The sequence below is a fragment of the Streptomyces sp. NPDC051684 genome (assembly GCF_044453445.1).
In the GTDB taxonomy this organism is placed as follows: domain Bacteria; phylum Actinomycetota; class Actinomycetes; order Streptomycetales; family Streptomycetaceae; genus Streptomyces.
Genome location: NZ_JBITCS010000049.1, coordinates 1 through 51866, shown reverse-complemented (window position 1 = coordinate 51866; position 51866 = coordinate 1). Strand labels below are relative to the sequence as shown.

42 protein-coding genes are annotated in these 51866 nt (G+C 71.6%); 18 read left to right on the top strand and 24 right to left on the bottom strand.

Going from position 1 to position 51866, the window contains the following annotated elements:
* Positions 1-391 precede the first annotated feature (391 nt).
* Positions 392-2419 carry a DUF5107 domain-containing protein gene (locus tag ACIA8D_RS37320; RefSeq protein ID WP_399239131.1) on the bottom strand — a complete coding sequence of 676 codons (2028 nt, stop codon included), beginning with the start codon at positions 2417-2419 and terminating at the stop codon, positions 392-394.
* Between the two features lie 207 nt (positions 2420-2626).
* Here ACIA8D_RS37320 and ACIA8D_RS37315 point away from each other — a divergent pair, with 207 nt between their 5' ends.
* Positions 2627-2968, top strand: a complete 342-nt coding sequence (locus tag ACIA8D_RS37315) for a DUF6204 family protein (RefSeq protein WP_399239129.1) — start codon at positions 2627-2629, stop codon at positions 2966-2968.
* Here ACIA8D_RS37315 and ACIA8D_RS37310 read toward each other — a convergent pair.
* The 11 genes from ACIA8D_RS37310 to ACIA8D_RS37260 form a co-directional block, all read right to left on the bottom strand.
* A complete protein-coding gene (locus tag ACIA8D_RS37310; protein ID WP_399239127.1) occupies positions 2946-3530 on the bottom strand; it encodes a GNAT family N-acetyltransferase in 585 nt (194 codons plus the stop codon). The two genes, ACIA8D_RS37315 and ACIA8D_RS37310, sit on opposite strands and share 23 nt — an antisense overlap.
* 88 nt (positions 3531-3618) lie before the next feature.
* Entirely contained in the window at positions 3619-3861 is a 243-nt protein-coding gene (locus tag ACIA8D_RS37305) for a LapA family protein (protein WP_399239125.1), read from the bottom strand.
* 181 nt (positions 3862-4042) lie between these two features.
* Positions 4043-5812: a CocE/NonD family hydrolase gene (locus ACIA8D_RS37300; protein ID WP_399239121.1), complete on the bottom strand. Its 1770-nt coding sequence runs from the start codon at positions 5810-5812 to the stop codon at positions 4043-4045.
* 273 nt (positions 5813-6085) lie between these two features.
* The gene (locus tag ACIA8D_RS37295) at positions 6086-7018 is read right to left on the bottom strand and encodes an LD-carboxypeptidase (RefSeq protein WP_399239119.1); all 933 of its coding nucleotides are present in this window, start codon (positions 7016-7018) and stop codon (positions 6086-6088) included.
* Entirely contained in the window at positions 7015-9117 is a 2103-nt protein-coding gene (locus tag ACIA8D_RS37290) for a prolyl oligopeptidase family serine peptidase (RefSeq protein WP_399239117.1), read from the bottom strand. Before ACIA8D_RS37290 ends, ACIA8D_RS37295 begins: the two co-directional genes overlap by 4 nt.
* A 109-nt stretch (positions 9118-9226) precedes the next feature.
* The gene (locus ACIA8D_RS37285; protein WP_399239115.1) at positions 9227-10579 is read right to left on the bottom strand and encodes a M20/M25/M40 family metallo-hydrolase; all 1353 of its coding nucleotides are present in this window, start codon (positions 10577-10579) and stop codon (positions 9227-9229) included.
* Positions 10572-11405 (bottom strand): M55 family metallopeptidase, encoded by an 834-nt coding sequence (locus tag ACIA8D_RS37280; protein WP_399239113.1) that lies wholly within the window; start codon positions 11403-11405, stop codon positions 10572-10574. The genes ACIA8D_RS37285 and ACIA8D_RS37280 overlap by 8 nt, the downstream gene beginning before the upstream one ends.
* Positions 11406-11534: 129 nt before the next feature.
* A complete protein-coding gene (locus ACIA8D_RS37275) occupies positions 11535-12260 on the bottom strand; it encodes a class I SAM-dependent methyltransferase (protein WP_399239111.1) in 726 nt (241 codons plus the stop codon).
* A gap of 85 nt (positions 12261-12345) precedes the next feature.
* Positions 12346-14727: a SpoIIE family protein phosphatase gene (locus ACIA8D_RS37270; RefSeq protein WP_399239109.1), complete on the bottom strand. Its 2382-nt coding sequence runs from the start codon at positions 14725-14727 to the stop codon at positions 12346-12348.
* Positions 14728-14966: 239 nt separating this feature from the next.
* Positions 14967-17375, bottom strand: coding sequence for an MFS transporter (locus ACIA8D_RS37265; RefSeq protein ID WP_399239107.1), 2409 nt, complete (start codon positions 17373-17375; stop codon positions 14967-14969).
* A 209-nt stretch (positions 17376-17584) separates the two neighbouring features.
* The gene (locus tag ACIA8D_RS37260; protein ID WP_399239105.1) at positions 17585-18028 is read right to left on the bottom strand and encodes an SRPBCC family protein; all 444 of its coding nucleotides are present in this window, start codon (positions 18026-18028) and stop codon (positions 17585-17587) included.
* A 188-nt stretch (positions 18029-18216) separates the two neighbouring features.
* Here ACIA8D_RS37260 and ACIA8D_RS37255 point away from each other — a divergent pair, with 188 nt between their 5' ends.
* On the top strand, positions 18217-19257 hold the full coding sequence (locus ACIA8D_RS37255) for an Rv2578c family radical SAM protein (RefSeq protein ID WP_399239103.1): 1041 nt from the start codon (positions 18217-18219) through the stop codon (positions 19255-19257).
* Between the two features lie 11 nt (positions 19258-19268).
* The gene (locus ACIA8D_RS37250) at positions 19269-19667 is read left to right on the top strand and encodes a RidA family protein (protein ID WP_399239101.1); all 399 of its coding nucleotides are present in this window, start codon (positions 19269-19271) and stop codon (positions 19665-19667) included.
* A 12-nt stretch (positions 19668-19679) separates the two neighbouring features.
* Here ACIA8D_RS37250 and ACIA8D_RS37245 read toward each other — a convergent pair whose 3' ends face one another.
* Positions 19680-20252, bottom strand: coding sequence for an adenylosuccinate lyase (locus ACIA8D_RS37245; protein WP_399239099.1), 573 nt, complete (start codon positions 20250-20252; stop codon positions 19680-19682).
* 321 nt (positions 20253-20573) lie between these two features.
* Here ACIA8D_RS37245 and ACIA8D_RS37240 point away from each other — a divergent pair, with 321 nt between their 5' ends.
* The 9 genes from ACIA8D_RS37240 to pssA all read left to right on the top strand — a co-directional run bounded on the left by ACIA8D_RS37240 (position 20574) and on the right by pssA (position 31555).
* On the top strand, positions 20574-22364 hold the full coding sequence (locus ACIA8D_RS37240; RefSeq protein ID WP_399239097.1) for a 3-hydroxyacyl-CoA dehydrogenase family protein: 1791 nt from the start codon (positions 20574-20576) through the stop codon (positions 22362-22364).
* Between the two features lie 85 nt (positions 22365-22449).
* Positions 22450-23283, top strand: coding sequence for a TetR family transcriptional regulator (locus ACIA8D_RS37235; protein WP_399239137.1), 834 nt, complete (start codon positions 22450-22452; stop codon positions 23281-23283).
* 473 nt (positions 23284-23756) lie between these two features.
* Complete coding sequence (gene ccrA / locus ACIA8D_RS37230; RefSeq protein WP_399239095.1) at positions 23757-25094, top strand: crotonyl-CoA carboxylase/reductase; 1338 nt, start codon at positions 23757-23759, stop codon at positions 25092-25094.
* Positions 25095-25128: 34 nt separating this feature from the next.
* Positions 25129-27177: a protein meaA gene (locus ACIA8D_RS37225; protein WP_399239093.1), complete on the top strand. Its 2049-nt coding sequence runs from the start codon at positions 25129-25131 to the stop codon at positions 27175-27177.
* Positions 27174-28136 (top strand): HpcH/HpaI aldolase/citrate lyase family protein, encoded by a 963-nt coding sequence (locus ACIA8D_RS37220; protein WP_399239091.1) that lies wholly within the window; start codon positions 27174-27176, stop codon positions 28134-28136. Before ACIA8D_RS37225 ends, ACIA8D_RS37220 begins: the two co-directional genes overlap by 4 nt.
* Positions 28137-28143: 7 nt before the next feature.
* Positions 28144-28656: a MaoC family dehydratase gene (locus tag ACIA8D_RS37215; protein WP_399239089.1), complete on the top strand. Its 513-nt coding sequence runs from the start codon at positions 28144-28146 to the stop codon at positions 28654-28656.
* A gap of 2 nt (positions 28657-28658) precedes the next feature.
* Positions 28659-29864: an acyl-CoA dehydrogenase family protein gene (locus ACIA8D_RS37210; RefSeq protein WP_399239087.1), complete on the top strand. Its 1206-nt coding sequence runs from the start codon at positions 28659-28661 to the stop codon at positions 29862-29864.
* Positions 29865-30057: 193 nt separating this feature from the next.
* On the top strand, positions 30058-30714 hold the full coding sequence (locus ACIA8D_RS37205; protein WP_399239085.1) for a phosphatidylserine decarboxylase: 657 nt from the start codon (positions 30058-30060) through the stop codon (positions 30712-30714).
* A 37-nt stretch (positions 30715-30751) separates the two neighbouring features.
* Complete coding sequence (gene pssA, locus ACIA8D_RS37200) at positions 30752-31555, top strand: CDP-diacylglycerol--serine O-phosphatidyltransferase (protein ID WP_399239083.1); 804 nt, start codon at positions 30752-30754, stop codon at positions 31553-31555.
* A 224-nt stretch (positions 31556-31779) separates the two neighbouring features.
* Here the strand turns inward: pssA and ACIA8D_RS37195 are convergent, their stop codons facing one another.
* The 3 genes from ACIA8D_RS37195 to ACIA8D_RS37185 form a co-directional block, all read right to left on the bottom strand.
* Entirely contained in the window at positions 31780-33564 is a 1785-nt protein-coding gene (locus ACIA8D_RS37195) for an ABC transporter ATP-binding protein (RefSeq protein ID WP_399239135.1), read from the bottom strand.
* A 155-nt stretch (positions 33565-33719) separates the two neighbouring features.
* Entirely contained in the window at positions 33720-34766 is a 1047-nt protein-coding gene (locus ACIA8D_RS37190) for a zinc-binding dehydrogenase (RefSeq protein ID WP_399239081.1), read from the bottom strand.
* The gene (locus ACIA8D_RS37185; RefSeq protein ID WP_399239079.1) at positions 34766-35938 is read right to left on the bottom strand and encodes an LLM class flavin-dependent oxidoreductase; all 1173 of its coding nucleotides are present in this window, start codon (positions 35936-35938) and stop codon (positions 34766-34768) included. The genes ACIA8D_RS37190 and ACIA8D_RS37185 overlap by 1 nt, the downstream gene beginning before the upstream one ends.
* Positions 35939-36046: 108 nt before the next feature.
* Here ACIA8D_RS37185 and ACIA8D_RS37180 point away from each other — a divergent pair, with 108 nt between their 5' ends.
* Positions 36047-36907 (top strand): PaaX family transcriptional regulator C-terminal domain-containing protein, encoded by an 861-nt coding sequence (locus ACIA8D_RS37180; protein ID WP_399239077.1) that lies wholly within the window; start codon positions 36047-36049, stop codon positions 36905-36907.
* On the opposite strand, the gene ACIA8D_RS37175 is transcribed toward ACIA8D_RS37180, so the two are convergent.
* From ACIA8D_RS37175 to ACIA8D_RS37155, 5 genes are read right to left on the bottom strand one after another with little or no spacing between them, the layout of a single operon-like run.
* Entirely contained in the window at positions 36856-38130 is a 1275-nt protein-coding gene (locus ACIA8D_RS37175; protein ID WP_399239075.1) for an ABC transporter substrate-binding protein, read from the bottom strand. The two genes, ACIA8D_RS37180 and ACIA8D_RS37175, sit on opposite strands and share 52 nt — an antisense overlap.
* Complete coding sequence (locus ACIA8D_RS37170; RefSeq protein WP_399239133.1) at positions 38127-39203, bottom strand: branched-chain amino acid ABC transporter permease; 1077 nt, start codon at positions 39201-39203, stop codon at positions 38127-38129. The genes ACIA8D_RS37175 and ACIA8D_RS37170 overlap by 4 nt, the downstream gene beginning before the upstream one ends.
* A gap of 40 nt (positions 39204-39243) precedes the next feature.
* Entirely contained in the window at positions 39244-40134 is an 891-nt protein-coding gene (locus ACIA8D_RS37165) for a branched-chain amino acid ABC transporter permease (RefSeq protein WP_399239073.1), read from the bottom strand.
* Positions 40131-40937, bottom strand: coding sequence for an ABC transporter ATP-binding protein (locus ACIA8D_RS37160; protein ID WP_399239071.1), 807 nt, complete (start codon positions 40935-40937; stop codon positions 40131-40133). The genes ACIA8D_RS37165 and ACIA8D_RS37160 overlap by 4 nt, the downstream gene beginning before the upstream one ends.
* Entirely contained in the window at positions 40934-41764 is an 831-nt protein-coding gene (locus ACIA8D_RS37155) for an ABC transporter ATP-binding protein (RefSeq protein ID WP_399239069.1), read from the bottom strand. The genes ACIA8D_RS37160 and ACIA8D_RS37155 overlap by 4 nt, the downstream gene beginning before the upstream one ends.
* 236 nt (positions 41765-42000) lie before the next feature.
* On the opposite strand from ACIA8D_RS37155, the gene ACIA8D_RS37150 reads away from it, so the two are divergent.
* Positions 42001-43197: a helix-turn-helix domain-containing protein gene (locus ACIA8D_RS37150; protein WP_399239067.1), complete on the top strand. Its 1197-nt coding sequence runs from the start codon at positions 42001-42003 to the stop codon at positions 43195-43197.
* Between the two features lie 5 nt (positions 43198-43202).
* Here ACIA8D_RS37150 and ACIA8D_RS37145 read toward each other — a convergent pair whose 3' ends face one another.
* The 3 genes from ACIA8D_RS37145 to ACIA8D_RS37135 form a co-directional block, all read right to left on the bottom strand.
* Positions 43203-43976 (bottom strand): IclR family transcriptional regulator, encoded by a 774-nt coding sequence (locus ACIA8D_RS37145; RefSeq protein WP_399239065.1) that lies wholly within the window; start codon positions 43974-43976, stop codon positions 43203-43205.
* A gap of 78 nt (positions 43977-44054) precedes the next feature.
* On the bottom strand, positions 44055-45995 hold the full coding sequence (locus tag ACIA8D_RS37140; protein ID WP_399239063.1) for a carboxypeptidase regulatory-like domain-containing protein: 1941 nt from the start codon (positions 45993-45995) through the stop codon (positions 44055-44057).
* A 131-nt stretch (positions 45996-46126) separates the two neighbouring features.
* On the bottom strand, positions 46127-47278 hold the full coding sequence (locus ACIA8D_RS37135; RefSeq protein WP_399239061.1) for a glycerate kinase: 1152 nt from the start codon (positions 47276-47278) through the stop codon (positions 46127-46129).
* Between the two features lie 187 nt (positions 47279-47465).
* Between ACIA8D_RS37135 and ACIA8D_RS37130 the strand changes: the two genes are divergently transcribed.
* The 4 genes from ACIA8D_RS37130 (at position 47466) to ACIA8D_RS37115 (ending at position 51778) form a co-directional block, all read left to right on the top strand.
* Positions 47466-48551, top strand: coding sequence for an ADP-ribosylglycohydrolase family protein (locus ACIA8D_RS37130; RefSeq protein WP_399239059.1), 1086 nt, complete (start codon positions 47466-47468; stop codon positions 48549-48551).
* A gap of 127 nt (positions 48552-48678) precedes the next feature.
* Positions 48679-49644, top strand: coding sequence for a nucleoside hydrolase (locus ACIA8D_RS37125; RefSeq protein ID WP_399239057.1), 966 nt, complete (start codon positions 48679-48681; stop codon positions 49642-49644).
* The gene (locus tag ACIA8D_RS37120; protein ID WP_399239055.1) at positions 49641-51083 is read left to right on the top strand and encodes an MFS transporter; all 1443 of its coding nucleotides are present in this window, start codon (positions 49641-49643) and stop codon (positions 51081-51083) included. The genes ACIA8D_RS37125 and ACIA8D_RS37120 overlap by 4 nt, the downstream gene beginning before the upstream one ends.
* Positions 51084-51172: 89 nt before the next feature.
* On the top strand, positions 51173-51778 hold the full coding sequence (locus tag ACIA8D_RS37115) for a dihydrofolate reductase family protein (protein WP_399239053.1): 606 nt from the start codon (positions 51173-51175) through the stop codon (positions 51776-51778).
* Positions 51779-51866: the final 88 nt, after the last annotated feature.

Sequence of the window (51866 nt, the reverse complement as noted above, 5' to 3'; positions counted from 1 at the left end):
GAGGCGACGCGGAGCGTCGTCGACCGACGACAACGCCGCGAGCGTGCGTGCCAGGCCCCGCGAGCCCGGCCTGATCCAAACGACAAGCCCTAGCCACGGGCCACCCGTGGCGTGGGACCCGTCCGCCCCCACGCCACGGGGCTCTGCGAGCTCTTGTCCGAGAGCCTGGCCCGAATTGCCGACACCGGCACCGGCGATACGGCCTCGGGGCTCCGCCCCGGACCCCGCTGCTCAATCGCCGCAGGGGCTTGACTTGCCCACCCGTCCGCGGGGCTTGATGTGCCCACACCTCTGCCGGGCTTGGAATGGGCCGCCTCCCCGCAGGCAACGGCCCTTGCCCGTGCCCCGCCCATCTCCCACCCACCCGCACGGCGCAGCCGGACGTGGGGCGTCAATCCGTGGCGGACGGCCGCATGCGGAAGTCGTACCGTGGGGGCAGCGGGTCCCCCGGCGGAGCCGCCCGTTGCCACACCTCGCCGAGCGTCTCCGCGCCCTCGCGCAGGTCCGCCACCTCGAAGCCCGCGTCGAAGACGGCCCGGGCGGCGCCCAAGTCGCCCTCCGCGCACAGGAGTTGCGCCTCGATCAGACGGAAGCGCCCCCGCTCGCGCGTCGCCGGATGCAGACGGTCCCACACCCCCCGCGCATCCACGACCCGCCCCACCGCGAGCAACACCCCGATAGCCTCCCGACCGAGGGCCCCGCACGCGGAGCGCCACGGCTCCCCGTCGTCACGGCGCTCCGCACACAGGTCGTCGAAGGCCTCGGCATACCGGTCGGCGGCACGCTCCGTGTTGCCGTCCGCCGCGTCGGCCACGGCGAGGCAGCGCAGGAACGGCCAGAGCGAGGGCGCCAGTTCGAGCCCGCGCTCCCAACTGCGTACGGCCTGCGCCCGATCTCCCGCGTGCCACTGCGCGACACCCAGGTGGTACTCGGACTGCGGGCGCGCGGGCGCCGTCTCCAGCATGTCCCGCCAGGGCGGGGAGACCAGCGTCGGACCGGGCGGCCCCACCCGGCGCCGCTCGGGGAACGCCCCCGAGTCGAGCAGCTCGCGCCACGGCGCCTGCGCCTCCCCTAGCGTCGACTCCTCGAACGGCGTCCCCGGCAACTTCCAGCCCGTGCGCAGCACTTCGAGCGCACCCCAGCCGGACCCGACCGCGAGCCGCTCCCCCGGCTCCGTGTCGGCACAGACCCGCCACGCCTCGTACGCGGCGTCGACGTCGGCGCGCGGAAGGGCGTCCGCCAGACGCCGTTCCACCTCGTCGACCGCACGGCCCCAACTCCCGCCCCCGTGCACGGTATTCGCGTCCGCGGACAGCGGCCCGTACGCCTCCAGCCAGCTGAACTCGCCGTCCGGTTCCAGGCGTACGTGCTCCAACTGCGTGCGCGCGAGCCCGGCCTGGATCTCGCTGTAGCCACCCGTGCCGGGCTCGGTCAGCCACTCCTGCCAGCGCCGCCCGCCCGTCCCCGCGCCCCACACGAACAGCTTCCGGCCGCGCAGCAGATCGGTCGACGTCTGCACGAGGCCGTGCCCGGCGTCGTCGAGCGCGGCGATCCAGCGGCGCCGCCCGTCCTCGACCTCGTAGAAGTAGTCGGCGGGGAACTCGCTGTTGAGCGGGTACGTGCGGTCGACCCCCTCGTACTCCGGCACGGGTACGCGGCTCAGCGTGCGCTCGTACGCGAAGTACCAGGCCTCGTCGGCGGGCGCGAGCACCCGGTGTTCCTCGGGCACGGCGATGTTGGACCACCAGTAGGTGGGCGCGGGCTTCTCGTGCGGATTGCGGACGCGTACCCCGACGTACAGGAAGTCGGAGCCGTCCGGGAGCCACAGGTCGACCTGGAAGGGGAGGTCGCGCAGGCGTTCCCACTCCCACAGGCGCAGCATGTCACCGCCGTCGGGGGCGGGTACGCGCGCGGCGTGCAGCGGTGCGCAGGACAGGGCGGTGTGGCCGGTCGCGCCGATGTTCCACTCGATGCCGCCGGAGAACCAGGCGCCGTTGAGCGCGAAGTCGGCGGGCTGGAACACCGGGTTGCGGTACAGGAGTTCGCGTGCGGTCGGCTTGTGGAAGAGCGAGGCGACGCGACCGCCGAGGCCCGGCAGCACCGTCGCCCGCAGCCGGTCGTTCTCGATCACGATCGTGTCGAGGTCGACCGGCGCGCGGTCGCGCCCGTACCCGTCACGTATCCGCTCGGGCAGCACGCTGCGCAGCGGCCGGTAGCCGACCTGCCGGGCCATGTCGAGCGGCATGTTCTCCTTGGCGCGCTCGTCCACCTCGTGCATCTCGTCGAGTGGTCGCAGGGGCGGCAGCGGATTGTCCGGGCCCAGGGGCACGCCCGGCAGGGTCAGTACCGCACGGCGGATCTCGGTCACGTGTGCCTCCCGTCGCCAGGGGCGCGGCCCGCCCCGATGACCATGGAACATGGTCCGGCGGGAGCTGAACAGGGTGGCCTCCGGTCAGGATTGCGCAAAGCCGGGCGACGGCCGGACCCCGGACGCCCCGAAATTCCGTGGGCGTCCCGTCCGCCTCCCCGTACGCTGGCTCCTTCCGCCCTGCGCCGTGACCGGCCGGCAGGCAGGCAGGCAGGCAGGCAGGCAGGCAGTACGTACGCCCGAGGAGAACGCACCACCATGGCCGACAGCCACACCTACCGAGTCATCGTCCGCGCCGTCTTCGAGGACCTCACCGACGCGGCGCGGGAGCGGCTGCTCGCCGAGGTCGCCGAGCACGAGGGCATCGCCGGCATGAAGTTCGGCCCGGAGGGCTCGCTCGCCTACGACCGGACGCTCAAGCACTTCTCCATGCGGTACGTCGTCGAGTCCGACCCGGAGGATGGTGACGAGATGGCCGGGGCGCTCGCCGAGGAGAGGGCGGAGGCGTATCTGAAGGAGCGCGGGTACGGGCACGGGGAGCTGCGCTCGACGGTGACCGACATGGCCACCATGAAGATCAACCGGAAGTCGCGCCGTTAGCGCGTCCCGCCATTTCCGTGGTCAGGGCCCAGCGCTCGTGGTCGCGCCAGGCGCCGTCGATGAAGAGGAAGTCCGGCGAGAGGCCCTCCAGGCGAAATCCGGCCCTGCGGGCGAGCGCGATCGACGCCGCGTTGCCGGGCTGCACATTGATCTCCAGACGGTGCAGCCCGAGCGGGCCGAACGCGTGCCGGACGACGAGGCCGAGCCCTTCGGACATCAGCCCGCGCCCGGCCGCGTGCGCGAAGGCGCCGTAGCCGAGCGCGCCGCAGCGGAAGGCGCCGAGCACCACGTTGTTGATGTTGATGAACCCCGCGAGGGAACCCGTGAAGGTGCCGCTCGCCCCGCCGTCCCTCTCGTGCACCAGGAAGCCGTGCCGGGTCGGGTCCGCGATGAGCCGGCCCGCGTACTCGGTGTAGGCGGTGGCGCCGGTGGGCGGGAACAGCCAGGGCCGGTGCAGCGCGACGCTCTCGCGGGCGCGTGCCGTGAACTCGGCGACGTCGGCCGCGTCGAGGGAGCAGGGGCGGATGCCCACGCGGGCACCCGTGGCGAGGTAGTCGGTCATCGGGCCAGCCTAGAAAGCGGTTGTCCGCCGCATGCTTCCGGGGGGCGGGGGCACCGCACGTTTCCGGGGGCGGGTCACCGCACGCCGCTCACTTGCGTCTGCGCGACACGAAGTAGCCGCCGCAGATCGCGCCGATGACCGCCGTGATCAGCAGCGCCAGGTACAGCGGCACGGTGACCTCGGGGATCAGCAGCCGGATCTTCACGTGCCGGGTGTTCTCGAAGATGAAGACCAGGCCGAGGACGGCCAGGACGAGCACGCCGATCCTGGCCGGGGTGAACGCGCCGGAGCCGCCGCTCGTCGAGGAACTCGAACCGCCCTTGGGGCTCATCGGTGGACCCTTCCGTCGTTCTCCCGGAGGCCGGTCGCCGCCTCCCCTGCCAAGGATGTCCGGGGAGGCGGCACGAACGCACAGGTCAGGGGACCGTACGGGTGACGGCCACCGGTACTGCGGCTAGGGCTTGTCGTTTGGATCAGGCCCCGCGAGCCCGGCCTGATCCAAACGACAGGCCCTAGGGCACGACGGGCAGCCGCACCGTTCCGGTGTCGTCCGGGGCGCTGGTCACGGTGACCGGCTTGATCCCCTTGTTGCCGCCGTACGCGTCGTCGCTCGCGGCGATCACGAACCGGATCCGGTGGCCCTTCTCGTAGCGGTGCACGATGCCGGGGAGGGAGACCGTGAAGGGGCGGGTGACGTCGGGGACGCGGACCGGGGCGACGAGCCGGTGCACCAGCGTCTTCGAGCCGTCGGGCGCCACGTCGTACAGCTTCGCGAAGAGCACCAGCTTGTCGGCGGCGTCCCCCGAGTTCTGCACGCGCTCCGTCTTCGGCGAGATCACCTTGAGCGTCGCCTTCGGAACGCCGACGACATCCGTGGCGGAGGCCAGCGGATCGGTGGTCCAGTCGAGGTAGGTGCCCTTGGTGTCGTACGGGGCGGGGTCGGACAGGCCGATGAGGCCGGCGAGCGAGGACTCGGAGTGGCTGGTCGGGACGAGCCAGTTGCGGTACTCGCGGCTGCCGCGCGCCACCTTCTCGCGGTTGTCGACGAGCTTTCCGTCGCCGGAGAGGTACAGGGTGCGGTTCAGCGCGGGGACGTCCCGCGCGGTCGCGTACGTCCCGTTCGGGTCGGCGATCCAGTCGCGGTAGTAGGCGAACGCGGGGCCGGTGTCGGTGCCGTCCTTCTTGTGCAGATACCGGTCGAACCACGAGAGCACGCGCCGACCGACATAGCTGGTCTCCAAGTTCCCCTCGGAGAGGTTGAGTTCACCGGCGGCGGGGTCCGTGAGACCGCCACTGTGGCCCCAGGACTGCCAGATCATCTTGGCCGGGGTGCCCTGGGCGTTGAGGGTGTCGTACGTCGAGCGGGCCTCGTTCAGGTTGAACAGCGAGTCGGCCTGCCCCTGCACGAGCAGCGTCGGCGCCTTCACCTGCTTCAGGTACGACACCGGGGACACGCTGCGGGCGTAGGAGAGGAGCCGCTGGGTCTCGGCGGCCGGGTAGCGGCCGGAGTTGAGCGTACGGATGGTGGCGCAGGCGTCGTCGACGAAGTGCAGACAGCTGAGCTTGTTGATCCGGGACGGGTCGAGGGACGGGGAGAGCAGTGGCTGGCCCTCGCCGATGAGGTAGAAGCCGTTGGTCCACTGCCATTTGAAGGCGCCGGGGACGTCGGCGGCCTCGGGGTCCCGCGCGTTCTGCGGGTCGAGGGAGTACGAGAGGTCGTTCCAGGTGATCAGCGGGACGAGCGCGTCGACGCGGTGGTCGACGGCGGCCGTGGCGAGTTGGATGGCGCCGCCGTACGAGCCGCCGATCATGCCGACGCGAGGGTCGCCCTTCTTGTCGGCGGTGACGTAGTCGATCTTCGTGCCGTCGTCGGCTGCGCGGGTGCCGGCGAGGAGGTCGACGAGGGCGGAGGCGGCCTTGCCGTCGATGCGCGGGTCGTCGAGGGAGACGAGGCAGCCGGACTTGCCGAAGCCGAGGCCGGAGTAGGCGAGCGAGACGTAGCCGCGCTCGGCGAAGGCGCGGGCCGTGTCGGCGGTGCTGTCCGACTTGTTGCCGCCGAAGCCGTTGGTGGTCAGGACGGCGGGCGCGGGGTGCGCGGCGTCGACGCCGTCGGGGCGGTAGAGGTCGGCGTCGACGGTGCAGGTCCGCTCCGCGGTGCGGACCGTGATCTTCAGGGGGGTCGCCGTGACGGGGGTGGCGGTGTCCGCCTGGGCGGGGATGGCGAGGGTGGCTGAGGCGATGACGGTCAGGGCGGCGGCGAGCGTGATGCGGGATCTGGGCACGGCGACCTCCACGGTGTGCCTTACCGGTGGGTAACGGTAAGTGCGGAGCCATCGTGTGGCACGTGTCAGCAAGGGGCAAGAAGCGTGCCGGGTGATTTTCCGCCCCACGCCACGGGGCTCCGCCCCGGACCCCGCTGCTCGATCGCCGCAGGGGCATGATTTGCCTGCACCGGCCGATGCCACCTCGCCTTGGGCAATCTGCCGCCTTGGGCGGCAGGGTGGGCAAGGCGGCGCCCGGTGCCGCGCGCCCAGGACGACGGCCCCAGGCACGGGTCAGGTCAGCGCGGGGACGTCCAGCGTCAACGTTCCGGCGGCCGCGTCCAAGGCACCCGCCACCCCCAGCGGCAGCGTCAGCGCACCCTCGCAGTGGCCGAAGCCGAAGTCGTCCACCATCGGAACTCCGAGGCCGCCCAAGCGATCCATCAGCAGCCCGCGCAGCGGGTCGCAGTCCGACCACGAGCCGAGCAGGATCCCGGCCACACCGTCCAGCAGCCCCCCGCGCAGCAACTGCGTCAGATAGCGGTCGACCCGGTACGCCTCCTCGCCCACGTCCTCCAGACACAGCAACCCGCCCAGGGCGGCCCCCCGCGCCCCCGCCGTCCCGGCATCCGCCGCGAGCAGCGACAGGCACCCGCCCAGGGTCACACCGCGCGCGGTACCGGGCACCAGAACGCCCCCGCCCCCCCCCACCCCCCCCACCGCGGAGATCACCCGCACCGTCTCGGGCTCGAACAGCGTCGCCCGCAGATGTTCCTGGGCCCGCGGGTTCTTGAGGAAGTCGGCCGTGGCGAGCATCGGCCCGTGCAGCGTGCTCACCCCGAGCCGCACCGCGAACGCCTCGTGCAGCGCGGTGATGTCGCTGTAGCCGACGAACACCTTGGGCCGAGCCGCCCGCATCGCGTCCCAGTCCAGGAGGTCGACCATCCGCTGAGCCCCGTACCCGCCGCGGGCGCACAGCACCCCGTCGACGTCCGGGTCGCACCAGGCCCGCTGGAGGTCGGCCGCTCGGTCGGCGTCCGCGCCCGCCAGGTAGTCGAACTCCCCGTGGGTGTCGAGGACATGGGGCGCCACGACCGGTTCCAGGTCCCAGCCGCGCAGGATGTCGAGCCCGGTCTGCAGCGCCTCATCGGGGACCGGACCGCTGGGCGCGACGACGGCGACCCGCGCGCCCGGAGCCAGTCGCTCCGGGCGGCGCAGTGGCCTCACTTGGTCAGCTCAAGGGTGGGGACTCCACTCGGCTGGAGGCCGAACGTCTGGGCGTACAGGGAGAGTTCCGCCTCCAGGGCGCGGATCATCGTGTCCGCCCTGCGGAATCCGTGCCCCTCGCCCTCGAACGCGATGTACGCGTGCGGCACCCGCCGCCCCTCGCTCTCCACCCGCTCCAGGAACCGCTCGCACTGGACGGGCGGACAGATCACGTCGTCGAGTCCCTGGAGCAGCAGGAACGGGACCGAGAGGCGGTCGGCGTGCTCGGCCGGCGAGCGCTCCGCGTAGCGCGCGGGCACCTCGGCGAGCGGTCCGACGAGCGACTCCAGGTACCGGGACTCGAAGTCGTGGGTCTCCCCCTCGGCCCAGCCGGTCAGATCGAGGATGGGGTAGATGATCGTGCCGCAGGCGTAGACGTCCGTGCTGGTCAGGGATGCCGCGCAGGTCCAGCCTCCGGCGCTGCCGCCGCGGATGGCGAGCCGCTCGCCGTCGGCGGTGCCCTCCTCGGCGAGGGCGAGCGCGACGGCCGCGCAGTCCTCGACGTCGACGACGCCCCACTGCTCGCGCAGCCGGTTTCTGTACTCCCGCCCGTATCCGGTCGAGCCGCCGTAGTTGACCTCGGCGACGCCGATGCCGCGCGAGGTGAAGTAGGCGATCTCCAGGTCGAGTACGAGGGGCGCGTGGCTGGTGGGGCCGCCGTGCGCCCACACGACGTACGGCGGGAGCTCGCCGTCGGTGGCGACGTGGGTGGGGCTGTGCGGCGGGTAGATGTGGGCGTGGATGTCCCGCCCGTCGGGGCCGTCGAACGTGCGGATCTGGGGTTCCGGGTAGTACGCGGGGTCGACCGGGTCGTCGTGCGCGGCGCCGATCACGCGGGTGTGTCCGGTGCCGGTGTCGAGTTCGACGACCTCGGGCGCGGTGCGCGGGCTCGCGGCGACGCCGACGACGCGGCTGCCGTGCACGGCGAGCGTGGCCGACCAGGCCGTCCAGGGCCCGGCCGTGTCGACGACCTCGCCGGTCTCCGGGTCGAGGATGCCGAGCGCGGTGGCGCCGACGCCGTGCACGACGGCGATCAGGCCGGCCTCCAGCGGCTTGAACCAGCTCAGGCCGAGCTTCCACATCGGCCCGCCGAATTCCTCGTCGCGGGCGCACAGCGGCCGGGCGGCGGCAAGTGTCGGCCGCGCGAGGGCACCCTGCGGGGTGGTGGGGACGGACAGGGCGGCGGCCCCACGGACGTCGGCGCCGCGGGACGGCCGCGCTCCCCCGGCCGGGACCTCCCACCCGCCGTGCACATCGAGCCGGTACAGGTTCCACCAGCCGCTGCGGTCGCTGGAGAACAGCAGTCCGCCGTCGGGCGCCCACTCGACCTGGCATACGGACTCCTCCACGCCGCCCGCGACGGGCTGCGCCGGGCCGAACGCGCCGTCGTCGGTGACCTCCGCGAGCAGCAGTTCCGTACCGTCCCACGGCATCCGCGGGTGGTCCCAGGCGATCCACGCGGCGCGTCGCCCGTCGGGCGAGAGCCGGGCGGTGGTGACGAACCGGTGGGCGTCGTCGGAGAGTTCGCGCACCGCGGCCCGGTCCTCGGCCGCCGAGCCGTCGAGCGGCACGGCCACGACCAGGCGCCGCAGGTCGCCGGGGCCCTCGCCGGTGAACTCCTCCAGGGCGCACCACACTTCGCCGCGCTCGATGTGCAGTTGCGGGTCGACCCAGCGCAGCCCGCCGCCGACGTCGGACACCGGCGTGAGCGGACGCGGCTCGGCGCCGGGAGCGTCGGGCTCGTACGCGTACAGGCGCTGGTCGGCGAAGTTCACGAAGACGACCAGCGGGCCCTCGGGGCGCTCGGCTCCGGCCCAGGGGCGGCCGCCGTACTCGATGACGCGGCTGCGCACGTTCCACGGCGCGGGCAGCACCGAGCGCTCCGTGCCGTCGGCGAGGCGGCGCACCAGGGCGCGGCGGCCCGCCTCGGTGGGCCGGGGTTCGGTCCACCAGGCCTCGGCGCCGACGAAGCCGACATATTCGGGCTGCCCGTCGTGCGCCGCCGCCAGTTCGGCGTCGATCGGCGACGGCCAGGATCCGTACTCTCGCGTGTGCAGCATCTCGTCCCCGCCCCGCATTTGTCCGGTGGCCCCCATGTTCTTCGCGTCCGCCATCTTTTCCTAGTCCGTGTCCCTGCGGGTGTTTCAACTGATTGCGTGTGCGGACGACTCAGGCCGTGCGCAGGAACCTGTCGAGCACACGTACCCCGAAGTGCAGCGCCTCCACCGGAACGCGCTCGTCCACGCCGTGGAACAGCGCCTGGTAGTCGAAGCCCTCGGGCAGCTTGAGCGGGGCGAAGCCGTAGCCGGTGATGCCGAGCCGGGAGAATTGCTTGGCGTCGGTGCCGCCGGACATGCAGTACGGGACGACGTGGCCCTCGGGGGCGAACTCCTCCACGGCCGCGCGCATCCGCGCGTACGTCGGCGAGTCGACCGGCGCCTGCAGCGCGACCTCGCGGTGGTGGTAATCCCAGTCGACGTCGGGGCCCGTGAGCTTGTCGAGGGTCGTCTTGAACTCGTCCTCGCCGCCCGGCAGGTAGCGGCCGTCGACGTGCGCCGTGGCCTCCCCCGGAATCACGTTGATCTTGTAACCGGCGGACAGCATCGTCGGGTTGGCGCTGTTGCGCACGGTGGGCTCGACCAGGGCGGCGGCCGGGCCGAGCGCCGCGAGCAGCGCGTCGACGTCAAAGTCCGGCGCGTCGACGTCGGCCCTGATGCCGTACAGCGCGGCCATCTCGGTGAGCGCGGCGCGCACCGTCGGCGTGAGCCGCACCGGCCACTCGTGCGCGTCGATCCGGGCGACCGCGGCGGCGAGCCGGCCCACCGCGTTGGCCTTGTTGACCTTGGAGCCGTGGCCCGCCTTGCCGCGCGCGGTGAGCTTCAGCCAGCCGGTGCCCCGCTCCCCCGCCGCGATCGGGTACAGCTGCCTGCCGCCCCCGTCGTGGAAGGTGAAGGCGCCGGACTCGCTGATGCCTTCGGTGCAGCCCTCGAAGAGGCCGGGGTGCTGGTCGGCGAGGAAGCCCGAACCGTCCTCGGCGCTGGCCTCCTCGTCGGCCGTGAAGGCGATGACGATGTCCCGGCGGGGCCGGAACCCGACGCGCGCCCACTGGCGCACGGTCGCCAGGATCATCGCGTCCATATTCTTCATGTCGACCGCGCCGCGGCCCCACACGACGCCGTCGCGGATCTCGCCGGAGAACGGGTCGACGCTCCAGTCGGCGGCCTCGGCGGGCACGACGTCGAGGTGGCCGTGGACGAGCAGGGCCTCGGCCGTGGGGTCGGTGCCCTCGATGCGGGCGACGACATTGCCGCGGCCCGGGGTGCGCTCCAGGATCGTCGGCTTGAGACCGGCCTCGGACAGCTTCTCCGCCGCGTACTCGGCGGCGGGCCGCTCCTGGCAGTCGCCGCCGCCGCGGTTCGTGGTGTCGATACGGATCAGCTCGGACGTGAAGGTCACGACCTCGTCGAGCGCCTGCTGGTCGACGGTCCCGAGGGATGCCGCGCTGTGGGCCTGCTCAGCCATACTGTTCCTCCACCGCGGCCGAGGCGATCGTGGTGACCGCCTTGAAGGTGCGGATGCCCTCGTACATGGTCTCGTGGGTGTACGCGATCTTCCGTTCGCCGACCCGGCGCACGCCCGGCACGACGGTCGAGGCCATCGCGAGGTGCTCGGCGTCGAACTCCACCTGGATCGTGAACGGCCCGCCCTGAACGGGTTCGTGGCGCACCGCGACGGACGTGGCGTCCTTGGCGGCGGCCCTGATGTCTGCGGCGGTGCGCGCGGGGGTGCGGCACACGGCCGCGTACCGGGAGACGTGGTCCTTGACGGCGACCTTGCGGGCCTCGGGCGCGTACCCGAGCGCGTCGTCGCACGCGTGGTCGTCGCCGGTGACGAGGACGACGGGCACGCCGTACTCGGCCACCACATGCGCGTTCAGCAGGCCCTCGCTCGCCCGTACGTCGTTGACCCAGACGCCCGTGATCTGGTTCGCCAGGTAGGTGTGCGCGAGCACACCCTCCATGCCGGCGCCCGCGTGGTAGCCGATGAACGCGATGCCGTCGACGTCGCCGTGCTGGACGCCCTCCACCATGGACAGCGACTTGTGCCGTCCGGTGAGCATCTGCACCCGCTCGTCGAGCTGTTCGAGCAGCAGGTTGCGCATCGTCCAGTGCGCCTCGTTGATCAGCACCTCGTCGGCGCCGCCGTCGAAGAAGCCGAGCGCCGCCGCGTTCACGTCCGACGTGAACATGGAACGGCAGCGCTCCCACTGCGGTGTGCCGGGCAGGACGTCCGCGGGCCAGGTGACGCCCGTGGCCCCCTCCATGTCGGCGCTGATGAGGATCTTCATGGCCAGAACCGTACGCGGATCCGGCCAGGCCGCACCAGACCTGTGGATAACTCTCAGTGGTCTATACCAATTTCCCACCCGGAAAGAGGAGTTCTCGCTCGTCAGCGCGTTGCGCGGCGGCGCACGGAGTCAGTCCGCCCGCCCCACCACCAGCCATGTCGACGGCAGCTCGATGCGCGCGCCGTCGGGCGAGAAGTCCGTCGTCATGAGCGGCAGCTCGCCCGCCGCGAGCACCGAGAGGCCCGCCGACGCCACGTACCCGGGCACCGCCTCGTCGGAGACCTCGCCGGGCGCGATGCCGTGCGAGAACACCTCGCCCAGTTTGGGCGGCGGCCCGGACGGCCCCGCCGCGAGCTCCTCCAGGATCGGCCGCGCCCGCTCCGACAGCTCGACCACGAAGCCGCGGCCGCGCTCGCCGACGAGCGCCGCGATGGCGTCGAGCAACAGCTGCCGGTCGGCGGGCTCGCTCTGGTGCAGCACCCCTCGCATGTAGACGTTGACGTCACCCAACTCGGCGTGCAGGAAACCCATTTGGCCGTTGTCCGTGGCGTCCAGCTCCCGGTAGTCGGCCTGTCCCGCCGGGTCGGCCTCGCGGGCGCGGCCGAGGGCGGCGGCCGACAGATCGGCGCCGACGACTCTCGGGTAGCGGTCGGCGAGGAAGCGGGTCTGCGTGCCGTTGCCGCAGCCGAGGTCCACCATCGGCAGGTCAGGAGACGCCAACTCTGGCTCGAACACGGCGAGATGGAGTCCCGCCGTCAGCGCGGGCTCGGCATCCCAGAAGACCCCGCCCGGCTCCGCCGACGCGTCCTCCCAGAAACTCTCCCACGCTTCCCTGTAGCGCTCGCTCACGCTCATGGAACCCTCCCCAAGGTGCGGCAGCCGAAGTGTCAGATCGGTCTACCGCTCCGGGCCGCGCCCCACAAGCACGCCGGGCGCACCTTCACCGGGACGACGCGGAAAGTTCGAACCACACGGTCTTTCCCGTCGCGGTGCGGCTCGTGCCCCACGCGCGCGAGAGCCGCGCCACCACGCGCAGCCCGCGCCCGAACTCGTCGCCGGGCCCCGCGTTGAGCAGGTTCGGCAGCGCGTGCTCGGTGTCCTCGACCTCGCACAGCAGCGTCCCGGAGCGCACCAGGCGCAGCTGCACGGGGCCGCCGCGCGCATGGCGCACGGCATTGGTGACGAGTTCGCTCACGATCAGTTCGGCGGCGTCCGCGATCCCCAACAGGCCCCACTGCGCGAGCTGTTCGCCGACAAGGGCACGCGCGCGCGGCACCTCGGCGGCCTCCGGCTCGAACGTCCAGTGGGCGACGTCCTCGCGCGCGAACCCGTTGAGCCGGGCCAGCAGCAGCGCCACGTCGTCCTTGCGGCCGCCCCTGGTGGCCAGCGAGCGGATGATGGTGTCGCAGGCGTCGTCCATGGACGCGGCCGGGTGGGCGGCGGACTCGCAGAGCGTCGCGAGCCCCACACCGATGTCCTCGCCGCGCACCTCGACCAGGCCGTCCGTGCACATCACCAGCCGGTCGCCGGGAGCGACCGGGATCCGTACGGACTCGAAGGGCACGCCACCGACGCCGATCGGCGCGCCCGTGGGCAGTTCGAGCAGTTCGCTGCCGCCGTCGGCCGCGCGCACGAGGGCCGGCGGGATGTGCCCGGCGTTGGCGAGGTGCAGCTCCCCCGCGATGGGGTCGTACACCGCGTACAGGCAGGTGGCGAGGTAGTTGTCGCCGAGCCGCTGCGCCAGGTCGTCGAGGTTGCGCAGGAGTTGGGCGGGCGGCAGGTCGAGCGCCGCCATGGTCTGCACGGCCGTGCGCAACTGGCCCATCATGGCCGCCGAGTTGAGCCCGTGCCCCATCACGTCGCCGACGACCAGCGCGGTGCGCGCGCCCGGCAGCTTGATGGAGTCGAACCAGTCGCCGCCCACCCTGCCGAGCAGCGTGCCCGGGAGGTACCGGGTGGCGATGTCGCAGCCCGGCATGTGCGGCTCGATCTGCGGCAGCATGCTGTCCTGGAGCGTCTCGGCGACGGCCTCCTGGTACGTGTACATGCGCGCGTTGTCGAGTACGAGGCCGGCCCGCGCGGCGAGTTCGGCGCCGGTGGCGCGGTCCATGTCGTTGAACACGGGCCGCTCCTGGTGGCGCAGCAGGATCATGAAGCCCAGCACCACGTTGCGGGCCTTGAGCGGGACGACCAGCATCGAGCGGTGGTTGATGAGCGGGCGGATGTCCCGCTTCTCGAACTGCGACGCGATCGCGTTGCCCATCTCCTCCGAGATGTACGGCACGAGGACCGGGTCGCCGCTGGTCATGCACTGGAAGAACGGGGTGTGCACCGGGAACGGCATGGACTCGCCGACCGGTACGACATCGTCCCAGCGGCCCGGTTCGTCGGTGTGCTCCAGGGCGACGCGGTGCCACATCGTGGTGGCGTCGGGCGGGCCCTCGGGGAAGCCCTCGCCCGCGACGACCTGCTCGCGCAGATACGTGCCCGCGACGTCCGTGAAGCGCGGTACGACCGCGCGGCTGACCTCGACGATGGTGCGGGAGAGGTCGAGGGACGAACCGATGCGGCCGCTCACCTCGTTGAGGAATTCGAGGCGGTCCCGCACGGCCGCGTACTCGAGGTCCTCGGTGGTGTCGGCGTCGTCGAGCGGCGAGCGCGGGGAGGGCACGCCGGAGGCGGTGGCGCGGGCGGCCTCCGCGCGGCGCGCCTTGCGCTCCGTGCGCCGCGAGACGCCCCAGTCCGCGGTGACGGGGACCCGGTCGTGCTGGCTGAACTCCAGGACCGGGTAGCCGAGTTCGAGCACCTGGGACACGATCCGGGCGCTCTCGGAGACGCTCATGCTCGGCAGGATCTCGGGCAGCTTGCGGGCGAGCTCGTCGGCCGCCGGGAAGTCCGTGTGCAGCGCGAAGGCCGGGGCTATCCGCTCGACCTCCGGCCCCTCGTCACCGCCCAGCCGGTGGGCGTCGGCGGCCAGGACGAGCAGCCGCTCGGGGCCCGGGCCCACCAGGGGGTACGCCCACCACAGGACGTCGATGCGGTCGCGGGGCTCCGCGCTGGTGTCGAGGCGGGCACGGCCCGCGGCCGGGTAGGACAGCTGTCCGCCGAGCGACTCCTCCAAGTCGTGGGGCGCGGGGCCCTCTTGGGGGAGGGCCCCGGAGACCGGCAGGAGGTCGGCGGCAGGGCGGCCCACCGCGTCCTCCTTGGGCGGGCCGAAGAGGCGGCGGGCGCCGCTGCTCCAGTGCGAGACGCGGCCCGCGTGGTCGATGACCACAACGGCAAGCGGGACGCGGCCCTGCGGGGCTTGACCGGTGCCGTGCATCGCCGCGATCCCTTCTTTGGCGCGACGGGGGTGTGCGCCGCCTTTCCACGGTACGGCTCCGCCGGTAGACGGGGGGCTTCTTGGCGGTAATTGCGGTGCGGGGGTTGGCTTCCCGGTTGCGGTCGACCGTCCTCCGCCCCCGGGGCTCTGCCCCGGACCCCGCTCCTCAATCGCCGCAGGGGCTTGATTTACCGGCGCCGCTCGATGCCGCACCGCCGTGGGCCGCGGCAAGGTGATGGTCAGTCCTCGTGGCCCAGTTGGAGGTCGCGGTCGGTGCGGCCGCCGCCGGCCACCTGGAGGACCGTGGCGACCGGGGGGTAGCCCGCGGCGATCACCGTGTATTCGCCGGAGGCCAGGTCCAGGAAGCGGAACGTGCCGTCCGGGCCCGTGGTCAGCGTGTCCACCACGTTGCCCGCCACGTCGAGGAGTGTGACGCGCGCGTCCTCCACCGGACGCCCGCCACCCGCCCGTACCGTCCCTCGCAGCATCGCCCCGCCCGCCAGCTCCACGTCCTGACGGGTCTCACGGGAGGCCATCACGGTCACCGGCATCGCGGCCGGGCGGAACGCCGGGGCGCTGGCGGCCAGGGTGTACTCGCCGGCCACCAACTCCGTGATGACGTAGGTGCCTTCGCGCCCGCTGCGGGTCGTCGCGACCACCTCGCCGTGCACGTTCGTGAGGGTGACGATCGCTTCGCGTACGGGGGTCCCGTCCGCCGTCAGCACCGCACCCGCAAGGCGGCCCGCGCCGCCGAGGACCACGTCCAGGTCGACCGGACGCTCGCCCACCGTGACCGTCACGGCCTGCGGCTGGTGGCCACCCGCCGCGGCGATCAGGACGTACGAGCCGGTGCCCGGCGTCGCGAGCGCGTACCGGCCGTCGTCGCCGCTCGCGCCGCGGCCGATCTGGGAACCGCCCACGTCGATGAGGGTGAGCGCGGCACGCGGCACCGGCGTGCCGTCGGAGTGCCGTACGGTGCCGCAGACCGGGACCCCGGCGGCGTATGCGGTGGAGCGCTCCTGCGTGGGGATGGCGTGGGTCTCGGAGCCGACGGAACCGGCGGAACTGGACAAGAGAGGGGTCTCCTTGAGGAAGAAGGCGAGGAGCAGGCCCAGGACGAGGACCGGCACCAAGTAGAGGAAGATCCGGGGCATCGCGTCGGCGTACGCCTCGATGTACGGGGTGCGCAGCGCGGCGGGCATCGCGTGCACGAGCTGCGGGGTGATGGACTCGGCGTCGGGCAGGCCACGCCCGGTGTCGGGCACCCGGTCGGCGAGCGCGTCGGTGAGCCGGTCCGCGAAGAGCGTGCCGAAGATCGCGGCGCCGACGCTGCCACCGATCTGCCGGAAGTAGTTGTTGGCGCTGGTGGCGGTGCCGAGGTCCGATGCCCGTACGGAGTTCTGCACGGCGAGCACGAGGACCGGCATGATCAGGCCGATGCCCGCGCCCAACACGGCCATGTAGACGCTGTATTCGAGGCGGGGTGTGTCGACTTCGAGGCGGGAGAGGAGGTACATGCCCGCCGTCGACAGGGCGCCGCCCAGGATCGGGTACGCCTTGTACTTGCCCGTGTGGCTGATGAGTTGGCCGGAGACGATGGAGGCCACCACCACTCCGCCCATCATCGGGAGCATCAGCAGGCCCGACTCGGTCGCCGACGCCCCGTCGACCATCTGCAGGAACGTCGGCAGATAGCTCGCCGCGCCGAACAGCGCGACGCCCACGACCATGCCGACGAGCCCGCTGACGTTGAACACCGAGTCGCGGAACAGCCGCAGCGGGATGAGGGGTTCGGCGGCGAACTTCTCGGCGAGGAGGAAGAGGAGCGTCGAGGCGAGGGCGCCCGCCCCGAGCCCGACGATGACGCGGTCGCCCCACTCGTACTCGGTGCCGCCCCAACTGGTCAGCAGGACCAGGCAGGTGGAGGCGCCGGCCAGCAACAGGGCGCCCAGTACGTCGAGTCGGGGCTTCTTCGTGGGCTTCGGGAGCTTGAGGACGACGGCCGTCACCGCGAGGGTGAGCAGGCCGAACGGGACGTTGATGTAGAAGCACCAGCGCCAGGAGAGGTGGTCGGTGAAGTAGCCGCCGAGCAGCGGGCCCGCGACGGAGGCGAGGCCGAACGCGGCGCCGATCAGGCCCATGTAGCGGCCGCGTTCGCGCGGCGGCACGATGTCGCCGATGATCGCCTGTACGCCGATCATGAGCCCGCCCGCGCCGACGCCCTGGAGGGCGCGGAAGGCGATGAGCTGGTCCATCGTCTGGGCCCGGCCCGCGAGCGCGGAGCCGATGATGAAGACGACGATCGCGAACTGGAAGACGCCTTTGCGCCCGAAGAGGTCGCCGAGCTTTCCGTAGATCGGCAGGCCGACGGTGGAGGTCAGCAGGTAGGCGGTGATCGCCCAGGACATCTTGTCCAGGCCGTGCAGTTCGCCGACGATCCGGGGCAGCGCCGTGGCGACGATCATCTGCTCGAGGGCGGCGAGCAGCAGCGCCAGCATGAGGGCGACGAAGACCATGCGCACGCGGCGCGGGCTGAGGCCGTGGCCGGGCAACTGGGCCGATTCAGCGGGCCGTTGCGGCTCCGGCGGGAAGTCGGGCGGGGCCACCGGCTCCCCGACCGGATCGGTCACCAGCGTCACCGTGCCCACCTGCAGCTCCCCTCGTCGCCCTTGCGCGGCCCATTTCTCGCATTGCGCGACAACTGGGGGCAAGCGCGGCGAGTCGCTGTTCAGGTGGGCCGGAGCGACGTATCCGCCGGTGGGAGCCCTACGGCGTACAACGGCGGCGGAACGAAGACCACTCGAAACGGTGAGCGGCGGACCGGTGCGCGAGCGTCACAACTGCCCGCGCACGCAGGTCACTTCTCGACCTGGGCCGCGAGCCCCGCGAGCACGGCGTCGTAGATCCGGGCGAGGCCCTTGGGGGCGAAGGTCTTCTCGAAGAAGCCGCCGATGCCGCCCGCACCGTTCCACACGGTCGTGACGGCGACGCGGGACTGACCCTCGCCGGCCGGGGTGACGCGCCACGTCGTGACCATGGAGGAGTTGCGGTCCTTCTCGACGAGTTCGCCGTCGGTCGGCTCGGTCACGTCGAGCAGGCAGTCGCGCACGCGCTTGCTGGTGGCCTGGAGCTTCCAGTGCACGAGCGTGCCCTCGCCGTCGCCGCCCTCGCGGACCTCGTACTCGCTGAAGTGCTCGGGCAGCATCTTCGCGCGCGTGCCGCTGTAGTCGGCGAGGGCGTCGAAGACGTCGTCCGGCTTCGCGGCGACGACACGTTCCGTGGTGGCCTCGACCTGCGCCATGACACTTCCTCCAGCAATCGGTTCTTCAGGGACCGCCCGCCCGGGCGACCGGCGGCCCTGGGGCGGTGTCAAGCCAACCACCCTCCGTACCGGCCGCCCAAATCGGGGCCGGGCCTTCGTTGGGCAGGGTTCGCACCATCAAGGGAACGTGTGTTCTATTCTGTGGTCAGTGCTACCGAGGAGGCGTCATGCGCTGGGAGAACCTCACGGACGAGCCCGTCGACCACGGGCGGGCCCGGGACGCCGCGCTGTTCGGCGCGGACACGGTGGTGAGCCGTACGTTCGACACCCCGGAATTCCGCGGGGTGACGTTCCACGAGATCCGGGCCCGGTCGATCGTGAACCGGGTGCCGGGGGCGTCGCGGATGCCGTTCGAGTGGACCGTCAACCCGTACCGGGGCTGCACTCACGCGTGCGTCTACTGCTTCGCCCGCAACACCCACCGCTATCTGGATCTCGACACCGGGCTCGGCTTCGACAGCCAGATCGTGGTGAAAGTGAACGCGCCGCAGCTGCTGCGCCGCCATCTCGCCTCGCGGCGCTGGCACGGCGAGCACATCGCGATGGGCACTAACGTCGACTGCTATCAACGGGCCGAGGGGCGCTACCAGTTGATGCCCGGGATCATCCAGGCGCTGCGCGACTACGCGAACCCGTTCTCGATCCTCACCAAGGGCACGCTGATCCTGCGGGACCTGCCGCTCCTGCGCCAGGCGGCGGAGGTGACGGACGTCGGCATCTCGGTGTCCGTCGGCTTCGTGGACCAGGAGCTGTGGCGCACCGTGGAGCCGGGCACGCCCGCGCCGGAGCGCCGCCTCGACGTCGTACGCGCCCTGACCGACGCCGGCGTCGGCTGCGGGGTCCTGATGGCCCCGGTGATCCCCTTCCTCGGCGACCACCCGGACCAGCTGCGCGCGACGGTCCGCGCGATCGCCGCCGCGGGCGCCACCTCCGTGACCCCGCTCGTCCTGCACCTGCGCCCCGGCGCCCGCGAGTGGTTCATGGGCTGGCTGTCCCAGCACCACCCGCACCTCGTACGCCGCTACGAGCGCCTGTACGCGGAGGGCGCCTACGCCCCGAAGTGGTACCAGCGCCGTGTGACCCGCCAGGTCCACGAACTGGCGGAGGAGTACGGCATCGGCCCGAGCCGGGCGGCAGCACACCGCCGCGTCCCCGCCCCCGAGGCCCCCCGAACCCCCGACACACCGACCCAACTCACCCTGCTGTGAGGATGGCCGCCATGACACACCTCACCCACATCCCCGCCCCTGACGGCATCGCCCCCGCCCCCGCCTACAGCCACGTGGTCATGGGCAGCGGCCGCCTCATCGCCGTGTCCGGCCAGCTCGCCCTCGACGAGAAGGGCGAACTGGTCGGCACGGGCGACCCGTTGGCACAGGCGCGGCAGGTGTTCGAGAACCTGCGCCGGTGTCTCGCCGCGGCGGGCGCGTCCTTCGAGGACGTGGTGAAGGTGACGTACTTCGTGACGGACGTGGCCCACATGCCCGCCGTGCGCCGGGCCCGCGACGAGTTCCTGGACCCGGCGCGGCTGCCCGCCGCCTCCGCGGTGCAGGTCGCCGCACTCATGGCGCCGGGGTTTCTGATGGAGATCGAGGCGTTGGCCGTCGCGGCCGAGTGACGGCGGGCGGACTCAGCTCCGCGGCAGTCTCGCCAGGGCCGCCTCCGCCGCCATCGCGAGGCGTTGGTGGGTGGCCGCCTCCTTCAGGACCTCGCGGGCCCGGGGGTCGGCGAGGCTGCCCAGGCCCTCGACGCAGGCGAGCGCCACCTTCCGGTACGGGTCGTGCGGGACGAGGCGGCGACGGAGCGTGGCGATCAGGGCCGGTGCCGATTCCGGGGCGCGAAGCTGCGTGAGGAGGCGGACCGGGTGCAGCGCGTAGGCGACGCGCAGCTCGTTCGTCGCCAGGGCCGCCGCCGCCCGCGCCGTGCGCGGGTCGCCGAGTGCGGCGAGGGCCTCGGCCGCCGCGGCGCAACGCTCCGGGTCACGGTGGTTGAGCAGCAGGACGAGGGACTCGAAGGCGCGGCCGTCGCCAGCCATGCCGAGCCGGTACGCCGCCAGCTCCCGCGCCCACAGCGGCTGCTGCGGCGCGGTGAGCACCGCCGCCAGTTCATCCCGGTCGTGGGAGGCGGCCAACTGCTCGAACGCGGGCGTTCCACCGGATTCCTTCCGGATGCGTTCCGTTACCGTTCGCGACTCTTCGTCCATGACGTCGAGGGTAGACGCGCACGGCCTGCGGCGACGTAGATCACAGCCACCTTTCAACAGTCAGGGCTGGCGCGCTCGTTACTCGCTGGTTAAGCTCAGGTGAGCGGGGCATACTTCCCGCAGCACTGCTCGCGACGGCCTGGTGACGCAGCCGTCGTGGGTGTCAGTCGGTTCGGTACCTGTGCGTACCGCAGTACGGCCAGGCCCCGGGACAGGGCCCGCCGGTTCGATTCAACTCCCGCACTTCTTGCGCCCGTTGACCGCGCGCGTGCGGCGGATCAGTCGCAGCAGTCCTCACCCCTCATTTTCTGGAGTTCCCAGATGGACGCTCCCCTGTCCCGTATCTCAACTGTGGCCGTCGTCGGCCTCGGCACCATGGGCACCGGCATCGCCGAGGTCCTGGCCCGTGCCGGGCGCGAGGTCGTCGGCATCGACATCAGCGAGTCCGCCACCGAGCAGGCCGTGGCGTCCCTGGAGGCCTCGACGGCGCGTGCGGTGCGCCGCGAGCACCTCACCGAGCAGCAGCGCGCGGACCTGCTCGCCCGCTTCCGTACGTTCACCGACCTGCAGGCCGCGGCCGAGGCCGACCTGGTGATCGAGGTCGTCCCGGAGTCGTACGAGATCAAGCAGCAGGTCTTCCGTGAACTCGACGGCATCGTGCGCCCCGACACCGTCCTCGCGACCGGCACCAACGCGCTCTCGGTGACCCGGCTCGCGGCCGATTCGCAGCGGCCCGAGCGCGTCCTCGGCCTGCACTTCTTCAACCCGGCTCCCGCGATGAAGCTCGTCGAGGTGGTCTCCAGCGTGCTCACCGCGCCGGCCGCCGTCGCCACCGTCACCGATCTCGCCATCGAACTGGGCAAGGACCCGGTCGCGGTCGGCGACCGGCCCGGCTTCGTCGCCGACGGACTGCTGTTCGGCTACCTCAACCAGGCCGCCGCCATGTACGAGGCCAAGTACGCCTCGCGCGAGGACATCGACGCCGCGATGAAGCTGGGCTGCGGGCTGCCGATGGGCCCCCTCGCCCTGCTCGACCTGATCGGCGTCGACACGGCCCGCACCGTCCTCGATGCCATGTACGCCGAGTCGCACGACCGCCTGCACGCCCCCGCCCCGATCCTCAAGCAGCTCAGCGAGGCGGGTCTGACCGGGCGCAAGGCGGGCCGCGGCTTCTACACGTACGAGGCGCCGGGCAGCGCCGTCGTGGTGCGCGACGCGCTGACGCCGCTCAGCGACGCGCTCACCGGGCCCTCCCGCACGGTCCGCTCCGTCGGTGTCGCGGGCTCGGGAACGATGGCCTCCGGCATCGCCGAGGTGTTCGCGAAGGCCGGGTACGACGTGGTGCTCGCGGCCCGCAGCGAGGAGAAGGCGGAGACGGCCAAGTCCCGGATCGGCAAGTCGCTCAAGCGATCCGTCGACAAGGGCCGGATGACCCCGGAGAACGCCGAGGAGACACTCGCGCGCATCTCCCCCGCCGGTTCCTACGACGCGTTCGCCGAGGTCGACCTGGCCCTGGAGGCCGTCGCCGAGGACCTGGACGTGAAGCGGCAGCTGTTCGCGACGTTCGACAAGGTCTGCAAGCCCGGCGCGATCCTCGCGACCACGACCTCCTCGCTGCCCGTCGTCGCCTGCGCCCGTGCCACCTCGCGCCCGCAGGACGTCATCGGGATGCACTTCTTCAACCCGGCGCCGGCCATGAAGCTCGTCGAGGTCGTGCGCACGGTGCTCACGTCCGACGAGGTGCACGCCACCGTCCGCGAGCTGACCCGCAAGGTCCGCAAGCACCCCGTGGACTGCGGGGACCGGGCCGGGTTCATCGTGAACGCGCTGCTCTTCCCGTACCTGAACAACGCGATCAAGATGGTCCAGGAGCACTACGCCTCGCTCGACGACATCGACGCCGCGATGAAGCTCGGCGGAGGCTACCCGATGGGCCCGTTCGAACTGCTCGACGTGGTCGGCCTGGACGTCTCCCTCGCCATCGAGCGCGTCCTGCACCGCGAGTTCCGCGACCCGGGCCTCGCCCCCGCTCCGCTCCTGGAGCACCTGGTGGCCGCGGGCTGCCTCGGCCGCAAGACGGGCCGTGGTTTCCGCGAATATGCCAAGCGCTGATTCGTTCGGGGAGGCGGAATCTGGTTGGGGCGGGCTGCTCGGGGAGTCGGGCGGCCCGCTGACCGGGGCACCACCGGGCACGTACATGCAGTACGTTCGGGTCATGTCCAAGGCCGACCAGACCTCTCAGACCTCTCGCGGTTCCGCCACGCCCGACGCCCCGGAGAGCGCCGCGGGCAATCGGGCCGCCGCCCAGCGGCTCAAGATGCGCCGCGAGCTGGCGGCCGCGGCGATGGAACTCTTCGCCACGAAGGGGTACGAGGCGACGACGGTCGACGAGATCGCCGCGACCGCCGGGGTCGCCCGGCGCACGTTCTTCCGCCACTTCCGCTCCAAGGAAGAGGCGATCTTCCCGGACCACGACGACACCTTGGTGCGCGCGGAGGCCGTCCTGAACGCGGCGCCACCCCTGGAGCACCCGCTGGACACGGTGTGCCGGGGCATCAAGGAAGTCATGAAGATGTACGCCGCGCAGCCCGCGGTGTCCGTGGCGCGCTACCAGTTGACCCGCGAGGTACCGACGCTGCGCGAGGCCGAGATCGCCTCGGTGGCCCGCTACGAGCGGCTGTTCACCCGCTACCTGCTCGGCCACTTCGACGAGCAGGCGCACCACGACGGCAACGACGACCCGTTGCTCGCCGAGGTCGCCGCGTCCGCCGTCGTCACCGCCCACAACCACGTACTGCGGCGCTGGCTGCGGGCGGACGGCCAGGGCGACGTGGAGACGCAGCTCGACCACGCCTTCGCGATCGTGCGCCGCACCTTCGGCACCGGCATCGGCGCGGGCCGCACGCCGGCGGAGCCCTCGGCCCCCGCGCAGGTCTCGCGCTCCGGCGAGGTCCTGGTGACGGTGGCGCGCACGGACGCGCCACTTCCGGAGGTCATGCGCACGATCGAGGACGCGCTCCGCAACCGCTGACACGGCAGTCTTTTTTCGAAGGGCGCCTCACCTGGCACGCAGTGCCAGGTGAGGCGCCCTTTTCGTTGGTCAAACCTCCCCCCGCCGCACCCGGCGATCGATCATCGATCCTTTGCGGGCCCGGAAACCCGCCCCTGACCTCGACTGATCGATCATCGCTCACATGAAGCGGAAAAATTACAGCTGAGCGAAATTCATGGCACGCAGTGCCTTGTGCGTTGTCACGGCGTGCCATACGTTGAAGGTGTCCGGGCGGCCGGCGCACAGAGAACCTCAGTGCAACGGCTGTCCCCGCGAGTCATGAACGACCGTGATTCGTGCGCCCGGGCGCCTGCGTCACAGGCAACCTTCCGCGCCACACCAAGCGCTGCCACAGCACCACCCCCGCCGAACCGACGGCACACCCTCAAAACCCTCAGCAGCCACACCCGACTCAGCGTTCCCCTCAAACGCGAAACGCCGGAGGCACCACCGTGAAGGACATCCTGGACGCGATTCAGTCGCAGACCGCCACGTCTGCCGACTTCGCCGCCCTGCCGCTCCCCGACTCGTACCGCGCGATCACCGTGCACAAGGACGAGACGGAGATGTTCGCGGGGCTCGACACCCGCGACAAGGACCCGCGCAAGTCCATCCACCTGGACGACGTGCCGGTCCCCGAGCTCGGCCCCGGCGAGGCGCTCGTCGCCGTCATGGCCTCCTCCGTGAACTACAACTCCGTCTGGACCTCGATCTTCGAGCCGATGGCGACCTTCGGATTCCTGGAGCGCTACGGCAAGTTGAGCGACCTGACGAAGCGTCACGACCTGCCGTACCACATCATCGGCTCCGACCTCGCGGGCGTCGTGCTGCGCACCGGCCCCGGCGTCAACGCCTGGCACGCCGGCGACGAGGTCGTCGCGCACTGCCTCTCCGTCGAGCTGGAGTCGAGCGACGGCCACAACGACACGATGCTCGACCCCGAGCAGCGCATCTGGGGCTTCGAGACGAACTTCGGCGGGCTCGCCGAGATCGCGCTCGTCAAGTCCAACCAGCTGATGCCGAAGCCGGACCACCTCAGCTGGGAGGAGGCCGCGGCTCCCGGCCTCGTGAACTCCACCGCGTACCGCCAGCTCGTCTCGCGCAACGGCGCCGGCATGAAGCAGGGCGACAACGTGCTGATCTGGGGCGCGAGCGGCGGCCTCGGCTCCTACGCCACGCAGTTCGCGCTCGCCGGCGGCGCCAACCCCATCTGCGTCGTCTCCTCCCCCGAGAAGGCCGACATCTGCCGGGCCATGGGCGCCGAGGCGGTCATCGACCGCAACGCCGAGGGCTACAAGTTCTGGAAGGACGAGCGCACCCAGGACCCGAAGGAATGGAAGCGCTTCGGCAAGCGCATCCGCGAGTTCACCGGCGGCGAGGACATCGACATCGTCTTCGAGCACCCCGGCCGTGAGACCTTCGGTGCCAGCGTCTACGTCACGCGCAAGGGCGGCACCATCACCACGTGCGCCTCGACCTCGGGCTACATGCACGAGTACGACAACCGCTACCTGTGGATGTCCCTGAAGCGCATCATCGGCTCGCACTTCGCCAATTACCGCGAGGCGTGGGAGGCGAACCGCCTGATCTCCAAGGGCAAGATCCACCCGACGCTGTCGAGGACGTACTCCCTCGAAGAGACCGGGCAGGCCGCCTACGACGTGCACCGCAACCTCCACCAGGGCAAGGTCGGCGTCCTCGCGCTCGCCCCCGAGGAGGGCCTCGGCGTGCGCGACCACGAGAAGCGGGCGCAGCACATCGACGCCATCAACCGGTTCCGGAACGTCTGACCGTCCGTCTGAACTCCCGTAGGAGACACAGCAGATGACTGAGCGCCAGAAGGACCGGCCGTGGCTGATGCGCACGTACGCCGGTCACTCCACGGCCGAGGCGTCCAACGAGCTGTACCGGCGCAACCTCGCCAAGGGCCAGACGGGTCTGTCGGTCGCCTTCGACCTGCCGACCCAGACCGGGTACGACCCCGACCACATCCTCGCGCGGGGTGAGGTCGGCCGCGTCGGCGTCCCGGTGTCCCACCTCGGTGACATGCGGCGGCTGTTCCAGGACATCCCCCTGGAGCAGATGAACACCTCGATGACGATCAACGCCACCGCCATGTGGACCCTGGCGCTCTACCAGGTGGTCGCGGAGGAGCAGGGCGCGGACCTCGCCGCGCTCCAGGGCACGACGCAGAACGACATCGTCAAGGAGTACCTGTCGCGGGGCACCCACGTGTTCCCGCCGGGGCCCTCGCTCCGCCTGACCACCGACATGATCGCGTACACCGTGGCGAACATGCCGAAGTGGAACCCGATCAACATCTGCAGCTACCACCTCCAGGAGGCGGGGGCCACTCCGGTCCAGGAGATCGCGTACGCGATGTCCACCGCCATCGCGGTTCTCGATGCCGTACGCGACTCAGGGCAGGTCCCCGAGGAGAAGTTCGGGGACGTCGTGGCCCGCATCTCCTTCTTCGTGAACGCGGGCGTCCGCTTCATCGAGGAGATGTGCAAGATGCGGGCGTTCGGGCGGATCTGGGACCAGATCACGCGCGAGCGGTACGGCATCGAGAACGCGAAGCAGCGCCGCTTCCGGTACGGGGTGCAGGTCAACTCGCTGGGCCTGACCGAGGCCCAGCCGGAGAACAACGTCCAGCGGATCGTGCTGGAGATGCTGGCCGTGACGCTCTCCAAGGACGCGCGCGCCCGCGCCGTCCAGCTCCCCGCCTGGAACGAGGCATTGGGCCTGCCCCGCCCCTGGGACCAGCAGTGGTCGCTCCGTATCCAGCAGGTCCTCGCCCACGAGAGCGACCTGTTGGAGTACGAGGACATCTTCGCGGGCTCGCACGTCATCGAGAAGAAGGTCGACGAGCTGGTCGCCGAGTCCTTCGCCGAGATCGACCGGATCCAGGAGATGGGCGGCGCGCTGGCCGCCGTCGAGTCCGGCTACCTCAAGTCGCAGCTCGTCTCCTCGCACGCGGAGCGCCGCGCGCGGATCGAGGCCGGCGAGGAGAAGATCGTCGGTGTGAACGTCTACGAGTCGACCGAGCCGAACCCGCTCACCGCCGACCTGGACACCGCGATCATGACGGTGGACCACGACGTCGAGGCCCGGGTCGTGGCGGCCATCGGCGACTGGCGCACCACGCGTGAGGAGTCCTCGGACCGGCAGGGCATGGGCGACCCGTTCCACTACCCGACCACCCGGCAGGCCCTGGAGCGCCTGAAGGAGGCCGCGGCGGGCACGGAGAACCTCATGGAGGCCACCCTCGAGTGCGCCCGCTCCGGGGTCACGACCGGCGAGTGGGCGGCGGCCCTGCGCGAGGTGTTCGGCGAGTTCCGCGCCCCCACGGGCGTCTCGTCGGCGCCGGTCGCGGTCGCGGCCGAGGAGGGCACCCCGCTCGCCGAGGTCCGCGAGAAGGTCCGCCGCACCGGCGAGGAACTGGGCGGCAAGCTCCGCCTCCTGGTCGGCAAGCCGGGCCTGGACGGGCACTCCAACGGCGCCGAGCAGATCGCCGTACGGGCCCGCGACGCCGGGTTCGAGGTGGTCTACCAGGGCATCCGGCTCACGCCCGAGCAGATCGTCTCCGCGGCTCTCGCCGAGGACGTGCACTGCGTCGGCCTGTCGATCCTGTCCGGGTCGCACGCCGAGCTCGTGCCCGACGTGCTCGCCCGCCTGCACGAGGCGGGCGCCACCGACATCCCCGTGATCGTCGGCGGCATCATCCCCAACGCCGACGCCGAGGACCTGAAGCGGGCGGGTGTGGCCGCCGTCTTCACCCCCAAGGACTTCGGCATCACGGAGATCATCGGCCGTATCGTCGACGAGATCCGCACAGCGAACCACCTCGACCCACTGGAGGTCCCCGCATGACCCAGGTCAACCGCCTTCGCCCGCGCCGTTCGTGTCTTGCCGTGCCCGGCTCGAACCCGCGCTTCCTGGAGAAGGCCCAGGGCCTCGACGCCGACCAGGTCTTCCTCGACCTGGAGGACGCCTGCGCACCGCTCGCCAAGCCCGAGGCGCGGCACACCATCGTGAAGTTCCTCAACGAGGGCGACTGGACGGGCAAGACGCGCGTCGTGCGGGTCAACGACTGGACGACCGAGTGGACCTACCGCGACGTCGTGACCGTCGTCGAGGGCGCGGGCCAGAACCTCGACTGCATCATGCTGCCGAAGGTGCAGACTGCCGAGCAGGTCGTCGCGCTCGACCTGCTGCTCACCCAGATCGAGAAGACGATGGGCTTCGAGGTCGGCAAGATCGGCATCGAGGCGCAGATCGAGAACGCGCAGGGCCTCAACAACGTCAACGCCATCGCCGAGGCCTCGCCGCGCACCGAGACCATCATCTTCGGCCCGGCCGACTTCATGGCCTCCATCAACATGAAGTCCCTGGTCGTCGGCGAGCAGCCGCCCGGCTACGGCGCCGACGCGTACCACTACATCCTGATGAAGATCCTGATGGCGGCCCGCGCCAACGACCTCCAGGCGATCGACGGCCCCTACCTCCAGATCAAGAACGTCGCCGGCTTCCGCGAGGTCGCGGGGCGCGCCGCGGCGCTCGGCTTCGACGGCAAGTGGGTGCTGCACCCCGGCCAGGTCGAGGCCGCCAACGAGGTCTTCTCGCCGTCCCAGGAGGACTACGACCACGCCGAGCTGATCCTGGACGCGTACGACTACTGCACGTCCGAGGCCGGCGGCAAGAAGGGCTCCGCGATGCTCGGCGACGAGATGATCGACGAGGCCAGCCGGAAGATGGCGCTCGTCATCTCCGGGAAGGGACGCGCGGCCGGCATGCAGCGCACGTCCAAGTTCGAGATCCCGGAGGCGTGACGACACCATGCAGTTCGGCCGCACTTACGAAGAGTTCACCGTCGGGGACGTCTACAAGCACTGGCCCGGAAAGACGGTCACCGAGTACGACGACCACATGTTCTGTCTTCTGACGATGAACCATCACCCGCTCCACATGGACTCGAACTATGCGGAGAAGACGACGGACTTCGGAAAGAACGTCGTCGTCGGGAACTACATCTACTCGCTCCTCCTCGGGATGTCCGTGCCGGACGTCTCCGGCAAGGCGATCGCCAATCTGGAGATCGAGTCGCTCAAGCACGTGGCGCCGACCTTCCACGGCGACACCATCTACGGCGAGACGACGGTCCTGGACAAGACGCCGTCCAGGTCGAAGTCGGACCGCGGAATCGTGCACGTGGAGACCAAGGGCTACAAGCAGGACGGCACGCTCGTCTGCGTCTTCCGCCGCAAGGTGATGGTGCCCACCGAGACGTACATCAAGGAGCGCGGCGGCGAACAGCCCGGCCGCCCGGAACTTAAGTCGCAGGAGAAGTAGCCATGAGCCGACTCGCCCAGACCCACGGCCTGACCGATGTGCAGCGGGAAATCCTCTCCACGGTCAGGGACTTCGTCGACAAAGAGATCATCCCGGTAGCGACCGAACTCGAGCACCGCGACGAGTACCCGCAGCAGATCGTCGACGGGCTCAAGGAGTTGGGCCTGTTCGGGCTGATGATTCCCGAGGAGTACGGGGGTCTGGGCGAGTCGCTGCTCACCTATGCGCTGTGCGTGGAGGAGATAGCGCGCGGCTGGATGTCGGTCTCCGGCATCATCAACACCCACTTCATCGTGGCCTACATGCTCAAGCAGCACGGGACGCAGGAGCAGAAGGACCACTTCCTGCCCCGCATGGCGCTCGGCGAGGTGCGCGGCGCATTCTCCATGTCCGAACCGGGACTTGGCTCCGACGTGTCGGCCATCACGTCAAAGGCGGTTAAGGACGGCGACAGTTACCTTCTGAACGGCCAGAAGATGTGGCTGACGAACGGTGGTTCGTCAACGCTTGTGGCGGTTCTCACGCGAAGTGATGAAGGTCACCCGGAGGGCTCCGCGCCGCACAAGTCGATGACGACGTTCCTCGTCGAGAAGGAACCCGGCTTCGGCGAGGTCCGTCCGGGCCTGACCATCCCCGGAAAGATCGACAAGATGGGTTACAAGGGCGTCGACACGACCGAACTCATCATGGATGACCTGCGCATTCCGGCCAATCGCGTACTGGGCGGGGAGACCGGCCGGGGCTTTTACCAAATGATGGACGGGGTGGAAGTCGGCCGCGTGAATGTCGCCGCGCGTGGCTGCGGCGTCGCGCAGCGTGCATTTGAGCTGGGTGTCGATTACGCGCAGCAACGGCACACATTCGGTAAGCCCATCGCGCAGCACCAGGCGATCCAGTTCAAGTTGGCCGAGATGGCCACCAAGGTCGAGGCCGCCCATGCGATGATGGTCAATGCAGCACGCAAAAAGGACTCCGGGGAACGTAACGACCTCGAAGCAGGGATGGCCAAGTACCTGGCCTCCGAATACTGCAAGGAAGTCGTGGAGGACGCGTTCCGGATCCACGGCGGCTACGGCTTCTCCAAGGAGTACGAGATCGAGCGCCTCTACCGCGAGGCACCGATGCTGCTGATCGGCGAAGGTACCGCCGAGATCCAGAAAATGATCATTGGTCGTCGGCTCCTCGAGGAGTATCGATCCCAAGGCTGATCCTGGGCAAGATGTCCGTTTACGGGGTGTTTCTTCGCGAAGAAGATCACATCCCGTAGGCGCGCTCCGGGGGATGCCTGCCGTCCGATGTGGCTTCCTGGCTTGCCCAGTTGTGGCTCGCAACCGATAGCATCCCCGGAAAAGCCGCCGTCCCCCGTAAACTGCGCGGCCTCATCCGCTACGAAGGTCATCCATGCCCCACAGCCAAATCTCTGCACCACGCGACGGCGTCCTCAAGGGACGTCTTGCGCGCGGAGCCTCGCCGTGGCTTCTCCCGACCGTCGCCACGGCTGCCCTCAGCCTGGCGCGCTCGCGCCGCTCCAAGAAGGCAGCAGCACTCGCCGTCCCGACCACCGCTCTGGCGGCCGGCATGCTGTGGTTCTTCCGCGACCCCGAGCGCGAGATCGCCGATGGCCGGGTCATCTCCCCGGCCGACGGTGTGGTGCAGAGCATCATGCCGTGGAAGGACGGACGCACCCGCGTCGCGATCTTCATGAGCCCGCTGAACGTGCACGTGAACCGCGCTCCGCTCGCGGGCACCGTCACGTCGGTCGAGCACATCCCCGGTGGTTTCGTTCCCGCCTTCAACAAGGAGAGCGAGAACAACGAGCGGGTGGTGTGGCACTTCGACACCGAGCTCGGTGACATCGAGATGGTCCAGATCGCCGGTGCCGTCGCCCGCCGCATCGTGCCCTACATCCCCCAGGGCACGAAGGTCGAGCAGGGCGAGCGGATCGGCCTGATCCGCTTCGGTTCGCGAGTCGACATCTACCTTCCCGAGGGCGTCGAGGCCGACGTCGAGGTCGGGCAGAAGACGGTGGCTGGGGTGACCCGAATTGACCGTGACTGATCATCCTGAGACTTCGGCGTGGGCCGATGACCCGGACATGGCGGACGACGCGGAAGAAATGCCGTTGTCGCTTCGGCTGTCGATAGCGGACACCCTCACGCTGGGCAACGCCACGTGCGGATTCATGGCCGTCTACTTCACGACGACCGGGATCCTGATCCCGCACATCCAGGGCAGCGCGGACTCCGGCATGGCGCGGCACTCCGCCGCGACCGCCGTGATCCTGATGCTGGCCGCCGCGATCTTCGACCTGTTCGACGGTCTGGTGGCGCGCAAGCTGCGGTCCTCGCCGATGGGCGCGGAGCTGGACAACCTGTCCGACCTGATCAGCTTCGGGTTGGCTCCTGCTTACTTCGTGCTGGTCTACGGCATGGTCGCCGACGACGCACACCAGAGAGTCGCCGCGGTGGGGGCCATCGTGGTGTTGCTGGCGGTGGTGCTGAGGCTTGCGCGGTTCTCGTGCGTGACCGTGAAGGACGGCACGTTCCAGGGGATGCCGTCGCCGTTCGGCGCGCTGACGGTCGTCTCGATCGTGCTGCTCGAGCTGCCCTTCGTGGCGACGCTCCTCGCGATCATCGGTACGGCGTGGCTCATGGTCAGCCGGGTCGAGTACCCGAAGCCGCGGGGGCGGCTCGCGGTGGCGATGCTGGGCTGGATCGTCCTGAGCATGGCCATGCTGGCGGCGTGGGCGTTCGACGCGCCCGGTGGGCAGCTGCTGCTCGCGATGGGCTGCACGTTGCAGGTGGTTCTCGGTGCGGTGATTCCGCTCTTCGCCACGGCGCGGCGTGTGAACAATTTCCGGGGTAACCGGCGTGAGGCGCGGGCAGCGCAGCTGCCGTAGCCCGGCGGAACGTGTGGGCGATGGGCCCGAGCCTTCTTGGCTCGGGCCCATCGCCCTTTCTGTGTCCCCGGCACCGCGGTTGCGGCCGCGGGGCTCTGCCCCGGACCCCGCTGCTCAAGCGCCGCAGGGGCTTGATTTACCTGCGCCGCGGTTGCGGACTCGGGGCTCCGCCCCGCACCCCGCTGCTCAAGCGCCGCAGGGGCTTGAAAGGGCGGCACCGGGGGTTAGGCCGCCTCCTCCAGGAAGCCGCCCGACTGGTGGGACCAGAGTTTGGCGTAGGTGCCGTGGGCGGCCAGGAGGTCCGTGTGGGTGCCCTGCTCCACGATGCGGCCGTGGTCCAGGACCACCAGGCGGTCCATGCCCGCCACCGTGCTCAGGCGGTGGGCGACGACCAGGGCCGTGCGGCCTTCCATGAGGCGCCACAGCGCCTCCTGCACCAGGATTTCGCTCTCCGAGTCGAGCGCGCTGGTCGCCTCGTCCAGGAGGAGGATCGGCGCGTCCCGGAGGATCGCGCGGGCGAGCGCGACCCGCTGCCGCTGGCCGCCGGAGAGCTTGATGCCGCGCTCCCCGACCATCGTGTCGAAGCCGTCAGGCAACCCGTCGGCGAACTCCGTCACGTGGGCCGCCTCCGCCGCCCGCCGAACCTCCGCCGCGCTCGCCCCCGGCCGGGCGAACTCGATGTTCTCGCTCAGGGTGCGGTGGAACATGGCCGGCTCCTGGGGGACGTACGCGATCAGCGACCGCAGGTCGGCCTGGCGGAGCCGGGAGATGTCCTGGCCGTCGATCAGGATGCGGCCGGCGTCGATGTCCATCATCCGCAGGAGGAGGCGGGTGAGGGTCGTCTTGCCGCCGCCCGAGCGGCCGACCAGACCCAGCCGAGTACCGCCGGGCACCGTCAGGTCGAGCCCCGTGAACAGCGGCTCCGCGCCGGCGTGCGTGTACGCGACCCGCTCGAAGCGGACGGCGGCGGCCACGGACCCCTGCGGCTCCTCGGGCTCGGCCGGGTCGAGCACCTTCGGCTTGTCCCGCAGCAGCTCCGTGAACTGGGCCGCCTCCGTCATAGCGCGCTCCAGACGGCGGTAGATCTGGTTGAACTCGAACATGATCCGGGTCGCGTTCGAGAAGTACGTGAACGCGACGACGATCGCCTCGACGCCCCGGCCGTTGCCCGCGAGGGCGACGGCCAGCAGCAGCCCGAGCGCGTTGGTCAGCACGGAGAGCGGCGCGACGAGGGTGTCCACGCGCAGATTGCCGTAGTCCCAGGCGCGCAGGATGTGGCCGCGCGCGTCCGCGACCCGCTCCCTGTGCTCGGCGGCCTCGCGCTCCTCGGCGGCGAAGGCGCGGACCGTCTCCATGTTCATGAGGCTGTCGGCGACGTGCCCCGACATGTGGGTGAACGCCGCCTCGCGCGCGTTGACCAGCTTCTGGCGGCGCCGGATCAGGGGCCGCACGCACAGACCGGTGATCGCGATCATCGCCAGGAGCACGACGACGAGCCACGGCTCGTAGCGCCACAGCACCACCGAGCCGAACACGATCGGCACGAAGCTGGCCATCACGTTGAAGATCAGTACGTCGGCGAACTCCTCGAAACGCGCGGCGAAGCTCAGGACGCGCTTGGTGAGCGCACCGGCGAAGTTGTCGTGGAAGAACGTGGCGTCCTTCGCGTACAGCTCGTCCATGCCGATGACGTACAGGCGGGAGATGGCGCCCGCCTCAAGGCGGTTGATGCAGTGGAACCCGATGCGCCACAGCGCCTCGGCGGCGAGGAGCACACCGGCGAAGACGAGGACGTACGGCAGCAGTGCGTGGATGCCGCGCTCGCCGCCGGTGGCGAGGTGACCGACGAGCTTGGCGACGACGAGCGGCGCGAGGTAGAAGATGCCGATGTTGCCGAGCGCGGGCAGCAGCATCGCGGGGACCGCGAACCGGCGTGCGCGCGCCAGTTCCCGTCCGTAGTAGCGGAGTGCGAGCAGTACCGAGCCGCGACTCGGTGGCACTTCGCGCAATGAGGTCAATCCGATCCCGTCCCTTGGGTGTTGGAAGGTGTGGGCTTCCGGCCGTGGTGGGGGCCGGGAATCGGAGTGTCCCGTGACGGAGGGTGGTCGGTCCACGCCTTTTCGGAGTCAGGGCATGCATATCGGCCGGGTCGGCGGCGGGCGCGTCACGTGCCGTGCAGTCCCGTGCCGGGGAGGCCGGGGCGGACCAGGACCTTCACGTGGTCGTCGGGGGCGGACAGGGTGGCGAGAGCGGTGGGGACACCGGCCAGGCCCACCTCGCCCGTGATGAGCGCGGTGGCGTCCACCGTGCCGTCCGCGATCCGGTCCAGGGTGCGCGCGAACTCGTCGGGCGGGTAGGCCATGCACATGGTGACGGTGATGTCCTTGTAGAGGCCGACCACGGGCCGGAAGACGTCCTCCGTCATGCAGGCGCCGATGAGCAGGACGTGGGTCTCGCGGGGTGCCCGGTGCAGGATCTCGTTGAGCATGCCGGCGCGTCCCGAGCACTCCAGCACCTTGAGCGACTGGCCCTGCTCCGAAGCCTCCCGCCACGCGTCGAAGGGGTCGGTGACCGCGGGGTCCACCACCACGTGCGCTCCGAAGCGGCGTGCCAACTCCCGTCTGCGCGGGGACGGTTCGGACACCACGACCGGTGCCACGCCCCGCTCCAGGAGCGCCGCGAGCGCGCCGAGGCCGATGGGCCCCGCCCCGGTCACGACGGCTCCCGAACCGGGCCGGGGATCGGCCCGCGCGACGTTGCCGTAGCCGACCGCGAGGGGTTCGGTGAGCGCCGCCACGTGCGGCGGCACATGGTCCGGTACGGGGATCAGCGCGGCCTGCGTGAGGACGACGCGCTCACTGAATCCGCCGGGGAAGTCGGTGGCGTAGCCGACGGTGCGCACCGTGCCGCCCGCGTCGACAGCCCAGGGCAGGCCGACCACGATCCGCCCCTCCCACTCCCCCGGGCTGAGCACCCGCGCGCACAGTTCGTGGCCGAGGACGAGGTCGGCGTCGGGGTCGAAGAGGAAGCTCTCCGTACCCGAGTCGCGGGACGCCTTGAGGAAGTCCTCGGTGTGCCGGGCCGCGGACAGGTCGGAGCCGCAGATGCCGGTGGCGAGGGGCGCCGCGAGCACCTGCCCGGGGCCCGGTACGGGTTCGGGCACGTCGTCGGCGACGTGGAAGTTCCCGTCGCGGAGCACGGCGGCGCGCATCAGGACGCACCCCGGTCCACCGCGGCCTGCACCGCCGCGCGCATCGCCCCCACGAACCGTTCGCTGTTGGTGTGCGCCCACGCCATCGACGCCGCGCGCCGCTCGTTCACCCCGGTGCAGTGCGGCACCACATGGTCCGCGAAGAGTTCGTACGAGTGCCGCTTGGCCTGTGGTGTGGCCAGGGGCAGGTCGAGCAGGAGCAGGGTGCCGAAGCCGCCGGACTCCTCGGCGAGCGCCTCGACGCGGGCGACGGCGTCGTCCGGTGTGCCGATCGTGGCGACACCGAAGACGGGGAAGCCGTCCGTGGTGAACTGCCGTACCGCGTCGCCGGGTTCGCGGCCCCACGGCAGCGTCGCACCCGACAGGCCCTCGATGTACCGGACGAGGTGACGCACCCCGTGCGCCGCCTCCGCGCGGGCCTGTTCCCGCGTCTCGGCCAGGTGCATGGGGACGACGAGGCGCCAGGCGGACCGGTCCGCCATGTGTCCGTGCCGCACGCAGGACTTCTCGTACGCCTCCCAGTTGCCGCGCAGCGCCGCGAAGCCGGCCGGGTCGCCGGCCGCCAGGGAGAGCAGGCCGACGCCGTGCCGCCCGGCCTGGACCGAGCCCGAGGGCGAGACCGTCGAGGCGACCGCCGACTCCAGGCCCACGTCCGGGCGGTACGGGCCCAACTGGCAGCGCGCGTCGGCTAGTTCGTACCAGTCGGTCTTCTCCGTCACCGTCTCGCCGCGCACCAGACGGACGATCGCGTCGAGCGCCTCGGCCATCATGTCGCGCTGCTTCATCGGGTCGATGCCCATCATGAAGGCGTCGGAGGCGAGCTGGCCGGGGCCCGCGCCGAGCATGACGCGCCCGCGCGTCTGGTGGTCGAGCTGGAGCAGGCGGTCCGCGAGCATCAGCGGGTGGTGGTACGGGAGGGAGTTGACGCCCGTGCCGAGGCGGATCCGGTGGGTGAGTTCGGCCGCGGCGGCGATGAACACCTCGGGCGAGGCGATCGTCTCGTAGCCGGCGGAGTGGTGCTCGCCGATCCACGCCTCGTCGAAGCCGAGGTCGTCGAGGGCGCGGACCAGGTCGAGGTCCTGGCGGATCCGGAGGGAGGGGCTGCCGTCGAGCCCGTGGTACGGGGCGAGGAACGCTCCGAACCGGGCGGGGAGTTGAGGTGCCTGCTGCACTCGTAGGCCTTTCGCCGTGCGGGACGTAGGACATAAGGTCGAGGCTTGCACTTCTTACGTCCTATATCGGCGCGGCCGAGAGGTCAACACACGGAGAGGCATCGGGCGTTGGAGAGTCCCAGGACGCGGCGGCACCACGACGGCTCACCGAGCGCGCGGACGCTCGCGCTCACCGTCCTCGGCGAGTACGTGCGGTACCCGGGCGATCAGCGGGTGGCCGCGGGGGCCGTCGTGGGAGCCCTTGGCGCGTGCGGGATCGCCGACGCGGCGGCGCGGCGCGCGCTCGGCCGGCTCGCACAGGAGGGCTGGCTGCGCTCGCAGCGGGCGGGGCGCCACACGTTGCTGCTGCTGGAACCCCGGCTCGTAGGGCTGCTCACGGCGTGGACGCACCGCCTGGAGCGGGCGGTGGACCCGACGCCGTGGAACGGCGCGTGGCAGCAGCTGCTGCTGCGTCCGCCCGCCGACGGGTGGCGCGAACGGGCGTTGGTGGAGCAGCAGTTGGCGTTCGAGGGCTTCGGTTCGCTGGGGGCCGGCCTGTGGTGCGCGGCCGACCCCGGCGGCGTACCCGCACTGAAGGGGCTGCTGCGGGAACAGGGGCTCGCGCCGCACGCCCTGTGGCTGACGTGCCGGACCGAGGACGACGCCGAACTCGTGCGCAGAACATGGGAGTTGGGTGAGGTGCGGCGCGCCCACGAGGAGTTTCTGGCGCGGTTCGAGGACCGCGCCGGGCGGGTGCGCGAGCCGGAGGCCGCCTTCGTCGCGCGGACGCGGCTCGTGCACGCCTGGCGGACCACGTTCGAGCGCGACCCGCGGCTGCCGGACGCACTGCTGCCGCACGACTGGCCGGGCCGCGACGCGACCCGGCTGTTCGTCGACGCGTGGCGGGCGCTGCGGGCGCCCGCCGACACGTTCTGGCGTCAACTCACCTTCGGAGTGAAGCCCTTGGCCTCCTCGGACTCGGAGGGCTGACGCACGACCTTCATGCCGCCGACCGCCGACTTGTCGGGTTGCAGGATCACCGATTCGTGCGAGGACGGGGCCTCGGGGACGGAGAAGTCCTGGGCGACGCCGAAGCCGTTGTCGAAGTCGCTCAGGGAGAGCAGCGCCTTGTCGACGCCCTCGCGCGTGAGGTCCTTGTCCTCGCACGCCTTCTTCAGTGCCTCGCCGAACACGGCCGCGGCGGTCCAGCCCGCGACGACGCCGTTGTCGAGGGAGTCCTTCGGATACGCCTTCTTGTAGTCGCCGACCAGCTTCTTCGCCTCCGGGGTGTCCGCGCCGATGGGCAGCGAGGGCGAGGCGACCCAGTAGTTCTTGAGCAGGGCCGGGGCCGCCTGGGTGCCGAGCAGCTGCGGCGAGTACGCCGAGTTGTTGCCGATGATCGGCGCGTTCAGCTTCGCCGCCGCCGCGACGCCGACGAGGGAGGCCGCCTGACGCGGGCCGGCGCTGATCACGACGCCCTTGACGCCGGCCTTCTTCAGGGCGGCAACCTGGGCGGTCATGTCGTTGTCGGTCGGCTTGATCTTCTGCTCGACGACGGTCAACCCGGCCTTCTCCGCCATGTACTTGGAGCCCTGGAGCGCGTTCTCGCCGTAGTCGCCCTCGAAGTAGACGTGGCCGAGCTTGTCGCCCTTCTTGAGGCCCTTCTCCTTCATCAGGAAGTCGATCGCGTTGACCGTCTCGATGTCGTACGTCGAGCCGATGACGCGCACGTACTTACTGCCGAGCAGATGCGCCGACCAGGCCTGCGGCAGCACGACCGCCTTGTCCTGGCCGTCGATGCGCTGCTTGACGGCGGCCACGAACGGCGAGCCGAGGAACTGCGGGAAGCCGAGGACATCGGGCGCCAGCTCCGTGTACCCGGCGACGGCCTTCTGCGGGTCGTAGCCGTGGTCGCGCACGGTGAGCTTGGCCTTGTAGCCGCACGCGCCGCCCGCGGCGTTGAACTGCTTCACGTACAGCTGCTGCGCCTGGGTGACGCTCTTGCCGAGCGTCGCGTAGACGCCGGTCATGTCGGTGAGGACGCCCAGGTTGATGGTCTTGCCGGTGATGCCCTTGCCGGTCTTGACGCCGCCCGCGCTCTGCTTGTCGCCGTCGTCGTCCTTGGCCTTGGAGCTGCAGGCGGCGGTCAGCGCGAGCAGGGTGGCCACGGCGGTCACCGTGAGCGTCCGGGTGCGGCGGTTCCTTGGGTTCATGCGTCCTCCTGAGGGTGTTTCCTGGCGCGCTGGCGGGTCAGCCGCACAAGTCCGCCGGGTAGGAAAAGGACCACCGCCACGACGGCGGCGCCGTACAGATAGCGGGACGCCTCGCCGGGTGCCACGCCGCCGGTGCCGGGCGCGGAGACGAGGGGCAGGGCGTCGCTGTAGCGCGTGAGCAGTTGCGGAAGCAGCGAGACGAAGGCGGCGCCGACGACGGCGCCCGCCACCGAGCCGAGGCCGCCGATGACGATCATGGCGAGGTATTCGAGGGAGAGCGTGATGCCGAAGTAGTCGGGCACGGTCCGCTGGAAGACCAGCGCGAGCAGGACGCCCGCGAGGCCCGCGTACATCGACGAAAGCACAAAGACGAAGCCGCGGTAGCGGGCGACCGGGACGCCCAGCACCCCGGCCGCGATGCGGTGGTCTCGGATCGCGTTGAGGGCGCGCCCCGGCCGGCCGCGCAGCACGCCGCGGGCGAAGAGTCCGCAGCCGAGCGTGAGCAGCAGTCCGAGGTACCAGAGCTTCTCGGAGGCGCCGAACGGCACACCGGCGACGGCGAGTTCGCTCTCGTCGAAGGTGAGGCCGAACAGGCTCATGGCGGGTACGTCGCGCCCGTTGGCGCCGCCGGTCAGGTCCTCGGCGTTGAACAGGACGTGCTGCCCGATGAAGATCAGCGCGAGGGTCGCGATGCCGAGGTACGCGCCCTTGAGGCGGCCCGCGATGGGGCTGAACAGGCCGCCCGCGACACCCGCCACGAGCACCGCGAGCACGGCGGCCAGCCAGGACGGCAGCCCGAGCCCGTTCAGCGACTGGCCGCGCTCACCCGCGAACACGCAGTACCCGTAGGCGCCTACGGCGAGGAAGAAGGCGTGGCCCATGGAGAGCTGCCCGGTCGCGCCGGTCAGCAGGTTGAGCCCGATGGCGCCGATGGCCGCCGCCATGGCGAACAGGCCCGCCTGCAACCAGAAGCGGTCCAGGTAGAACGGCAGGGCCAGCAGCAGAAGGGCGCAGGCCGCGATGAGGTACGTACGGCGGCGCGACAGGAGCGCGCGCACCGAACTGCCGTACATGGTACGGGTCTTGGCCGATGCGGTATCCGAGGCGAGTACGTCAGACACGGGCGAGCTCCTTCGTCCCGAAGAGCCCCGAGGGCCGCAGCAGCAGGATCACGGTCATCACGAGATAGGGCGCGAGGTCGCCGAGGCCCCGGCCCATGAAGGCGAGTTCGCTCTGGTAGCCGGCGGCGAGGGACTCGGTGACGCCGACGACGAGCCCGCCGACGAGCGCGCCGGTCGTGGAGTCGAGTCCGCCGAGGATCGCGGCGGGGAAGGCCTTCAGCGCGGCCAGCGACGTGGCCCGTTCGAGCCCCGGCGTCGGGAACACGGTGAGGAACAGCGCGGCGACGGCGGCGAGCCCGCCCGCCACGGCCCACGCGCCGAGCGACACCCGGCCGAGCCGTACGCCCATCAGCGCGGCGGTCTCGCTGCTCTCGGCCGCGGCGCGCATCGCGACGCCCCACGAGGTGTAGCGGAACGTGAGCAGGAACGCGGTGATGAGCAGGGCCGCCGCGGCGAACGCGGCGATCCGGGTGTGCGCGATCGACACCCCGCCGACGGTGAGCACGGCGTCGCCCCACGGGTCGCCCATGGCGAGCACGTCGGTGCCGAGGCGGCGGGTGAGTTCGGTGGTCAGGAGAATGTCGACGCCGATGGTGACGATGGCGAGGACGCTGTGGTCGCGCCCCCGGTAGCGCCGCATCACGAGGAATTCGACGGCGGCGCCGACGACGGCCGCGGCCGCGATGCCGACCCCGACCGCGGGCCAGAACCCGATGTCGTCGTGGAGCGACGCGATGACGTAGCCGCCCGCGAGCAGCAGCGACGCGTGGGCGAAGTTGACGACCTCGGTCGCCCGGAAGATGACGACGAAGCCGAGCGCGATGAGGGCGTAGACGGAGCCCATCGAGACGCCGTTGATGAGGAGTTCGAGAAACGTGGTCATGCCTGTGGTCCTCCGGCGTCGTCCTGCGGCTCTTCGGGCGTGCCCAGGTACGCCTGGACCACCGCCGGGTCGTTCTGCACCCGCTCCGGGGGTCCGCCCGCGATGCGGCGGCCGAAGTCGAGGACCGTCACCTCGTCGGCGAGCCGCATGACGACGCCCATGTCGTGCTCGACCAGGACGATCGAGATGCCGAGGCTGTCGCGGACGCCCGCGATGACGGCCGCGGTGCGGCGGCGTTCGTCGGCGGTCATGCCGGCGACCGGCTCGTCGAGCAGGAGCAGCTTGGGCTCCATGCACAGCGCGCGGGCGAGTTCGGCGAGCTTCTGCGCGCCGTACGGCAACGAGCCCGTGGGGGTGGAGAGTTGGTCGGCGATACCGACGAACGCGGCGATCTCCGCGACCCGTTCGCGGTGGGCGCGCTCCTCGCGGGCCGCCGACGGCAGCCGCAGCCCCGCGGTGACGAAGCCCGCGCGGGTCAGCCGGTGCCGGCCGAGCAGCAGGCTGTCGGCAACCGTGGTGTGCGGCGGCAGCGCGAGGTTCTGGAAGGTGCGGGCGACGCCGAGTTCGGCGATGCGGTGCGGGGGCAGTCCGGTGAGTTCGCGCTCGCCGAGGCGGACCGTTCCGGAGGTGGCCCGGTAGACGCCGGACAGGACGTTGAAGGTCGTGGACTTGCCCGCGCCGTTCGGTCCGATGACGGCGTGCACGGTGCCCGGCTCCACGGTCAGGCCGATGGCGTCGAGGGCGGTGAGGCCCGCGAACCGTACGGTCAGGTCCCTGACGTGCAGGGGCGGTACGTCGGTCATCGCGCGCCTCCCCAACGGCTCAGCGTCGGCGTGTGCGCGGCCCCGCCGGTGGCGGCCGCGGCGTCCGACGCGGCCGTCTCGTCGACCACGCCCAGGTAGCGACGGCGCACCTCGTCGGAGCCCGCGAGCTCGTCGGCGCGGCCGTGCAGGGTGATCTCGCCGACCTCCAGGACGTAGGCGTGCGAAGCGAGGCGCAGGGCGAGCGCCGCGTTCTGTTCCACGAGGAGGACCGAGACGCCCTGCGCGTTGATCTCGCGGATCGTGTCGGCGATCCGGGCCGCCATCAGCGGGGCGAGGCCCAGCGACGGCTCGTCCAGGAGCAGCAGTTTCGGCGCGGCCATCAGGGCGCGGCCCACCGCGAGCATCTGCTGCTCGCCGCCGGACAGCAGCCCGGCCCGCTGCTGCGCCCGGTCGGCGAGCACGGGGAACAGCTCGTGCACGCGCCGCAGCGCCGCCGCCTTGTCGGCCCGCGAACCGTGCGAGCCGAGCGCCCCGGCGCGCAGATTGTCCGCGACGGTCATCCGCGCGAACACCCGCCGCCCCTCCGGTACTTGGCAGACCCCGGCGGCCACCACGCGGTCGGCGGACAGGCCGCCGATCCGGCGCCCGCCGAAGTCCACGGTGCCGGAGGTCACCGCCCCACCGTGGAAGCCGAGGGTGCGCGAGACGGCGCGCAGCAGCGTCGTCTTGCCCGCGCCGTTGCCGCCGAGCACGGCGACCACGGAGCGTGCCGGCACCTCCAGGGTCACGCCGCGCAGCGCGCGGACGGGCCCGTAGCCGACGGACACGCCGTCGACGACGAGCCCTGGTTCGTTTGCCTTGCTCACATCGGTCACTGTGTGCGTCCCTCCCTGGACCGGTGGCGCTCACGACAGCACCGCGCGGACGGCCCGTCCACGGGCGGCCCGCGAATCGCTGCGCGGGCCCAGCGCCCGCCCGTCCCCGTTGTGCCCGCGCACAAGACCGCGTGTCAGGGGCCTGCCGGTGACGCGGGGCGGGTGGCATCCTCCGCACAAGCGGGTGAGCTCTTTGCCGTCGCTTTACGGCTCGTTGGGGAGGGGCGATGGGCGCACGCAAGCACCGTACGGGCCAGGACTGGCAGTTGCTCAAGGAGGCCTGCGGCACGCTGCTCGACCGGGTGCCGGAGCTCGTCGACGAGCATCTGCGGCAGCTCTTCGCGTACTCGGACGTCTACGCGCGCGTGCTGCCGTACGACGCCCAGTGGCGGGAGGCGGAGCAGGCGATGCGGATCGGCATCGAGACGATCTCGGCGCCCCGCGACTCGCCGCGCAGGGACCTGGAGTACGCGGAGGACGCGGGCCGACGCCGCGCCGGGCAGGGCCTGCCGCTCGACCTCCTGATCCACGCCTACCGCAACGCGGGCTATCTGGTGTGGGACGCCCTGATGGAGAGCGCGGGCGGCGAACCGGCCCGCCTGAAGGCGCTGATGCGTTCGGCGACGATGGTGTGGGCGGCGGTCGACGCACAGGCCGAGGCGGCCTCCGAGGCGTACCGGGCAACGGAGTTGGAGCTGCGCCGCCGCACCGACGAACAGACCCAGGCGCTGCTCGACGCGCTCCTGGACGGCCGTCCGGCGCCGGGGCTCGCGGCGCGCGCGGCGGCGGGCCTCGACCTGCCCGAGCACGGCCCGTACGTGGTCGTCGTGCTCCGGGTGGAGCGGCAGGGCGGGCGCGAGGCGTTCCACCGGCGGATCCAGGACGAGCGGTTCCGGTTCGTGTGGCGGATGCGGGCGGACTGCGAGGTGGGCGTCGCGGCGCTCGGGGCGGGCCGCACGCTGGACGACCTGGCGGCGCTGCTCGACGGCCGCTGCCCGGGCCCCGGCGGGGTCAGCCCGGTGGTGAAGGGGCTCGCCGAACTCGGCCACGCCCGCCGCCTCGCCGAACTCGCGCTGCGCACCTGCCCTCCGGACACGACGGGCGTGGTCCGCCTGGACGAGCGGATGCCGACGGCGCTCGTGGTGAGCCAGCCGGACCTGGCGCAGCGCCTGGTGGCGGGCGTCTTCGGCGAGCTCCTGTCGCTCGAACCGGCCGACCGCGCCGTCCTGTTGGAGACGCTGGACGCGTGGCTGGCGTGCGAGGGCTCGGCGGGGCGGGCCGCGGGCCGCCTGTACTGCCACCGCAACACGGTCTTCAACCGGCTGCGCAGGCTGGAGCAGTTGACGTCGCGTTCGCTGTCGCGGCCGCGGGACCTGATGGAGATGACGCTGGCCCTCGACGCGTACCGCCTGTCACCGGGGTGAGACGCTCACCTCCCCTGCTGCGCGGCGCCGATGGAGAGGCCGAAGCGGCGGCTCGCGGCCTGGAGCAGGGCGACGTGCTCCGCTTCCTTCGCGCGCCCCACCGGTGCCGTGATCGACAGGGCCGCCATCACCGGGCCGGTCGCGCCGTGCAGCGGGACGGCGACGCTCACGTAGCCCACGCGGGCCTGTTCGCGTTCCACGACGAAGCCCTGTTCGCGGACGCGGGAGACCTCGCGGCGCAGGGCGCTCGGAGTGCTCACCGTGTACGGCGTGAGACGCTCCAGGGGCTCCGCCAGGACCTCTTCGAGCAGCGACTGCGGCCCGAAGGCGAGGAACACCTTCCCGGTGGCGGGCCCGTGCAGCGGCATCCGCCCGGCCACCCGGGACGGCCAGGCGACCTGCCCGTGGCCGAACACCTTCTCCAGGTACAGCACTTCGCGCCCGTCTGGGATCGACAGGTGGATCGTCTCGTGGGTCGCCTGGTACAGGTCCTGCATGTAGGGGCGGGCGACGTCGCGCAGGATGCGCTGGCGCGGTACGCGCTGACCGAGTTCGAACAGGCGAAGCCCGAGGCCGTACTCCACGCCCCGGCGTTCCAGGACGCCCCAGCCGAGCAGCTCCTGGGCCAGCCGGTGCGCGGTCGCCTTCGCGAGGCCGGAGCGGCGGGCGATCTCCGAGAGGCTCAGGTGCTGGTCGTCGGGGGCGAAGGCTTCCAGGATCGCCTGCGCCTTGCCGAGGACACCGCCCGCCTCGGGCCGGTGCGCTTCCGTACGCTCCACTTGCCTGCCTCCGTGTCGTCCGGACGTCATGATCCCGTATGAGCCGTGCGGTGCCGCCGCGCACCGCGCCGCCGCGGGTCAGTCGGCGTGCTGGAGGACGAGGTCGACGGTGGCGCTGCCCGTCCCGCCGGTCCTGAACCCGGCCGTCGCGGGCGGGTAGCCGGCGGCGACGAGGGTGTAGCCCGCCGCTTCCAGGCCGGTGAAGGCGTACGCTCCGTCGCCGCCGGTGGTGTGCGCGGCGACGACGTTTCCGGACCCGTCCAGGAGGGAGACCCGGGCGTCGGCCAGCGGGACGCCGCCGCCTGCCTGCACGGTGCCGCGCACGGTGGCCGCGGGCCGCAGCTCGGTGTCCTGGCGGGTCGGGGCGCCGCCGGTGACCGTGGCGCGGACTGCGGCGGGGCGGCAGCCGTCCGCGCTGGTCGCCACGGTGCAGGTGCCGGGCGGCAGCGAGGCGATCCGGTAGCCGCCGCACTCGGCGGACCTGGCCGAGCCGACGACCTTGCCGCGCTCGTCCGTGGCGACCACCAGCGCGCCCGGTCGGGGCAGCCCGTCGGCCCGTACGGTGCCGAAGAGGCCGCCCGTGGTGGTGCTGGTACTGGTGCTGGTGAGTACGAGGGCGAAGGTGAGCGGTTCCCCGGCCGCAGGAACCTGCACCGAGGCGACCCGGGGCTCGTGACCGCAGGCGGAGGCGACCAGGACGTGGTCACCGCCGGCCGACGCCTCCAGGACGTAGCTGCCGTCGTCACGAACGTCGGTTCGGCCGAGTTGAGCACCGGAGGGGGCGAGCAGCGTGACGACCGCGCCGGGCACGGGGATCCCGCCCGGCCCCAGCACCCGTCCGCGAACTCCGGGGGCGGTCGGCTCAGAGCCGGATCCCGGCCCCGCCACCGCCCCCTCCCGGCGCCCCACCCTCGCCGCCACCCCCAGGACGAACAGGGAGACGAGGACGCCCACGGCGGTCTCCACCACCCGGTCCGTGAGCATCGGCCGCAGCGGCTGCGGAGCGGCGAGGTAACTGGTCAGCAGCGCGGTCGGGGTGATGCCGATGACGGCGATGCCGTAGTGCCGCGCGATGAAGAGTTCCGCGAGGAGCATCGCGGCGACGGAGACCGCCCACAGCACCCAGGCGGACGGGTTCCCGTCGAGCACCAGGTACGTCACCACGATCCCCGCGAGCGTGCCCGTGAACCGCAGCGCGCCGCGGGCGGTCCGGGCCGCGGCGCTCGCTCCCGCCAGCGGGATGGTCGCCGCCACCCCCGCCCACGACGGGTGGCCGAAGCCCGCCCAGGAGGCCAGCAGGGTTGCCAGGAACGGGCCTGCGGTGTAACCGGCGAGCTCGCGGAACGCTCCGGGGCCGCGCAGCAGGGACCGGTAGGTGGTGGGTGTCCGCCCGCCGCGCTCCCGCGGGTCCGCGGGCAGCAGGCGCCCCAACTGGCCGACGGCCACGCCCAGTGCCGCCGATCCGGCGGTCACGCAGAGGGCGGGCAGCAGGTCGGCCGCGGTGACCGGCATCGAGGAGGTCGCCCCGGCCGCGAAGACCAGGAAGACGGACGGGGCGGGCGCCCAGCCGTGCCGCTTCGCGAGCAGCAGGCCCAGGCCGGAGACGCACAGCAGCAGCGCCGCGGTCACCGGGCCGTCGGGCCGGGTGACACCGACCGCGGTGCCGAGCACCGCGGTCACGGTCAGCACGAGGCCGACGCCCAGCTGGGTCTCGAGCCGGGCGCGCCAGGTGGCGTGCCGCCCGTACACGGCCACGAAACAGCCGAAGCACGCGTAACCGATCCACTCCGGCCGCCCGCACGCGAGCAGCAGTCCCACCGGGAGCGCGATGCCGAACGCGGCCCGCAACGCACCCCAGTGCGCGGTGGCGTGGGGCCGTACGGTCAGCAACTCCCGCCGGACCTGGGCCAGATGGGACGTACCCGGATGGGACCTGCTCGGCGCGGAGATCCTGTCGTGTCCCCCGGACCCGGTCAGTCGTCCGGCTCCGGCTCCGGCCATCTGGCCGCTCGTCGTCATGGGTCCCTTGCTACCAGCCGGTGGCGGCCCGACCGGGCCCCGCGTGTTCCGCTGAGTGGAACGGCATGACCCACGTCACCCCGAACCGCCCCCCGACCGGGCGGCCCCAGCTCCGCTCAGCTCGGCCCAGCTCAGCTCAGGAAGTCCGTCCCGATGCGCTCCGCCACGTCCTCCAGGATCGGCCCCGCCTCGGCGATGCACCGCGCCACGTCGGGCTCGACATCGGTGAGCGCGTACGCGCGGCGGATCCCGGCCCGGCCCAGCACCTCCGGCGCCAGCGCGAGACGCCCGCACACGGCGACGACCTCGACGCCCGCCGCCCGCGCCGCCGAGGCGACACCCGCGGGCGCCTTGCCGTGCAGCGTCTGCTCGTCCAGCGAGCCCTCACCGGTGATCACGAGGTCGGCCCGCTCAAGGGCGGGCGCGAAGCCGAGGACGTCGAGCATGACCTCGATGCCGGGCCGGAAACTCGCGCCGAGCCCGACCAGGGCCCCGTACCCGATGCCGCCCGCGGCGCCGGCGCCCGGCAACTCCGCGTACTCGAGCGCCTTCGGCCCGATCGACTCGGAGAGCACCTTGGCGAAGTGGGTGAGCGCGGTGTCCAGCTCGGCGATGTTCTCCGGGGTGGCGCCCTTCTGCGGACCGTAGATCGCGGGCGCGCCCTTCGGGCCGGTGAGCGGGTTGTCGACGTCGCTGGCCAGAACCAGTTCGACGTCGGCGAGGCGCGCGTCGAGCCCGGACAGATCGGCAGAGGCGAGATCCGCGAGGGCGCCGCCACCCGGACCGACCGGCTCGCCCTCCGCGTCAAGGAGCCGCGCGCCGAGCGCGGACAGCATCCCGGCGCCGCCGTCCGTCGTGGCGCTGCCGCCCACGCCGAACACAATCGAGCGCGCGCCGGCGTCGAGCGCGGCGGTGATCACCTCGCCGGACCCGTACGTCGTCGCCGTCAGCGGCGCGAACTCGCCCTCGGGCAGCAGCTGGAGGCCGGAGGCCTCCGCCATCTCCACGACGGCCGTGCCCTCGCGCAGCGCGTACGCGGCGACGACCGGCTCGCCGAGCGGGCCGGTCACCGGGACCTCGCGGCGCTCGAACCCGGCGGCGACCGCCGCCGCCACCGTCCCGTCGCCGCCGTCCGCGACCGGCACGGACTCCACCGTGACCTCCGGCGCGGCCCGGTGCAGACCCGCCGTCACACGCTGTGCGACCTGCACCGCGGTGAGCGAGCCCTTGAACTTGTCCGCCGCGATCAACACGTGCCGCGCGGCCTGTGCAGCGTCCGCCACCTTGCTCTCCCCTTGCTGTTGCGCCTTGCCGAGGCAAGGCAGTCGCGCCGCTGCGACCTTAACCGCAGGAGGGGTCCGCTGCCCATGGCCGTCCGGTCCCCGGACCGGCGACGGCGGCCGGAATATTCGCACAAAGAGCCGCAAACCAGCACGACCGTTGATCTTCAAAAGCGGGTACACCGGTCTCATGACGCCAACGAGCCCGCGGCTCACCGATCTCACTGACCACGCCCTCGCCGACCGTGTGCTCGGCGGCTGGCTCGGTCGGATCGCCGGCAACATGCTCGGCAAGCCGGTCGAGCAGGGCGAGGTGTGGACGCGCGAGCGCATCGACCGCTATCTGCGGCAGGCCGAGGCCCTGCCCCTGACCGACTATCTGCCCGAACCGCCGTCGGACGAGGTGGCGTCGGCACTGCGCCCCGAGTGGCGCCAGTGCGTGCGCGGCCGCATCCACGGCAGCTGCCGCGACGACGACGTGGACTACGCGGTGCTCGGCCTGCACCTCCTGGAGACCCACGGCTTCGCGTTCACGACGGAGCAGGTCGGCGAGGTGTGGCTGCTGCGCCTGCCCTACCTCCAGACGTTCACGGCGGAGCGGGCCACGTACCGGAATCTCGCGAACGGCCTGAAACCGCCGCTCACGGCGACGTACGACAACCCCCACCAGGAGTGGATCGGCGCCCTGATCCGTGCGGACGTCTTCGGCTGGACCAGCCCGGGCGCCCCGCGCCGCGCCGCCTCCCTGGCCCGCCGCGACGCGGTCCTCTCGCACACCGGGAACGGCGTCTACGGCGCGATGTGGGCGGCCGCCCTGATCTCCGCCGCCTTCACCGCGCCGACCCCGCGCGCCGCCCTCGACGCCGCGCTCGCCGTCATCCCGGCGAGCAGCCGCCTGGCCCGCGTCGTACGCCGCACGTCCTCCCTGCACGACTCGCGGCTGACCTGGGAGGAGACCCTGGCCACGGTCGCCAAGGAGACGGCGGGGCTCGGCTGGATCCACACGGTGCCGAACGCCGCGGTGCTCACCGCCGGGCTGCTGTACGGCGACGGGGACTTCACCCGGACCGTGGCCCTGACGGTCCGGGGCGGCCTCGACACGGACTCCAACGGCGCGACGGCCGGTTCGTTCGCGGGGGTGCTGTGCGGCGCCGCCGCGATTCCCACGCAGTGGACCGAGCCCCTGGAGGACCGGGTCCGCAGCGCGGTCTTCGGCTTCGACGGCGTACGCATCAGTGAACTGGCCGAGCGGACGGCCGCGTTGACGCGGGCCTGAGCCCCGCACCACTGCCCCACCCCAAGTCCTGCGCACATCTCACATCTACGCGCGTTGACATCTCCTGTGGCGACAGGGGATGTTTCCATGGACAGTTTCTGTAACCAGAGCAAAGGGGCTCGAACCGGTGGCCAGGAAGATCATCCTCGATTGCGACCCGGGTCATGACGACGCGGTCGCGATGCTGCTCGCGCACGGCAATCCCGACATCGAGCTGGTCGCCGTGACCACCGTCGTCGGCAACCAGACCCTGGAGAAGGTGACGCGCAACGCCCTCTCCGTGGCCGCCATCGCCGGGATCACCGGGGTGCCGTTCGCGGCGGGCTGCCCGCGGCCGCTGATCCGTACGATCGAGACTGCGCCGGAGATCCACGGCGACACGGGGCTCGACGGCCCCGATCTCCCGGACGCCGCGTTCGCGCTCGACGAGCGGCACGCGGTGGACCTGATCATCGACACGGTCATGGCGCACGAGCCGGGCGAGATCACCATCGTGCCGACCGCGGGCCTGACCAACATCGCCCTGGCGGCCCGCAAGGAGCCGCGCATCGTCGAGCGGGTGCGCGAGGTCGTCCTGATGGGCGGCGGCTACCACGAGGGCAACTGGAGCCCGGTCGCCGAGTTCAACATCGTGATCGACCCCGAGGCCGCGCACATCGTCTTCAACGAGTCGTGGCCGGTCACCATGGTCGGGCTCGACCTCACCCACCAGGCGCTCGCCACCCCCGAGGTGGAAAAGAAGATCGCCGCCGTGGGCACCAAGCCCGCGCAGTTCGTCCTCGAGCTGCTCGACTTCTTCCGCGAGGCCTACCGCGAGAACCAGGGCTTCGAGCACCCGCCCGTGCACGACCCGTGCGCCGTCGCGTACGTCATCGACCCCGGCGTCATGACCGTCCGCAAGGCGCCCGTCGACATCGAGCTGCGCGGCTCCCTCACGCTCGGCATGACCGTGACCGACCTGCGCGCGCCCGCGCCCAAGGACTGCCACACCCAGGTCGCCGTCGACCTGGACCACGAGCGGTTCTGGAACCTCGTGGTCGACGCGCTCGTCCGGATCGGCGAGCCCGAAGGGAACGGGGCGCCCGCAGCATGAACGTCGCCGCCTCCCCCCACTCCTCGGCCGGCGGACCCGACGCGGGACGCCCGGTCCGGATCGGCGCCCTCATGGTCGCGCTGCTCGCGGCCAGCTTCGCCTTCCAGCTCAACGCCTCGATGCTCAGCCCGGCGCTCGCGACGATGGCGGACGAGCTGGACACCACCGCGTCCGCGATCGGTGTCACGCAGACCGCGTTCTTCACGGCCGCCGCGCTGTTCTCGCTCTTCCTGCCGCGCCTCGGCGATCTGATCGGCCGCCGCAAGGTGCTCACCGGGATGATGGTCCTGATGGCCGTCGGGTGTGTGATCTCCGCGCTCGCGACCTCCGTCGGGATGCTCGCCGTGGGCCGGGTCATCCAGGGCGCGTCGGGTCCGACGATCCCGCTCGCGCTGATCATGCTGCGCGTCGAGGTCCCCGAGCCGAAGCGGTACGGCACCCTGATGGGTATCGTCACCGCCGTCAACGGCGGCATCGCGGGCGTCGACTCCTTCGCCGGCGGCTCGCTCGCCGAGCACTACGGCTACGCGTCGATCTTCTGGGTCATGACCGCCTTCGCGGTGCTCTCGGCCGTGCTCGTGCGCCTCTTCGCCCCGGAGTCGCGGGCGAGCGAGCGGCCGCCCATGGACTGGCCTGGCGTGCTGCTCCTGGTGATCTCCGTCGGCGCGCTGCTGATCGCGTTCAACGAGGCGGGCAAGCTGGCCGCCGCGAACTGGCCGCTCGCGATCGGCCTCCTGGTCGTGGCCGGGCTCGCGTTCTGGGCGTTCTGGCGGATGGAGAACCGCTCCGCGCACCCGCTGGTCACCACGCATCTGCTCAAGCGCCGCGCCACCTGGTCGCTGCTGCTGTCGACGATGCTCACCATGACCGGCGTCTTCGCGATCATGAACGGTCTGCTGCCGGGCTTCGCGCAGGACACCTCCGTCGGCCTCGGCCTCGGCGCCGAGGGCGCGACCTGGTGGACGCTCACCCCGTACGCGCTCGCGGGCCTCGCCATGGGCCCGATCTCGGGACGCCTCGCGGCGACGTTCGGCTACGGCCGCGTCCTGCGCACCGGCCTGATCGCCACGGCGGTCTCCACGGTCCTGGCCCTGCTGACACTCCAGACGGACTCCTCGGGGCTGCTCCTCGCCGTGTCGATCCTGCTGGGCATCACCTACGCGGGCATGGCCAACATCATGCTCAACGGCCTCGGCATCGTGCTCTCCCCGCCCGAGAACCCCGGCTTCCTGCCGGGCCTCAACGCGGGCTGCTTCAACCTCGGCGCGGGCCTCAGCTTCGTGGTCCTGTACGCGGCGATGGACTCGGTCGCGCCCTCCGGCGGCACCTCGGTCGGCGGCTACAGCGCCGGCGTCGTGGCGGGCCTCGTGCTCATCGTGGCGGCTCTGTTCACGTCGCTGCTGATCCCGAAGCCGGTGCACGCGGAGGCCACGGACTGAAACACGGATCGCGGTGCGCGCACCCCGTCAGTCCGGCAGGCTGAGGCGGCGACCTACCGATCTGCCGACCTACGAAGGAGCGGTGCTCGATGAAGCTGGTGGTGCAGCAGTTCCTGACCCTGGACGGGGTGTCGCAGGGGCCCGGCTCCCCCGACGAGGACACGAGCGACGGGTTCACGCGCGGCGGCTGGTTCGTGCCGTACGTGGACCAGGAGTTCATGGAGATCTCCGAGGACTGGCTCGGCCGGGCGGACGGGCTGCTGTTCGGGCGCCGGACGTACGAGAACTTCGCGCGTGACTGGCCGACGATGACCGACCACCCCTTCGGGAAGACCATGAACGGTCTGCCGAAGTACGTCGCCACGCAGAGCCTGACCGGGGCCGACTGGAACCCGACGACGATCCTGGCGGGCAACATCGCCGCCGAGGTCGACGCCCTGAAACAGCAGCCCGGCCGTGAACTGCAGATCCACGGCAGCTCACGGCTCGCCCAGTCGCTGCTCGCGGCGGGCCTCGTCGACGAACTGCGGCTCGCGATCGCCCCGGTCGTGGTCGGCCGGGGCCGCCGCCTGTTCCCGGACGGCGGCACCCCGGCGGGCCTGCACCTCCTCAGCCAGCGCTCGACGGCGGGCGGACTGTCCGTGCACGTCTTCGAGACGGCCGGAATGCCGGCGTACGGGGTGTACGAGGGCTAGGGCTTGTCGTTTGGATCAGGCCGGATCAGGGAGCGGGGCCTGGTGCGTGCGATCGCAAGGCGGAGGAGGGAGGCGACGCGGAGCGTCG

Coding starts and splice junctions, on each gene's coding strand:
- ACIA8D_RS37320 (WP_399239131.1), bottom strand. CDS start 2,419: ATGTTCCATGGTCATCGGGGCGGGCCGCGCCCCTGGCGACGGGAGGCA.
- ACIA8D_RS37280 (WP_399239113.1), bottom strand. CDS start 11,405: ATGAAGATCCTCATCAGCGCCGACATGGAGGGGGCCACGGGCGTCACC.
- ACIA8D_RS37210 (WP_399239087.1), top strand. CDS start 28,659: ATGAGCCGACTCGCCCAGACCCACGGCCTGACCGATGTGCAGCGGGAA.
- ACIA8D_RS37245 (WP_399239099.1), bottom strand. CDS start 20,252: ATGGACGAAGAGTCGCGAACGGTAACGGAACGCATCCGGAAGGAATCC.
- ACIA8D_RS37290 (WP_399239117.1), bottom strand. CDS start 9,117: ATGCTGCACACGCGAGAGTACGGATCCTGGCCGTCGCCGATCGACGCC.
- ACIA8D_RS37225 (WP_399239093.1), top strand. CDS start 25,129: ATGACTGAGCGCCAGAAGGACCGGCCGTGGCTGATGCGCACGTACGCC.
- ACIA8D_RS37255 (WP_399239103.1), top strand. CDS start 18,217: ATGCGCTGGGAGAACCTCACGGACGAGCCCGTCGACCACGGGCGGGCC.
- pssA (WP_399239083.1), top strand. CDS start 30,752: ATGGCGGACGACGCGGAAGAAATGCCGTTGTCGCTTCGGCTGTCGATA.
- ACIA8D_RS37235 (WP_399239137.1), top strand. CDS start 22,450: ATGCAGTACGTTCGGGTCATGTCCAAGGCCGACCAGACCTCTCAGACC.
- ACIA8D_RS37220 (WP_399239091.1), top strand. CDS start 27,174: ATGACCCAGGTCAACCGCCTTCGCCCGCGCCGTTCGTGTCTTGCCGTG.
- ACIA8D_RS37310 (WP_399239127.1), bottom strand. CDS start 3,530: ATGACCGACTACCTCGCCACGGGTGCCCGCGTGGGCATCCGCCCCTGC.
- ACIA8D_RS37140 (WP_399239063.1), bottom strand. CDS start 45,995: ATGACGACGAGCGGCCAGATGGCCGGAGCCGGAGCCGGACGACTGACC.
- ACIA8D_RS37160 (WP_399239071.1), bottom strand. CDS start 40,937: ATGACCGACGTACCGCCCCTGCACGTCAGGGACCTGACCGTACGGTTC.
- ACIA8D_RS37275 (WP_399239111.1), bottom strand. CDS start 12,260: ATGAGCGTGAGCGAGCGCTACAGGGAAGCGTGGGAGAGTTTCTGGGAG.
- ACIA8D_RS37175 (WP_399239075.1), bottom strand. CDS start 38,130: ATGAACCCAAGGAACCGCCGCACCCGGACGCTCACGGTGACCGCCGTG.
- ACIA8D_RS37130 (WP_399239059.1), top strand. CDS start 47,466: ATGACGCCAACGAGCCCGCGGCTCACCGATCTCACTGACCACGCCCTC.
- ACIA8D_RS37215 (WP_399239089.1), top strand. CDS start 28,144: ATGCAGTTCGGCCGCACTTACGAAGAGTTCACCGTCGGGGACGTCTAC.
- ACIA8D_RS37165 (WP_399239073.1), bottom strand. CDS start 40,134: ATGACCACGTTTCTCGAACTCCTCATCAACGGCGTCTCGATGGGCTCC.
- ACIA8D_RS37250 (WP_399239101.1), top strand. CDS start 19,269: ATGACACACCTCACCCACATCCCCGCCCCTGACGGCATCGCCCCCGCC.
- ACIA8D_RS37170 (WP_399239133.1), bottom strand. CDS start 39,203: ATGTACGGCAGTTCGGTGCGCGCGCTCCTGTCGCGCCGCCGTACGTAC.
- ACIA8D_RS37305 (WP_399239125.1), bottom strand. CDS start 3,861: ATGAGCCCCAAGGGCGGTTCGAGTTCCTCGACGAGCGGCGGCTCCGGC.
- ACIA8D_RS37285 (WP_399239115.1), bottom strand. CDS start 10,579: ATGGCTGAGCAGGCCCACAGCGCGGCATCCCTCGGGACCGTCGACCAG.
- ACIA8D_RS37315 (WP_399239129.1), top strand. CDS start 2,627: ATGGCCGACAGCCACACCTACCGAGTCATCGTCCGCGCCGTCTTCGAG.
- ACIA8D_RS37190 (WP_399239081.1), bottom strand. CDS start 34,766: ATGCGCGCCGCCGTGCTCCGCGACGGGAACTTCCACGTCGCCGACGAC.
- ACIA8D_RS37260 (WP_399239105.1), bottom strand. CDS start 18,028: ATGGCGCAGGTCGAGGCCACCACGGAACGTGTCGTCGCCGCGAAGCCG.
- ACIA8D_RS37240 (WP_399239097.1), top strand. CDS start 20,574: ATGGACGCTCCCCTGTCCCGTATCTCAACTGTGGCCGTCGTCGGCCTC.
- ACIA8D_RS37150 (WP_399239067.1), top strand. CDS start 42,001: ATGGGCGCACGCAAGCACCGTACGGGCCAGGACTGGCAGTTGCTCAAG.
- ACIA8D_RS37270 (WP_399239109.1), bottom strand. CDS start 14,727: ATGCACGGCACCGGTCAAGCCCCGCAGGGCCGCGTCCCGCTTGCCGTT.
- ACIA8D_RS37205 (WP_399239085.1), top strand. CDS start 30,058: ATGCCCCACAGCCAAATCTCTGCACCACGCGACGGCGTCCTCAAGGGA.
- ACIA8D_RS37120 (WP_399239055.1), top strand. CDS start 49,641: ATGAACGTCGCCGCCTCCCCCCACTCCTCGGCCGGCGGACCCGACGCG.
- ACIA8D_RS37115 (WP_399239053.1), top strand. CDS start 51,173: ATGAAGCTGGTGGTGCAGCAGTTCCTGACCCTGGACGGGGTGTCGCAG.